Raw genomic sequence first — 55,981 nt, 5'->3', positions numbered from 1 at the left:
AGCCCGGCACCGCGCAGGCGGCGGCGGGGTACTGCGTCTACGGACCGCAGACGACGCTGGTGCTGACGGTGGGCGACGGCGTGGCGATGTTCACGCTGGACCGCGAGCAGGGCTCGTGGGTGCTGACCGCCGACGACGTGAAGATCCCCGCGGACACCAAGGAGTTCGCGATCAACATGTCCAACATGCGGCACTGGGACGAGCCGGTGAAGCGCTACATCGACGAGTGCCTGGCCGGCACGACGGGTCCGCGCGGCAAGGACTTCAACATGCGCTGGATCGCGTCGATGGTGGCGGACGTGCACCGCATCCTGACGCGCGGCGGTGTCTTCCTGTACCCGTGGGACAAGCGCGAGCCCAACAAGGCCGGCAAGCTGCGCCTGATGTACGAGGCCAACCCGATGGCCTTCCTGGTCGAGCAGGCGGGCGGCGCGGCCACCAACGGCCGCCAGCGCATCATGGACCTGCAGCCGGGCAAGCTGCACGAGCGCGTCTCGGTCGTGCTCGGCTCGAAGAACGAGGTCGAGCGGGTGACGCAGTACCACCTGGAGGCCGACCAGGCCAAGTGAGCCGACTGATGTGAGACCCCGTCCGACTCACCCCGGACACCTCACGTCCATCACGCGGAACGCAGAACGCAGAACGCAGAACGCAGAACGCAGAAGGCCGCTCGATGAGCGGCCTTCGTGCTTCTGGACGCCCTCGGGGCTCAGCCCTCAGAACAGGCTGCCTTCGTCGCGCTTGTCGTCGCTGTCGTCGTTGCCGCGATCGGCAGCGGCCGGCTTGTCCTCGTTCTTGAGTTCGGCGAACTTCCCGGCCATCGTCGGGTTGCCCTTGGTCAGCTTCTTGATCGTCACGTCCTGCGCCTTGTCGTTGGCCAGGCGCAGGTTGCGATCGGTGCCGAGCAGCGCCTCCTTGGTCTTCTGGAGGTGGTCGATGGACTTGTCGATCTCGTCGATCGCGGTCTGGAAGCGCCGCGACGCGAGTTCGTAGTTCTTCCCGAACGCCGACTTGAAGCTCTCGAGCTGCGTCTCGAAGTGGGTGATGTCGATGTTCTGCGCCTTGACCAGCGCGAGCTCGGTCTTGTACTTGAGCGAGTTCATCGCCGCGTTGCGCAGCAGCGTGATGATGGGCAGGAAGAACTGCGGCCGCACGACGTACATCTTCGGATAACGATGGAACACGTCGACGATGCCGGTGTTGTAGAGCTCGCTCTCCGGCTCGAGCAGGGACACCAGCACCGCGTACTCGCAGCCCTTCTCGACGCGGTCCTTGTCGAGCTCCTTCAGGAAGTCCTCGTTGCGGTTCTTCGTGGCGGTGCGGTCGTTCTCGTTCTTCATCTCGAACATGATCGAGACGATCTCGGTGCCGGACTCATCCGCGTCGCGGAAGATGTAGTCGCCCTTGCTGCCCGAGCGCGCGTCGTTGTCCTTCTCGAAGTAGGCACGCGGGAACGCGGTCGCGCGGATGCGGTTGAACTCGGTCTCGCAATGCAGCTCAAGGGTCTCGCCGACCATCTTGGTCGACAGCCGCGCCTTCATGTCGCGCAGGCGCTCGATGGCGTCGTCGCGGTCCTTGATCTGCGTCTCGTACTTGTCCTTGAGCGCCTTCTCGGCGAGCTGCTTCTCCAGCTCCGCGCGCTCAAGCTCGCTGCGGAGCTGGTCGCGTTCCTTCTCCACCGCGCCGACGGCCTGCGTCATCGCCAGCTGCTGCGTCAGCCCGATCGCATCGAGCTTCGCCTTCAGCGCCTGGATCTCGGCGTCCTTCGTCGCGGCGGCCTGCTGCGCCTGCTTCTCCAGCACGGTGAGCGCCTCCGTCACCGCGAGCTTGCGCTGGACCTCGCCCGCATCGAGCCGGGCCTTCAGCTCCTGGATCTCGCCGTCCTTGAGCGCGGCGGCCTTCTGCAGCTCGCCGGCGGTCCTGGCCTGCGCCAGTTCCACGGCGTTGCGCTTGTCCTGCTCGGCCAACGCGAGCCGTTCGTGCAGCTGCTTCTCGAAGTCGGTGTCGCGCACCTGCTTGAGGATGTCGGCGTAGCCAGCCTCGTCGATCTTGAAGGCCTTGTTGCAGTGCGGGCAGATGATTTCATGCATGGCGGGATTTTCGCCGTCGATTCAGAAGAACGTCCGCACGCCGCCGATGACGCGGTAGCTGTCGTCGACGGTGTAGAGCAGCGGCCACTTGTCGAAGGTCGTGCACGGATGGCCGACGCCGAACGCGATCATGTCGCCGACCTGCAGCATCAGCGTGCCGCCTTCCCCGCCGGCATCGACGTACGCGTGCTGATCGTTCAGCTTCGTGACCGCCCAGTCGGCGGGTGTCGCCCGCGGCGCGTCATGCAGGCCGCGGCGGTACCACCACAGCGGTTGCGGCAGGCAGGCGTCGTAGCTCAAGTCGCGGCGGCCGGCGGTGCAGATCGCGCGGCCCGGCTCGGGCACCGACTGCACGTAGGCCCAGACCTCGATCGCGTTGCGCAGGCCGGGGCCTTCGCCCCACAGCGGGCCGGCGCGCTGGCGCATGCGGTCCTGCATGCGCTCGTACTGCAGGCTGTCGTGGCTGAGGTAGCAGCCGCTGCGCAGCACCACGCGCAAGGCGTGGCCGGCGCCCGCGGCCTCCACCGAGGCCAGCGTCTTCGCCGCCATGTCGAAGAACGCCGAGCCGCCCGCGGTCAGCAGCACCTCGTCCGCGGCGAACCAGCCTTCGGCGCAGCCCAGTCGCGTCAACTCCGCGACCGTCTCGATCATCGTCAGCGCGCCGAGCTCCACGCGCGCCGTGTCCGCGCCGCTGTAGACGCCTTCGAAGGCCTCGACGCCGCGCAGCGTGATCGTCGGCGCGGCATCGCGGATGAGGCGGCCCAGCGTGGCGCCCTCCTCCATCGTGCGGACGCCCGTGCGTCCGCCCGGCGTGCCGACTTCCAGCAATACCTGGAGCGGTCGCTTCAAGCCACGTTCGACCGCGGCGCGGCGCAACAGGTCCAGGCCCGCGGCGGAGTCGACCAGCAGATAGAAATCGAAATCAGGGGCGGCTTCCAGCTCGCGGAACACGAGGTCCAGATCCGCCTTGCCGATCAGCTGATTCGCGAGCAGCACGCGCGGCACGCCGAAGCGCCGGTAGGTGCGCACATGCGCTGCCGTAGCGGCCGTCATGCCCCAGGCGCCTTCGTCGAACTGGCGCTGGAACAGCTGCGGCGCCATCGTCGTCTTGCCGTGCGGCGCGAGGCTGACGCCGGCGCGCGCGGTGAACTCGCGCATCCAGCGCGCGTTGTGCGTCAGCGCGGAGTCCTTCAGGATCGCCGCCGGCAGCGGCAGGTCGCCGTCCAGCAGCGAAAGCCCCAGCGCGCCGAGCCCGGCCAGCGGCACGCCTTCAGCCACCGCGGGCAGGCCCTTGAGCGTGCCGGGCAGCGGCTCGGCCTCGAGGGCCGAGAGGGTGAGCGTCACCGGCGCAGGGCCGGGCGTGTCGTCGGGGGCGTGTGCGGTCATGGCGCGCCATGTTGCCATCGTCGGCGCGCTCCGGTGGCGTGACGCGCCCGGCGATCACCGCTCGGCGTCTCGCGCGCTGCCGGCGACACCATCGCCCCGACGCCAGCACGCGCCGCAAAAGAAAAAGCCGCTTGGGAACCCAAGCGGCTTTTCCAGATTGGTGCCGATGAAGAGAGTCGAACTCCCGACCTTCGCATTACGAATGCGCTGCTCTACCAACTGAGCTACATCGGCGCTGTCGCGAACAACAGAGTCTGAGACTATAGCCGAGATTTTCGACGTCGACAACTTCCACACCCGCGTCGCACGAAGGCAACGCCAGCAGCCGATTCACTCCTCGCCCAGATTCGCCTGCACACGCTTCAGCAACGCCGCGAGCTGCGTCTGCTCGTCCGCGCTCAGCCCGGCCAGAGCCTGCACCGAGACCTGGCGCGCCTGCCGCTTCAGTTCGCGCTGCACCGTCAGGCCCGCGTCGCTGACACGCAGCCGCACCTGGCGGCGATCGACCTCGTCGGTCTGCGCTTCGAGCAGTCCCTTGTCGCGCAAGGTCTTGATCAGTCGCGCCAACTGCGCCTTGTCCCGCCCGCTGTGCGCCGCGAGGTCGCTCTGCGTCGCATCCGGGTGCCGTTCGAAGAAGAACAGCACCTTGCCCTCCATGTGCGTGATGTCCTGCGGGCCGTCGCGCAGGAAGCGGTACTGCAGCGCGCGGTAGCGGTGCATCACTGAATGCACCAGCTCCAGCACGTCGTCGTCCTTGCCCCTCCGGCCAGTGGTGTTAGTTGACATTGTCAATCGTTTCGTCGCAAGATGGATGACATTGTCAACGAAATAGAGACCACCGGCAATGAAGCCCGATCCCCTGAACACGCCCACCGCCTCCTCCACCCTCTCCACCGCTGCGGCGCCGACCACCGAGCCCGCCGCGAGCCGCGTCCAGCGCGTGCGTCACGAACTCAAGCGCCGCGAGCTGACCGTGACCGGCGTCGACGACGTGACCCCGAACTTCCGCCGCGTGACGCTGACCGGCGACTCGCTGGCCGACTTCGTCAGCGCCTCCTTCGATGACCATGTGAAGCTGATCTTCGCGCCCGACGCCGACGGCACTCCGGTCATGCGCGACTACACGCCGCGCCGCTTCGACAACGCGACGCGCGAACTGGTCATCGAGTTCGCCCAGCACGGCGACGGCCCCGCCGCGGCCTGGGCCGCGCAGGCGCAGCCGGGCCACACGCTGACCGTCGGCGGTCCGCGCGGCTCCTTCATCATTCCGACGGACTTCGCCTGGCATCTGCTGGTCGGCGACGAGACCGCCCTCCCCGCCGTCGCGCGCCGCCTCGAGGAACTGCCGTCCGGCGCGCGCGTCGTCGCGCTGCTGAACGTGCCGGAAAGCGATCGCCGCCGCTTCGACACCCGCGCCGATCTCGACCTGCGCTGGGTCGACGGGGACGACGCACTGCTGGCCGCCGCCCGCGCGCTGACACTGCCGTCCGGCGAGGGCTACGCCTGGTGCGCCGGCGAAGCCGCGGCGATGGCCGCGGTGCGCCGCATCCTCGTCGACGAGAAGGGTCACGATCGCCATGCGATCCGGGCCTCGGCCTACTGGAAGCGCGGCGCCAGCCATCATCACGAGCATCTGGAGTGAACGGCAGGGCGCCGCGACGTGGGTGGGACGACGAGGCGGACGGCGCGCCGCCTCACTGTCGCTTCACACGTGCGTGGCACACTGCCTCGCATGTCTGAAGTCCTGCACGACCCGCGCTGGCGCAACGCCTGGCGCTTCCTCTTCCTGGCGGTGGTGGTCGGCGCGAGCTGGCTCGCGTTCTCACCGCATCCGCCGCCCTCTGCCGACCTGGGCTGGGACAAGGCGAATCACTTCACCGCCTTCGGCACGCTCGCCGTCATCGGCATGCAGTGCTTCGCCGCCGGCCCGCGCCGCCGCTGGATCGTGCTGGCGATGCTGCTCGCCTACGGCGTCCTGATCGAACTCGTCCAGTCGCAGATCCCCGGCCGCGACGCCGACGCGCAGGACGTGCTCGCCGACATGATCGGCGCCGTGATCGGCGTCGCCGTGCACGCGCTGATCCTGCGCCTGCTCACGCCCCGGGCGACTCCGGCTCGCTGAGCTCCCGGCGCGACATCGCGATCGCGACCGCCTGCGCGCGGTTGTTCGCGCCCAGCTTGCGCAGGATCTTGCGCACGTGGTTCTTGACCGTGAACATGCTGATGCCCAGCTGGATCGCGATCCCTTCATTGCTCAGACCCGCGCGCAGACCCTCGACGATCTGCTGCTCGCGCGGCGTCACCAGCGACCCGGCGCGGCGCGGCAAGGCCTGACCCCGCGCCTGCAGCCGCGCGCGCCGCCAGGCCGCGTGCAGCGCCGGCGTCAGCAGCTCCAGCCGGCGCAGGTGGTCGTCCTGCCAGCCCTCGCCCGCGAACAGGAACAGGCTCTGCGGCCGCTCGCCATCGGCGGCCACGCCGTGCAGGGCCAGTTCCCGCAAGCCGGCTTCCAGCAGCGGCTGGAACAGGGCCAGGTCCGATTCCCGCGCGAGGTCGATGTGCAGCGGCCGCCGGCCATCGCCCCAGCGTCGGACCAGGTGCAGCCACAGGCCGTGATCGGCCGATTCGAGCTGCGTGTGCAGCCCGTCGCCGATGGGCTTCAGATGGAAGAGCTGCGCCGTCAGGCGCGGCGACGGCGGCTGGTCGCCGACGCAGACCATCAGCCGGTGCGGCAGCAGCGGCTGCAGGCGGCTCTGGCTCCAGACGAAGAACTGCGCCGGGGTCGCCGGCTGGCGCGCGCTCCACAGCGCCTCCAGCAGGCGCTCGGCGAGCACGTGATCCTGCAACCAGGACAAAGGCAGGCCGTCCCCGTCGACCCCGCCATGGAACGGCAGGCCCATCGCCGGCAGCGCCGACGATGATGCCGGCGGCGCCACGGCAGGCGAAGCGGTCGAGGGCAGCAGCGGCGGCAGCGACGAGGAGATCGAGGGCGGCATCATGGGCATGGGCAAAGGCGTGAGCCGGATCGCCGTCAGCCTGCCCGCGCGGCATGACGCGCCGATGAATCGCATGAATCGCGGGAGCGGCCTGCGCGGGTACCCGATTTGCCCTACCTGACATCGGGTGGCAGTTGAGCCTTCCCGCCGTGGTCTGGCAAGCGGCCCACGCCGGACGCGGACACGGCAAATCGGCTACCGTTGTCGTTCGGGCCTTCCTCCCCCTGGGGCCTGCAGGAGTTGCTTGCATGTCGGATCACGATCTGCCGCTGGTGCGGCGCGATCTCGCGCGCCGTTTCGAAGCGGTCCGGCGCCACACCTTGACGCTGGCCGAGCCGCTGTCCGCCGAGGACCAGGCCGCGCAGTCGATGCCGGACGCGAGTCCGGCCAAATGGCACCAGGCCCACACGAGCTGGTTCTTCGAGGCGCTGCTGCTGCGCCCGCATCTGCCGGACTACCGGCCGCTGGACGAGTCCTTCCACTTCCTCTTCAACTCGTATTACGAAGGCCTCGGGCCGCGTCATCCGCGCCCGCAGCGCGGCCTGCTGACGCGCCCGTCGCTGGACGAGGTGCGCGCCTACCGCCGCCATGTGGACACGCACATCCAGCAGCTGATCGCGCGCTGCAGCGACGCCCAGTGGCAAGAGATCGCGCCGACGCTGGAACTGGGCCTGCATCACGAGCAGCAGCATCAGGAACTGCTGTTGACCGACGCGCTGCACCTGCTGTCCTGCCATCCGTGGCGGCCGGCGCTGATCGACGCCCCCCCCGCGCCGATCGCGGTCGGCGCCAGCGAATGGCTGCGCCATGACGGCGGCCTCGTCGACATCGGCCACGACACGCGCGCCGCCGGCGCAGCGTCGGCCGGCTTCGCTTTCGACAACGAAGGACCGCGCCATCGCGTCTGGCTCGAGCCCTTCGAGATCGCGAGCCGCCTCGTGACCTGCGGCGACTTCCAGCGCTTCATCGATGACGGCGGCTACCGCGAGCCGCGCTGGTGGTTGTCCGACGGGTGGGCCACGGTCCAGCAGCATGGCTGGAGAGGCCCGCTGTACTGGGTGGACGACAACGACAACGACAACGACAGCGACGGCCACGTTGACAAGGTCGGCGCCGGATCGCGCTGGTCGGTCTTCGGCCTGCACGGACTGCGTCCGATGGATCCCGCCGCGCCGGTGATGCAGCTCAGCTTCTACGAGGCCGCCGCGTATGCGGAGTGGGCCGGCGCCCGGCTGCCGAGCGAGCCGGAATGGGAAGCCGCGTCGACGCTGCCCGGCATGGCGCAGCTCGACGACCAGGCCTGGCAGTGGACGCGTTCGGCCTATCACCCCTATCCCGGCTTCCGGCCCTTGGACGGGGCCGCATCCGAATACAACGGCAAGTTCATGGTCGGCCAGCTGGTGCTGCGCGGCGGCAGTCTCGCGACACCGCCCGGCCACACGCGCCGGACCTACCGCAACTTCTTTCCGCCGGCGGCGCGCTGGCAGTTCACCGGGCTGAGACTGGCCCGCGATGCGCGCCCGCGCACGGAGACCCCCGCATGAGCAGTTTCGCCGAGGACCTTCACGCGGCGCTCGCCGGCCCCGAGCACGCGATCTCCCCCAAGTACTTCTACGACGCCCAGGGCTCGGCCCTCTTCGAGCAGATCTGCGAACTGCCCGAGTACTACCCGACGCGCACCGAACTCGCCCTGCTGAAACGGCATGCCGATGAATTCGCCGCGCGCATGGGCCCGGGCGCGCAGCTGATCGAGTACGGCGCCGGCGCGCTCGTGAAGGTGCGTCTGCTGCTGGAACGCGCGGAGCAGCTGCACAGCTTCGTCCCGGTGGACATCTCCGGTCCTCATCTGCTGGCGGCCTGCGAGTCGCTGCAGCGCGAGCAGCCGGCGCTGCGCATCCTGCCGGTGGTGGCGGACTTCACCCGCATGCATGTGCTGCCCGATGCGCCGGTGGACGGGCGGCGCGTCGGCTTCTTCCCGGGATCCAGCATCGGCAACTTCAACCCGGACGAGGCGCTGGAGTTCCTGCGCCTGCTGCGCGAGGAACTCGACGGCGGGGCGCTGCTGATCGGCGTAGACCTGATCAAGGATCCGGCACGGCTGCATGCGGCCTACAACGACGTGCAAGGCGTGACGGCGCGCTTCAACCTGAACCTGCTGCGCCACGCGCAGCGCGAACTGAAGCTGGAATGCGATCCGAACGGCTTCGACCACTACGCGTTCTACGACCCGCGCAAGCACCGCATCGAGATGCACCTGATGCCCCGCGGCGAGCAGCACCTGCAGCTGCAGGGCCGCCGCTACACGCTGGTGCCCGGCGAGAGCCTGCACACCGAGAATTCCTACAAGTACAGCGTGGAGAGCTTCCAGGCGCTGGCGCGGGAAGCCGGATTCAAGCCGTCAGCGCATTGGACGGACGATCAGCGCTGGTTCAGCCTGCATTGGCTGGAGGCTTGAAGGCAGAAGGCGGAATCGGTTCCATCCCCTGGGGATCGGAAGGCGTCTTCGTTCAGACGCGACGGGCCGTCAGGCGTCGTAGCCGTACACGTCCGCGAGCTTGCTCAGCAGCGCGGGCTCGTCCTTCGGCGAGAAGAAGTACGGGAACAGCGTGCGGGAGCGGCTGTCCTCGTCCTCGTTCAGCGATCCGCCGAACTTCTCCACCTTCTTGCGGCCGTAGGCCAGCGACAGGCTCATCAGCACCGCCGGCGCGCCGACGCTGCGGTGCAGCCGCTCCTCGCCGTGCGGCTGGAAGTCCAGCATGCGGCGGTAGAAGGCCTTGTGGCGGGGATTGACCTCGATCACCAGAAACTCGGCGCCCCAGTGGTGGGCCGCGTGCAGGTAGGCCAGGTGGAACAGGCTGGCCAGCACCAGCTTGGACGGACCATCCGGATCGGCGGCCAGCCGCGTGAATTCGCACAGCTGCCAGCCTTGCTGGCGCATGCCGGCCATCTCGGCCGGGAAACTCTGGTCCGCGGCCAGGTTGCCGCCGTCACGCCGCAACCCCAGCGTGGACACCAGCCGGCCTTCCCAATACGCACCCAGCGTCACGTCCGCGGAACGGCTCAGCCTGTAACCCCGTGACGCGTACCGGCGCTCCAGCAGCGCGTGTCCGGTGCCTTCCATCAGCGCACGGATCTCGATGCGCCCGAACTCGGTATCGCGGGAAACGAGCTCCACGGAATCGGAGCGGACAAACGACATCTTCGAACCAATGGACTGCAGCGCCTGCAAAGGGCTTGCGGGCGCTTCCATTTCAATGTTCGACATGCGAGATTCGTCGCTCATTCCCAACTCCAGACTGCTTGGTTATCAAAGGCGAGTCTATGGCTCACTCAAAGTAATTACTGCAGGTCGCTACGATAGTTAACAAATGCGACCCTCGTCTTACGGGTCTGTCCCGGGTTCGGGCGCGGGTCAATCCCTTGCCAGGACGAAACCCCGCATTTGAGGGAATTCCGTTACATAGCGGGCACCTACGGGGAATACAGCGCCGGGCCTCGCCAGCGTGTGTATTCATCGAATCCCGAGCCCCGTGGCGAAGCGCCTCCCGGCGCCCCATTTGTTGCAGGTGTAACTGGATGCTTTTCGTTCAAATGCCGAATTCATGGGACAGGTCACCCCCACTTTTTTGCGGAAATCCATACGGCATCTGGGGATATTTGTCGCTTCAGGCGCGATTTGATCGCTGAGCGATCACAAAGTTCGTATCGCGTTGCGTCCCGACGTGGGTCGTGAAACCGGTCACGAACCGATCAGGTGCACGGTTGCGCCGCCAGCGCATCCAGACGCTGACGCGCCTCAGCCATCAAGGCATCGACGCGGCCGTCGGCCTGTGCGGCGATGGCATCCAGGTCGAACATGGCGGCGAGTTCGATGGGCGAAATCGCCATCGCCGGCAGATCGCCGACGTCGATCGCCGCGCGCAGCAACTGCTCCAGCGATCCCTCGCCCTGGCGCACGCGGTGGATCAGGTCGCGGATCATCGCGCCCGTGCGCTGACGCCCGAGGCGCGGCATCAGCAGATGCTCGAGGCGCTCGCTGGCCACCAGCCCCTGGCGTTCCAGGACATGCGCGCGCATCCGGTCGACGCGGATGACCGGTTCGGCCAGCGCGCGGTTGAGCGCCTGCACCGCCGCATGCGCGCCGCCCATCAGCCCGCTCCATTCGGCCAGTTCGGCCTGATGCTGGCCCAGCCCGCGCTCGTGCTCCGGCGTCATGCAGCTCATCAGCCCGGCGACCCGCTGCGGCGCGCGCTGCACCGCCGCCATCGCCTGCAGCGCCGCGACCGGGTTCTTCTTGTGCGGCATCGACAGGCAGGCGCCATAGCCCTCGCCGGGCGGTTCGTGGAGTTCGTCGACCTCGGCCTGCGCCATCAGCGCGAAGTCCTGCGCCAGCTTGCCGAGGTTGCCGCAGAGCAGGCCCACCTCCAGGCCGAGTCGCAGCCAGCGGTCGCGCTGCGTGTGCCAGCACATGTCGGGCCGCGGCAGCGAGAGCTCGGCGGCGACGGCGGTCAGCATGTCGTCGGCGCGGTCGCCCATCGCGTCCAGCGTGCCGACGGCACCGCCCAGCTGCAGCAGGAGCGAGGCACAGCCCTGCTCACGCAGCCGCTCGGCGCTGCGCAGCAGCGGCATCAACCAGTTCATGAGCTTGTAGCGCAGGCTGATCACCTGCGCCGGCTGCATCATCGTGCGGCCCAGCATCGGCACGGCGGCGTGGCGTTCCGCCAGATCCAGCAACCGGCCGCAGAGCTGCTGCAGGTCGTCATCGACGAGGCGCAGCGCCTCGCGGGTGCGCAGCACCATCGCGGTGTCGACGAGGTCCTGCGCGGACGCGCCGCGATGCACGTAGACCGCGGCGGAGGGGTCGAACAGCGCCACCGTCTCGCGCAGGCGCTGCACGACCGGCAGCGCCAGATTGCCGCTGTGCGGCGCGGCGGCGATCAGGGCCGGCACGTCGTAGAGCTCGGCCCGGCACAGGCTGGCGATGGCCTGCGCCGCCGGCGCGGGAATCAAGCCCACGCGCGCCGCGGAACGGGCCAGCGCGGCCTCCACGTCCATCATCGACTGGACCACCGCGGTCGGCGAGAACACCGATTCCATCGCGGTGGACGACAAAAAAGCCTCGAACAGCATCCAACGTCCTTTAAGGACTTCCGATGCTATCGAGGCTCCCGCGTACGCCGTACTCAAGCAAACCCGCTTGGGGTTTGTCTCAGCCGGTGATCGCCCGCCGAATCAGGCTCAGTTCGCCGGCACGTACATCTGGGCCAGGCGGCTCATCAGGCGCAGCGACAGGCGATGCATCGTGATGACCTCCAGCAGGCCGTTGCGGTGCAGCTCGACGACCTTCGCGTCGGGCAGCTCGGCCAGGGCCTTCTCATTGATGGTCAGGAAGCCGTCCACGTCGAGCTTCTCGCCGCTGGGCAGTTGCGCCTCGAAGCGCATGTCCTGCAGCAGGTCCAGGTCCTGCAGCAGCTCGCAGGCCTGGCGGGTGCGCTCGGCCTCGCGCTCGAAGTCCTCGCAGAACTGCTTGGCGTTGAGCAGCAGCTCGGTGGGTTCGCCGTCCGCCTTGAACAGCGGCTCGCCATCGTCACCAGCCTCGGAGAAGGCGCCCGAACCCAGGTCCAGGCACAGCGCCATGTCGGAGGTGCTTTCCTCGATGCGCGCCATGGCGAAGGGCCAGCGGCGGATGTAGGCCGGCACGTAGCGGCCGGTCCACTGGCCGTCCTTGATGAACAGGTTGCTGCCTTGCCTCAGGCCGAACACGGCCAGCGGGGCGACCGCCGGACGCTGGCCGTCGGTCGCCTGCCCGACGCGCACGAACACCACCGGGTATTCGAGGCTGGCGTCGGCGAACTCGGCCACGGCGACGAACAGCGAGTTCAGCTGCGTCACGCGGTCCAGCACCGGGGCGCCGATCTTCATGCGCGTGTTCTTGTGCTGCACCCGGTCCACGGGGACCAGGTTCTCATACATCGGGGGGTTGCTCATTGATTCACTCCGTCTTCCGCCAGTCGCGAGACCAGCACCTTGTCCACACGCTTGCCGTCGAGGTCGACCACCTCGAATCTCCACGCGTCCCACTCCGCCACATCGGCCGTGCGCGGCAAGCGCCCCAACAGCAGCATCACCATGCCGGCCAGGGTGTTGTAGCGCCCACGGTCCTCCTCGGGCAGTTCCTTCAGATCCAGGCGGTCCTTCAGCTCGGTGACGGGGATCAGGCCGTCCATCAGCCAGCTGCCGTCCTCGCGCTGGACCGCCCAGGCGTCCGCGCCATCGGACGAGTTGAACTCGCCCGCGATGGCTTCCAGGACGTCGCGCATCGCGACGACGCCCTGCACTTCGCCGTATTCGTCGACGACGAACACGAGCGGGGTTTCCGCGCCGCGCATGTGCGCGAGCAGTTCCATGCCGGACAGCGTCTCGGGCACGAAGACCGGCGGTTCCAGGCCGGTCGACAGGTCCATCGATTCACCGGCCAGCGAGCGCGCCAGCAGATTCTGCGCGCTGACCGTGCCGACCACGTCGTGCAGCCCGCCGCGGCAGACCGGGTAGCGGCTGTAGCCGTGCGCGCGCAGGATCTGCAGCATCTGGTCGGGGCGGTCGCTGATGTCCAGCCACGCGATCTCGGCGCGCGGGATCATCATCGAGCCGATCTGGCGCTCGTCCAGGCGGAACACGTTGCGCACCATCTGGTGCTCGTGTTCCTCGATGACACCGGCGTCCAGGCCTTCCTCGAGGCTGGCGGCGATCTCCTCTTCCGTCACCGCGCGGTTGGCGCGGCCGCCCATGCCCAGCAGCTTCAGCGTGAACTCGGTGCAGAAGCTCAGCAGCTTGACGAAGGGCCGCGTCACCAGCGACATGATCTCCATCGGCGGCGCGACCAGGCGCGCGACGTTCTCCGGGTACATCTGGCCCAGGCGCTTGGGCACGAGCTCGCCGAAGATGATGGTCACGAAGGTCAGCACCAGCACGACCAGGCCGGTGGCGGTGATGTCGGCGGCGCGGGAGCTCAGCGGGGTGCTGGCGCGCAGCACGTCGGCCAGCGGGCCGGAGAAGGCGGCCTCGCCGACGATGCCGTTGAGCACGCCGATCGAGGTGATGCCGATCTGCACCGTGGACAGGAACTTGGTGGGGTTCTCGTGCAGGTCCATCGCGGCCTGCGCGCCCGCCTCCCCGCTTTCCACCATCACTTGCAAGCGTGCCTTGCGGGAAGCCGTGAGGGCCATCTCCGACATGGCGAACAAACCGTTGAGCAGGATCAGGAAGAGAACTAGGGCGGTATCCATTGACAGCGCGGACCGGGTACTAACCCCGAGTCGCGCCCAAAACACAAGGTCGGCAAGGTTAGCAGAGCCTGTGTGACATCGGCACCGCAAAATCCCGCTATGCATTACCTCATCGGCGATCTCCAAGGCTGTTGCGACGCGCTGGCGCGTCTCCTGGAAAAGATCGATTTCTCCCCGTCCCGCGACCGGCTCTACCTCCTGGGGGACCTCGTCAATCGCGGCCCCGATTCCCTGACGACGCTGCGTCGTCTGCAGTCGCTGGGCGATGCGGCGCAATGCCTGCTCGGCAACCACGACCTGCACCTGCTCGCGACGGCGGCGGGGGTGCGGGCCCCGCACAAAGGGGACACGCTGGACGCCATCCTGCAGGCGCCCGACCGCGAGGCGCTGCTGGAGTGGATGCGCCGGCAGCGGCTGGCGATGCGCGCGCAGGGCTGGCTGATGGTGCACGCCGGCGTGGTGCCGCAATGGGACGCGGACCAGACGCTGGCGCTGGCCGACGAGGTGCACGCGCTGCTGCGCGGTCCGGCGCTGGCGGAGTTCCTGCCGCAGATGTACGGCAACGAGCCGGACCGCTGGAAGGACGATCTGACGGGCGTGCCGCGGCTGCGTTTCATCATCAACGTGCTGACGCGGATCCGCTTCTGCAACGCGAAGGGCCGGCTGGACTTCAAGACGAAGGAAGGCCTGGGCACGGCGCCCGAAGGCTTCATGCCCTGGTTCGAGGTGCCGGAGCGCCGCACGGCGGGGCATCCGATCGCGTTCGGGCACTGGTCGACGCTGGGGCTGGTGCAGCGGCCGGACCTGCTGGCGCTGGACACGGGCTGCGTCTGGGGCGGCGCGCTGACGGCCGCGCGCGTGGCCGACGGCCAGGCGCTGGAAATCATCCAGGTGGACTGCGTGCAGGCGAAGAAGCCGGGAGGGGACTGAGCCGCCCGGGCCGCGCATACAATGCGCGCCTTCTTCCAGGAGATGTGGCCGAGTGGTTTAAGGCAGCGGTCTTGAAAACCGCCGAGGGTTCGCGCCCTCCGTGAGTTCGAATCTCACCGTCTCCGCCATCCATGACCCCCCGCACGTCCGCACGCCCCCCTGCCCTGCTCGCCCTCATCGGCGGCAACGAGGACCGGCTGACGCCGGGTGCCGTGCTGCGCGAACTGATCGCGGCCTGTCATGAAACGCGCGCCCTGCGGACGCCGCTCCAGGTCGTCGTGCTCAGCACCGCCAGCGGGGAGCCGGACCTGCTCTGGTCCCAGTACGAACCGGCCTTCCGTTCGCTCGGCGTGACGCCACGCTGGCTCGATCCGCGCGATCGCGACGCGGCCGGCGCTGACGACACCCTCGATGCCGTGCGGGCGGCGGACCTGCTCTTCATGACCGGCGGCGATCAGGAGCGGCTGGTCGACGTCCTCATCGACACGTCGCTGCACGCCCTCATCCGCGAGCGCCACCGCGCCGGCGAGCTCGCCATCGCCGGCACCAGCGCCGGGGCCTCCGCGCTCGGCGCGCACATGCCCGTCGGCGATCTCGACGAGCAGTTCGCCGGTCCGCCGCGGGCCTTGCATCGCGCCCTCGGGCTGATGCCGGCGCTCGTCATCGATCAGCACTTCGCGCAGCGCAAGCGCCATGCGCGGCTGCTGCACCTCGTGTCGCTCGACCCGCGCCGGCTCGGTGTCGGCATCGACGAGGACACCGCCCTGCTCATCCACCCCGAGGTCAGCCTGCGCGTCGTCGGCAGCGGCGCGGCGACGGTCATCGACGCCGCCCGCGCCAGCGATCGGCGCGAGCCCGCCGGGATCATCGCGCTGGAGAACCTGGGCTTCCACCTGCTCGCATCGGGCGCGTCGCTGACCTTTGGCGACCCCTCGGTGCCGGCGCATCTGCAGCGCGTGCTGCAGACGATCGCCGCCTCGGCGTCCCTACGGGGCTGACGCGCGGCGCTCCACGGGCGCTTCGCCGATCAGGCAGCGACGTGCGCCGCGAAGCCGGTGAGGCCCGGTGCGACCTCGTCGGCGAGTTCGTGCCCATCGGGATAGTCCCCGCCGTTCTGCGCGCGGAACGCCACGGGCGCTTCGTCGAAGACATGCGCCAGCCGCTCACGCCACGCGGCCGCTGCGGCTTCGACCGCCTCCGGCGTCATCCGTCCCGCCCCATGCACCACATGCGTCTTCAGCACCGACATGCCGGGATAGAACAAGGTGCCATGCGTGATCGGGAACAGCAACTGATCGATCGGTCCGTTGATCCCGCGCGGTCCGTAGTCCGCGGCCGGACCTCCGGTCGTCACCGACACCATCGCGCGCCGGCCTTCGAAGCCGCCTTCGCCGTAACGCAGCCGATTGCCCTGGCCGTTGCGGCCGTAGGCCAGGCCGCGCGCCCAGACGCGATCGATCCAGCCCTTCATGATCGCCGGCATGCCGAACCACCACAGCGGGAATTGCAGGATCACCAGATCCACGGCGAGCAGCTTGCGCTGCTCGTCGACGACGTCGGCCGGCTGGTGCCCCTGCTCGAAGGCGTGGCCGGACTCGCGCACGAAGTCCAGGCGTCCGGTGTCGGCGCGGACGGGAAAGTCCTGCTCGTCGTAGACGGCCTTCCAGCCCATCGCATAGAGGTCGGACTGCAGCACCTCGTGGCCGGCGGCGCGCAGCGTCTGCCCGGCGACATCGACCAGCGTGCGCGTCAGCGAGGTCGGCTCGGGCTGTGCATGGACGATCAGCACGGTCTTGCGATCGGGGAAATCGGTGTCAGGGGAACGGGTCATGTCGGGCTCCGGAAATCGAAGTGGATCGGGAATGAACGTCAGTCTGACGATCCCCGAGCCATCCGTGAAATCACGTCTTCTCTGTCCTACCATCGATGGCATGGATACCAACCGCCTCGACCTGAACCTGCTCGTGACGCTCGAAGCGCTGCTGACCGAGCGCAACGTGACCCGCGCCGCCGCGCGCCTCAGCCTGAGCCAGCCGGCGGTGAGCGCACAGCTCGCGCGGCTGCGCGACGTCTTCGAGGATCCGCTGCTGCTCCCCGCGCAGCGCGGCATGACGCCGACAGCAAAGGCGCTGTCGCTGCTGGAGCCGCTGCGCCAGGCGCTGGATCAGGTGCGCGGCGTGGCGACTTCGCATCTGAACTTCGACCCGGCCACCGCCGACCTCACGGTCACGATCGCCGCCTCCGACTACCTGCAGGCGAGCGTCCTGCAGCCGCTGGTGCTGCGCCTGCGCCGCGAGGCGCCCAACGTGCGCATCGCCGTCCGGCACATGGATCCGAGCCAGCACGCCGCGCAGATGGCGCGCGGCGATATCGACCTCGGCCTGATGCAGCCCATCGAGGCCGCGCCCAGCCTGCGCATGCGCGCGCTGTTCCACGAGCGCTACGTGCTGATCGCGCGCCGGGGCCACCCGGCCCTGGACGGAAAGGTCGGCGGAAAACAGGGCGGAAAGCCCGGCGGCAAGCTGAGCGCCAAAGCCTTCGCCAAACTCGAGCAGGTCATCGTCTCGCCGGCCGGTGGCGCGTTCTCCACGCCGGTCGACCAGGCCCTGGCCGGGCTCGGCCTGAAGCGTCAGGTCGTGCTCTCCGCGGCCTCGTTCCTCTTCGTGCCGGACATCGTCGGCCGTTCCGACCTCGTGGCCCTGGTGCCTGAGCGTCTGGTCAAGGGCCGCGCGGCCGGCCTGCTGGTGCTCCCACCGCCGCTGCCGATCGACGGCTTCGACATCGCCATGGTCTGGCACGAGCGCAACCAGGGCCATGCCGCCCAGCGATGGCTGCGCGACCAGGTCCACGCTGTGGCCGCCTCTCGCGCAAAACCTGACACCGGCGGCGTCGAGTCGTGAAATCCGTCGCACGGCGGTGGGCACCTCCTGGCGTTTGCCCCAAGGGCTCGCTCACATCCTGATACGAACATCCGCCCCGCGAGGTGTGAGCCGTCCCGCCACGAGGACCGCCGCCGCGCCCAAGGGAGAACCAGGATGGAACACGTCACCGGACCGACCGGATTCCGAAAGATCTATGCGGGCTGCGACCGCGCCATGCTGCTGATCCTGGCGGTCAGTTGGCTGCTGGCGCTGGGATTGGGCTGGCGCTACGCGCAGATCGGCCTCGCCGCGGGCCTGGGCACGACCCTCCTGGCGGGCGCCGCTCTGATCTACGCCGCCGCGCCCGGCGCCATCCTCACCCGGATGGCATTGACCACCGCGCAGGCGCTGATGGTGATGCTGCACATCCACCTCGGCGGCGGGATGGTGGAGCTGCACTTCGGCGTTTTCGTGACGCTGGCCTACCTGCTGATGTATCGCGACTGGCGCGTGCTCGTGCTCGGCGCGGCGCTCTTCGCGGTGCATCACCTGCTCTTCGACCGGCTGCTGGCCGCGGGCTTCGGCACCTATTGCCTGAGCGAGCCGGATTTCGGACGCATCGTGCTGCACGCCGCCTACGTCGTCGCGCAGACCGGCATCGAGCTGGTGATGGCCGCCCACATGCGCCGCAACACCAAGGAAGGCCTGGAGCTGCACGACCTCGTGCGCGCGCTCGGCAGCCGCGACGACCGGCTCGCGCTGGACGTCGGCCACGTGAAGGCCAGCACGCCGGCGGGCGTCCGCATCAAGGAATCGCTGCAACGGCTCAACGCGGCGATGGCCCGCGTGCGGGAAGCCTCGCTGCACATCGGCAGCGCATCGACACAGATCGCCGCCGGCAACACCGACCTGTCGGGCCGCACCGAACAGGCGGCCGCCAGCCTGCAGGAGACGGCCGCCTCCGTGCAGCAGCTGGCCGCCACCGTGCGCCAGACCGCCGACGCGGCGCAGCAGGCCCGCGAGCTGGCGGATCAGGCCATGCGCGTGGCCGACGCCGGCGGTGGCGCCGTGACGCGCGTCGTCTCGACGATGGAGGAGATCCATCGCGCCTCGGGCCGCATCGCCGACATCATCGGCGTCATCGACGGTCTGGCCTTCCAGACCAACATCCTGGCGCTCAACGCGGCCGTCGAGGCGGCGCGCGCCGGCGAGCAGGGCCGCGGCTTCGCCGTCGTGGCGGCGGAGGTCCGCACGCTGGCGCAACGCTCGGCGCAGGCGGCCAGGGAGATCAAGACGCTGATCGGTGCCTCGACCGAGCAGGTCGGCGCCGGCGCGACGCTGGTGCAGGACGCCGGTCGCACGATGGTCGACATCGTCGGCGCGGTCCAGCGCGTGGCCGCGCTGATCAACGACATCGCCGACGCCGCCAGCGAGCAGCGCCGCGATTTCGGACGCATCGACGCGGCCGTCGCGCAGCTCGACGAGATGACCCAGCGCAACGCGGCGCTGGTCGTCGAGTCCGCCTCGGCGGCCACGACGCTCGACGAGCATGCCAGCCAGCTGACGCGTGTCGTCGGCGCCTTCGACCTCGGCAAGGCGTAGCGAATCAACGACGCGGCGACGCCATCACAACGTACGTCAAACGCATGCATAACGCCTGCTTGACTTGAAGCTGTCGGCAAGCTGTCGAGACCCCGTCGACAGCCTCCCGCTGCGCAGAAATGCGTACGACACGCGGGAGCGGCGCCGGAACCATGGGCACATCTCGATACCTCCCCGGTGTGCCATGACCCTCAACCGTTCGCTTGCACGAGGCCTGTTCCTCGCCGCGGTGGCCCTGTTCTTCGGACTGGGCGCCCTGCGTTATCCCATCGGCCGCATGGACCATGCCGGCGCCGGCATGTTCCCGCTGATCATCAGCATCCTGCTGGGCCTGGTGGCGCTGTCCACCATCGTGCGCGGCATCGTCGCCGGCGGGCCCGGCCTCGAGTTCAAGGTGAAGAACATCGGCCTGATCCTGGCCGCGCTGTGCGCGTTCTCGCTGACCTCGCGCTTCCTCAACATGTCCGCCGGCATCGTCGTGATGGTCTTCATCGCCACGGCCGCCGGCAGCAGCTACTCCTGGAAGCGCAACGTGGTGATCTCGATCGGCCTGCTGGCCATCGCCTTCGCCTTCCAGAAGTTCCTCGGCCTCAACCTGCCGCTGCTGTAAGGCACCGATCATGGAAATCCTGCACAACCTCGCCTTCGGCTTCGAGCACGCGCTGACCTGGCAGAACCTGATGTTCTGCGCGATCGGCTGCGTCGTCGGCACCCTCGTGGGCCTGCTGCCGGGCCTCGGCCCGCTGGCCACGATCAGCGTGCTGCTGCCGCTGACCTACTCCATCCCCGTCAACGGCGCGCTGATCATGCTCGCCGGCATCTACTACGGCGCGCAGTACGGCGACAGCGTCAGCGCCATCACGATGAAGATCCCGCATGCCAGCTCCATCGTGGCCTGCATCGACGGGTACCAGATGACCTTGAAGGGGAAGACCGGGCTGGCCCTGTTCACTGCGGGCATCTCGAGCTTCATCGGCGGCACCGTCGCCATCATCGTGCTGGCCTGCCTGGCGCCGACGCTGGGCGAGGTGGCCTTCCTGTTCGGTCCGGCCGACTACTGCTCGCTGATGCTGCTGGGCTTCCTGTGCGTGAGCTTCGTGACCACCGGCAGCCTGCTCAACGGGCTGGCGATGTGCCTGATCGGCGTGCTCTTCGGCCAGATCGGCACCGACGTCAACAGCGGCATGGAGCGCTACACCTTCGACATGCCCTTCCTCGCGGAAGGCGTGGGCCTGGTGAGCATCGCGCTGGGCTGCTTCGGCATCGCCGAGATCTCCAAGAACCTGGATGCGAAGAACGAGCGCACGCCCTTCAACGGCAAGATCCACCTGATGCCGACCTGGCCCGAGTTCAAGCGCATCATCCCCAGCGCGCTGCGCGGCAGCGTGGTGGGCTCGATCCTGGGCATCCTGCCCGGCGGCGGCCCGACGATCGCGCAGTTCGCGGCCTACGCCGTCGACAAGAAGGTCAGCAAGTACCGCCACGAGATCGGCGACGGCGCCATCGAGGGCGTGGCCGGCCAGGCCGCGGCCGACGAGGCCGCCGCCCGCACCAGCTTCATCCCGCTGATGAGCATCGGCATCCCGGAGAACCCGGTGATGGCGCTGATGATGGCCGCGTTCATCATCAAGGGCATCCAGCCGGGACCCAACATGATCGCCGGACACCCGGACATCTTCTGGGGCCTGGTCGCCTCGATGTGGGTGGGCAACGTGTTCCTGGTCGTGCTGAACGTGCCGCTGGTGCGCTACTGGCTGTCGGTCTTCAAGATCCCGTATCACGTGCTGTTCCCGTCGATCCTGTTCTTCTGCTGCATCGGCACCTTCAGCGTCAACAACAACCTGGACGACATCTTCGTCACCGCGGCCTTCGGCCTGGCCGGCTACATCTTCATGCGGCTGGACATGGACCCCGCGCCGCTGATGCTGGGCTTCATCCTGGGCCCGATGCTGGAAGAGAACTTCCGCCGCGCGATGCTGATCAGCCGCGGCCACTTCGACGTCTTCGTGCAGCGCCCGATCAGCGCGACGCTGCTGGGGATCATCTCGGTGTTCATCGTGTGGCAGTTCATCGCGTTCGTCCTGGCCAACCGCAAGGGCGCCAAGCCCGCCGGCGGCCATGACGACGACGACACCAAGGGCAAGGACGGCGGCGGGGTGACGCCGCAGGTGGCTTGATTCATCCCCATCGGCGCGGCGTTCGCCGCCGCGCCGAGCGCATTCGGGCGCGCTCTTCCACCTTCAGCCGCCGGTCCCACGACCGGCGGCTTTTTTACGGGCGCGGCGGACGGCGGAATGCCGTCAGCGCCACCCCGCCGGCGCGCTCGTCCGACGCCACCGCCGGCTCCGCGTTGTTGCCCGCGTACTGGCGCGGCGGCGGCAGTCCGCGGTTCTGCTCGTCCAGCGTCTGCAACTCCACGCCGCGTGAATGCAAGGGGTCGGTCCAGAACAGGTAGCTCGGCGCCGTCAGGCTGCCGACGATCAATTCGGTGAGCCAGTCCCCGGCCACCTGCGCGCTGGCGCCGAAGGTCGGACGCACCCATCGCGCCATCGTCCGATCATCCAGCAGCGAGTCGTAGAGCTGGTTGAGGCTCGCGACGAAGCAGCCCCGCGCGGCCATCGTGTCCCAGTGACGCTGCGAGCGCATCGCCTCGGGCAGGCTGCCCTGCCCGATGCGCATGCGGACCTGCGTGCCGAAGCCATGGCGGCAGGCGTGGTGCATCATCAGCAGGGTCCAGAGGTCGAGCGCCTCGCCGCCCCAGTTGGACAGGCCGCGCAGCGCGATGCCGCCCGGCAGCAACGCGTGCGCGTCCAGATCCAGATCGGGTGCGGCGCTGAACACGCGGCTCACCGCCAGCTGGTTGATCGCATAACCGAGCCCCGCGAGCGCGAGCGAGCTCCGCGTCGGGCCGCTGTCGGGTTCGGTGAACATCGGCCACCGCGCCTGGATGCTGTCGCGCATCAGCGGATAGAGCACCGCTTCCGCGAAGCGCGTGCCGGCGAACAGCATCGTGCCGGTCGAGGCGCCGAGCGCGCACGCCCCCGCCGGCAACGCCATCAGCGCGACGCGCGTGGCGCGGGAGTACCGCGTCGCCTCGCCGCGGGCCTCGTCGCGGATGAACAGCACGGCCTGGCCGACCACCGGGACCGCGAGCGCACCGCAGGACAGCCAGGTGCGCGCCGCCTCGGACACGCCGTCGCTCAACGCCAGATCCAGCGCGCGGCCGATGGCCTGGCGCGCCATCGTGGGCAGCGCCACCGACGCGAAGTTGCGCGCCCCGCAGTGGGCGAGGTTGATCGCCGCCCGTCCCAGCGCCGCGATGAACGCGCGCAGCCGGCCGCTCGGGCAGTCGCGGTCACGCTCCTGTTCGAGCGCCTGGGCCGCGGGTCCGCGCAGGTCCCGTGGCAGGTCCCGCCATTCGCCGTCGCGGACGAAGCGGTCCACCCCCTCGCCTGGCGAGCCTCGCACGACCTGCAGATCGACGCCGCGGACCAGCTGCCGGACCAGCACCGCGGTCTCGTCCACGCCGCGCGGCCCGAGGGCCTCGAGCGCGCCGTCGATCAGGAGCGCCTCCGACGTGGGGGAGCCCGGCGACGGTGGCGATGTCGGCACTGCCTCCGATATCGGCGGACTGCGGGACGGCCGGACGGAAGACGCGGCGGCGCGCGGGGGCGGCAGGATGGGCCGGCTGTCGTCGCCCCAGGAAGAGGCCGACGACGCCGTGGAGGTGAACGAGGCGGAAGGATGCATCGCCCATCAGTCCGGCGGTCAGGGGACGGGTTCTTCCCTCCTTCGGGCGTGGTCGGGCGACCGGAGGCTCCCGGCGGCGATGCAAGGGGGTCAGGCGGTGCCCAGCATGCCCGTGTGCTCGATGAAGGCGACCACCTCGTCCAGCCCGCTGAGGGTCTTGAGGTTGGTCATCACGAAGGGCCGCGTCGGCCGCATCCGTTGGGTGTCGGAGCGCATGACCTCGAGATCAGCGCCGACATGCGGCGCGAGGTCGGTCTTGTTGATCACGAACAGGTCGCTCTTCGTGATGCCGGGCCCGCCCTTGCGCGGGATCTTCTCGCCGGCCGCGACGTCGATGACGTAGATCGTCAGGTCGCTCAGCTCCGGGCTGAAGGTCGCGGCGAGGTTGTCGCCGCCGGACTCGATGAACACGACGTCCGCGTTGGGGAACTGGACCAGCATGCGGTCGATCGCCTCGAGGTTGATCGACGCGTCCTCGCGGATCGCGGTATGCGGGCAGCCGCCCGTCTCCACGCCCAGGATGCGCTCGGCGGGCAGCGCGCCGCTGATCGTCAGCAGGCGCTGGTCTTCCTTCGTGTAGATGTCGTTGGTGATCGCGACCAGGTCCCACTTGTCGCGCATCGCCTTGCAGAGCATCTCCAGCAGCGTCGTCTTGCCGGAACCGACCGGACCGCCGATGCCGACGCGCAAGGGCGGCAGCCGCTTCGTGCGGCCGGGGATGTGATGGAGGGCGGAAGCCGCGGTGGTCGGAGAAGAGGTCGTGCTCATGATCGGAACAATCGGGAGTACTGGGTTTCGTGGCGCGCCGCGAGGACGGACAGCATCGGCGCGAACAGCTGCCGCCGCGCGGGCGGCGTGGCGATGGCCTCGGCCACCGCGGCGGGGATCTCGGACGCGAGCCGCGTCAGCACGCGCTGGCCCGCGGTCTGGCCCAGCGGCACCGCCTTGAGGGCGGCCTGGACCTGGTTCTCGGCCCAGCCGAAGGCCTGCGAGAACAAGGCCTGCTCCACCGGGACGTCGATCGTCGCGAGCGCGAGCGACATCACGAAGGCATGGGGCATCGGCTGGCCCTCGCCGCACTCGACGAGCAGCGCAAGCTGCCCGGGCGAGGCCATCGGCTGGCCGCGCAGCCAGACCAGCAGCGACTGCCCCATCTGCTCGCTCTGCAGGCGCGCCTCGGCGCCATCGCGCGTCGTGCGCAGCCAGCGGGCGAGCTCGCGCAGCGCGGACTCGTCGCCAGTGCGCCAGGCCGTGATGCCCTGCGCGATCGCCGCCAGGTCGCCGCGCGCGAGCAGCCGCAGCTGCTGGCTCAGCCACGCACCGGCGCTGACGTCGTCGTGCACGAGGCCGTGCTCGACCGCCGCCTCCAGCACCTCCGAATACGAGAACGCGCCGATCGGCAAGGCCGGCGACGCGAGCCAGGTCAGCCGCAGCTGCGGCGGGACGGGATCGGTGACGGGATCAGTGATCGTGTCCACAGCCCGGGCCGTGCACGTGCGGGGCCGGAGCGGCCTGGATCGCGATGGTCTTCTTGGCCGCGGGCTTGTGGTCGTGCGCGTGGCCGTGATCATGCGAATGCGCATGGCCGTGCTCGTGCGCGTGGTCCTTGCCGTGGTCGTGTCCGTGCGAGTGGCCGTGCGAATGCCCGTCGTCATGCGCATGCGCGTGACCGTGCGCATGGCCACCGGCCGCGTACGCACCGGCTTCGGGCTCGAAGCCTTCCTCTACTTCGTTCACGATCAGGTGCATCGCACGCAGCATGTCGGCGAGCACGTGATCGGGCTCGATCTTGAGGTGATCCGGCTTCAGCTCGATCTGCACGTGGCGGTTGCCGAGGTGATACGCGGCGCGCACCAGGTCGAAGGGCGAGCCGTGCGCGGTGCAGGCGGTGATCCGCAGCAGCACCTGCGGCGCCGCGACGACGCGGACCAGCGAGCCGTCCTCGGCCACCAGCACGTCGCCGCCGCGCACCACCGTGCCGCGCGGCAGGAAGACGCCGAGCTCGCGGCCCTGGCTGTCGGTGACCTGGAAGCGGCTTTTCTGGCGCGTGTCCCAGTCGAGCGTCACGGCGGCGGCGCGCTTGAGCAGCACGGGGGCCAGGCCGGCGCCCTGGGCCAGCAGTTTGGAGACTTGGATCATTCAGAACAGAAAGTAGCGCTGCGCCATCGGAAGCACCGAGGCGGGCTCGCAGTGCAGCAGCAGGCCGTCGGCGCGCACCGCATAGGTCTGGGGATCGACCTCCATCCGCGGGGCGTAGGCATTGTGGACCATGTCCTTCTTGCCCACGCCGCGGATGCCCTTCACCGCGACCGCGGTCTTGGCCAAGCCGTAACGCTCCGGCATGCCGGCCGCGATCGCCGACTGCGACACGAAGCTCAGCGAAGCCCGCGCCAGCGAGCCGCCGAAGCTCCCGAACATCGGCCGGTAATGCACCGGCTGCGGCGTCGGGATCGACGCGTTCGGATCGCCCATCGCGGCCATCGCGATCACGCCGCCCTTGAGGATCAGCGACGGCTTCACGCCGAAGAAGGCCGGCTTCCAGATCACCAGGTCGGCCCACTTGCCGACCTCGATGCTGCCGACCTCGTGGCTCACGCCGTGCGCGATCGCCGGATTGATCGCGAGCTTCGCGACATAGCGCTTCACGCGGCCGTTGTCGTGGCGTTCACTGTCGCCGGGTAACCGGCCGCGCTGCTGCTTCATCTTGTGCGCGGTCTGCCAGCAGCGCAGCACCACCTCGCCCACGCGACCCATCGCCTGAGAGTCCGAGCTGAACATGCTGATCGCGCCGAGGTCGTGCAGGATGTCCTCGGCCGCGATCGTCTCCTTGCGGATGCGGCTCTCGGCGAAGGCCAGGTCCTCCGCGATCGCGGGGTCCAGGTGGTGGCACACCATCAGCATGTCGACGTGCTCGTCGAGCGTGTTGATCGTGTACGGCCGCGTCGGGTTGGTCGAGCTCGGCAGCACGTTGGCCTCGCCGACGACCTTCAGGATGTCCGGCGCATGGCCGCCGCCCGCGCCCTCGGTATGGAAGGTGTGGATCGTGCGGCCCTTGAAGGCGGCCACCGTGTCCTCGACGAAGCCGCTCTCGTTGAGCGTGTCCGTGTGGATCGCCACCTGCGTGTCGGTGACCTCGGCCACGTCCAGGCAGTTGGAGATCGCCGCCGGCGTCGTGCCCCAGTCCTCGTGCAGCTTCAGGCCGATCGCGCCGGCCTCGATCTGCTCGACCAGCCCCTCGGGCCGGCTCGCGTTGCCCTTGCCGAGAAAGCCGAGGTTCATCGGGAACGCGTCGGCCGCCTGCAGCATGCGTTCAATGTGCCACGGGCCCGGCGTGCAGGTCGTCGCGAAGGTGCCGGTCGCCGGACCGGTGCCGCCGCCCAGCATCGTCGTCACGCCGCTGGCCAGCGCTTCCTCGATCTGCTGCGGGCAGATGAAGTGGATGTGCGAATCGATCGCGCCGGCGGTCACGATCGCGCCCTCGCAGGCGATGACCTCGGTGCCAGGGCCGATGACGATGTCCACGCCCGGCTGCGTGTCCGGGTTGCCGGCCTTGCCGATCGCGACGATGCGATGGTCCTTCAGGCCGATGTCCGCCTTCACGATGCCCCAATGGTCGAGGATCAGCGCATTCGTCAGCACCGTGTCGACGGCGCCCTGCGCGCGCGTGCGCTGCGACTGGGCCATGCCGTCGCGGATCGTCTTGCCGCCGCCGAACTTCACTTCCTCGCCGTAGCCGCCGGCGCGCAGGGTCAGGTCTTGCTCGACCTCGATGACCAGCGCCGTGTCGGCCAGCCGGACGCGGTCGCCGACGGTCGGGCCGAACATCTCGGCGTAGGCGCGTTTGCCGATGCGGGCCATCACAGCGCTCCCTGGATCAGGCCGCGGAATCCCCAGATCTCGCGGCTGCCGGCGTAGTCGACCAGCTCCACGGTGCGCTGCTGGCCGGGTTCGAAGCGCACGGCGGTGCCGGACGCGATGTTCAGGCGCATGCCCCGCGCGGCCTCGCGGTCGAAGACCAGCGCGCCGTTCGTTTCTGCGAAGTGATAGTGGGAGCCGACCTGGATGGGCCGGTCCGCGCCGTTGACCACGGTCAGCACGAGCGTGCGGCGGCCCGGATTGAGCGCGAGTTCGCCGTCGTCGACCAGCAGCTCGCCGGGCGTCATGCGACCACCATCCGAGCGACCAGACCCAGGCCGAGCAGCGCGATCGCGCCGCCCGCGGCGCGCGACCAGACCGGCGCGAGCGAACGCAGCTTCAGTCCGAGAGCGAGACCGCCCGCATGCAGCAGCGCGGTCGCGAGCACCATGCCGGCGAGCGCTGCACTGCCCTGCAGCTCGGCGCCATGCGCCAGGCCGTGGAAGACCGCGAACGCGCCGACCAGCGCGGCCGACATCGTCGCGCCCAGGCGCCAGCGCGCCGCGGCGACCAGCCCAAGCACCAGCACCGACGCGGCGACCATCGGCTCAACACCTGGCACCTGCAGTCCTTCGTCGGCCAGCGCGAGACCGACCAACGCGCCCGCCAGCAGCAGGCCCGCGAACGCGAACGGCGCGGCCAGCATGCGACGGCCGGTCTGCGTCAGCGCGCTCCACAGGCCGACGGCGAGCATCGCGGCGAGGTGATCGAGGCCGGTGAACGGATGGGTGAAGCCTTCGCCGAAGGCGGCGCCGGCGCTCTGCGTGCCGTGGTCGTGCAGGCTGCCGTCGCCGGTGTGGGCGAAGACGAAGACGGGGAGCACGGCGGCGACGGTCAGGGCGAGCGCCTGGAGGGCGGTCACGGCGGCGTCGGCGAGGGACGCGGGAAGGAGTCGTGCGGTCATCGCTGTCCTCAAGGGAATCAATTGATCGGGGGATCTGGGATCGGAGATCCGCGATCAGGGGATCGGCTGGTGGACGGTGACGAGCTTGGTGCCGTCGGGGAAGGTGGCTTCGACCTGGATGTCGGGGATCATTTCCGGGACGCCATCCATGACGTCGTCGCGGGTGAGGAGCTCGCGGCCCTCTTTCATCATCTGGGCGACGGTCTTGCCGTCGCGGGCGCCTTCCATCACGGCGGCGCTGAGGAAGGCGACGGCTTCCGGATAGTTGAGCTTCAGGCCTCGCGCCTTTCGCCGCTCGGCGAGCAGCGCGGCGGTGAAGATCAGCAGCTTGTCTTTTTCGCGAGGCGTCAATTCCATGGTCTCCCTCCTCTAGCAAGCCCCATGCCGGTGCGGCGGGCCGCGTTACTGCCGCGGCCGCTGGCCCTCACCCCTACCCTCTCCCGCAAGCGGGAGAGGGGGTAAGAGGGTGGAGGCGCGCCACGCGCGTGTCGACGCACGGGGGGGCAAGAGGGCGGAGCACCACGAGCGTATCGAAGGCCGAGGGACCGGGGGCCGTTTCCGGAGGTCAAGGAGGGAATTCGACTGCCGGGAGGCAGTTGAAGGAGGGACACGGAGGAAACGGCCCCCGGTCCCTCGGCCGGCGCGCCCGGTCCCGGCATGTTTCGTGCATTTCCCAGGCACCCCGCCCATGGATGCTCCCCTCCCTCCTCAGGACGCCCCGCAGCACATCATCAAGCTGCGGCGGGACTACAACGCCTGGGTGGCGAGGGAGACGCTGGAGGACTACGCGCTGCGCTACACGCCGCACCGTTTCCGCCGCTGGTCGACCTGGCGCGTGGCCAACACGGCTTTCGGTGCGGCGTCCTTCTTGATCCTGGAGGCGGTAGGCGCGACGCTGCTGCTGCATTACGGCTGGACCAATGCCGCGCTGGCGATCCTGGCGACCGGGCTGATCATTTTCCTGGCCGGGCTGCCGATCAGCGTCTATGCGGCGCGGCACGGCGTCGACATGGACCTGCTGACGCGTGGCGCGGGCTTTGGCTACATCGGCTCCACGCTGACCTCGCTGATCTACGCGAGTTTCACCTTCATCTTCTTCGCGCTCGAGGCGGCGGTGATGGCCTACGCGCTGGAGCTGGCGCTGGACATCCCGCCGCAGTGGGGATACCTGATCTGCGCGGTGGTGGTGATTCCGCTGGTGACGCATGGGATCTCGGCGATCAGCCGGCTGCAGCTGTGGACGCAGCCGCTGTGGCTGGCGCTGCTGGTGCTGCCTTTCGCCTGGGTCGGGTGGCTTCATCCTGGTGCGTTCGACGGCATCACGACCCAGATTGGGTCGCAGTCGGGCACGGCGGCCTTCGACGTGCACGCCTTCGGTGCGGCGCTGACCGTCGGCGTGGCGCTCATCACCCAGATGGGCGAGCAGGCCGACTACCTGCGCTTCATGCCCCGCCAGACGAAGGAGAACCGCCTGCGCTGGTGGGCCGCGGTGCTGGCCGGCGGGCCGGGCTGGATCGTGCTCGGAGTGCTGAAGATGCTGGGCGGTGCGCTGCTCGCCTACCTGGCCGTCAGCCACGCGGTGCCCGCCGAGCGCGCGGTCGATCCCAACCAGATGTACCTCGCCGCCTACGAGTACGTGTTCCCGCAATACGGCTGGGCGGTCGCGGTGACGGCGCTGTTCGTCGTCGTCTCGCAGCTCAAGATCAACGTCACCAACGCCTACGCGGGCTCGCTGGCGTGGAGCAACTTCTTCTCGCGGCTGACCCACAGCCATCCGGGCCGCGTCGTCTGGGTCGTGTTCAACACGCTCATCGCCTTCATGCTGATGTCGATGAACGTGTTCGAGGCGCTCGGGCATGTGCTCGGGCTCTACGCCAACGTCGCCATCGCGTGGATCATGGCCGTCGTCGCGGACCTGGTGATCAACAAGCCGCTGGGTCTGTCGCCGCCGGGCATCGAGTTCAAGCGCGCCCATCTGTACGACGTGAACCCGGTCGGCGTCGGCGCGATGGCGCTGGCGTCGGTGCTGTCGGTGGCGGCGCACCTCGGGATGATGGGCGACCTGGCGCAGGCGTGGTCCGCGGCGATCGCGATGGTGACGGCGCTGGTCACCGCGCCCTTGATCGCGTGGGCGACGAAGGGGCGCTACTACCTCGCACGGCCGCTGGCGGAGATCCAGGCCGCAGGGCTGCAGACGGAAACGGCCGAGGGCGTGCGCCGCTGCGTGATCTGCGAACGCGACTACGAAGGCCCGGACATGGCGCACTGCCCGGCCTATCGCGGTCCGATCTGCTCCCTGTGCTGCACGCTGGACGCGCGCTGCGGCGACCTGTGCAAGCCGCACGCGAGCCTGTCCGCGCAATGGACCGCCGCGCTGCGCCGCGTGCTGCCGCAGCGCAGCTGGCGCTACATCGACACCGGCCTCGGCCACTACCTGCTGTTGATGCTGGTCCTCACGCCGCTGCTGGCGACGCTGTTCGGGCTGCTCTATCACCAGCAGCTGCAGCAGCTGCCGCTCATCGACGCCGCCGCGCAGGACGCACTCCGCGCCAGCCTGAAGGCAGGCATGTTGAAGGCCTTCTTCGCGCTGCTGCTGGTGGCGGGCACGGTCGCGTGGTGGCTGGTGCTCGCGCATCAGAGCCGCGAGGTCGCGCAGGAGGAATCGAAGCGGCAGACGCAGGCGCTGATGCGCGAGATCGCCTCGCACCGCCGCACCGACGAGGCACTGCAGGGCGCGCGCTTGCAGGCCGAGCGCGCGCAGGCTGCCGCCGAAGCCGCCAACCAGGCCAAGAGCCGCTACATCAGCACCATCAGCCATGAACTGCGCACGCCGCTCAACAGCATCCTCGGCTACGCGCAGCTGATGGCGGCGGACGCCTCGCTGCCGCCGCAGCGGCGCCAGGCGGTGCAGGTCATCAAGCGCGGCGGCGAGCACCTGATGCAGCTGATCGACGGCACGTTGGACATCGCGCGCATCGAGGCCGGCCGGCTCAGCCTGGAGCCCGCGCCAGTGCGCTTCGACGAGCTGCTGCGCGAGCTGGCCGACATGTTCGAGCCGCAGGCCGCGGCGAAGGGCCTGCGCTTCCGCTTCGAACCGCAGGGCACGCTGCCCGAGTGGGTCCGCGCGGACGAGCAGCGGCTGCGTCAGATCCTGATCAACCTGCTGGGCAACGCCATCAAGTTCACCACCGAGGGCGAGGTCACGCTGCGCGTGCGGCACGGCCGCGAGATGGCGACGCTGGAAATCGCCGACACCGGCCCCGGCATGGACGCGGCGGAACTGGCGCGCATCTTCGAGCCCTTCGCCCGCGGCACCAGCGGCGCCGGCGGCGCGCCCGGCGCGGGGCTGGGCCTGACGATCTCGAAGATGCTGACGGCGCTGATGGGCGGCGAGATGTCGGCGACCAGCGAGCCCGGCAGCGGCTCGACCTTCCGCGTGCGGCTGTTCCTGCCGGAGCTGCACGGCCGCATCTGGGACACGCCGCGCATGCGCCGCGCGGCGAAGGAGCGCCTCGGTCTGGACGGCGTCTCGCCGCGGGTGCTGATCGTCGACAACGAATCGGACGATCGCCAGCTGCTGACCGAGTTGCTGGAGCCGCTCGGCTTCACGGTGCGCGACGCGTCGAGCGGCCACGACGCGCTGGACCTCGTCGCCGCCGGCTGGGTGCCGGACGCGGTGCTGATGGACCTGGCGATGCCGGGCATCGACGGCTGGGAAACGATCCGGCGGCTGCGGCGGATGTTGGGCGAGCTCGGCGTGAACGCGCCGGCCGTGGCGGTGGTGTCGGCGAACGCGTTCGAGCGCGGCCAGGACAATGATGCCGGCATCTCCGCGCGCGACTTCATCCTCAAGCCGGTCCGGCACGAGCTGCTGCTGGACTGGCTGACCGAGCAGCTGTCGCTGTCCTGGCGCGTCGGGTCCGAACGCGCAACGCCCGACCCTCAGCCGGCCGCCAAGCCGGTCGAGACGCCGCCGGCCGAGCGCCTGACCGGACTGCGCGAGGCGCTGCAGCTCGGCTACTACCGCGGCGTGCTGCAGCAGCTCGATGCGATCGAGGCGGTCGATGGCGCGTGGCGCCCGTTCTGCGAGGCTCAGCGCGCCTTGGCGCGGCAGTTCCAGTTCGAGGCGATGCTGCGCGGCCTGGCGCGCAGCGAGAACCCCGCGTGAGCGCGGCCATGACGGTGAGCGTGGCCGTGACCGCGACAGATGTTGGACGACCTGCGATGAACTCTTCGCTTCCTTCCGCCGTGGCGGCGCTGCTGGATCAGCAGCAAGGCGATCGTGTCCTGATGGTGGACGACGTGCCCGACAACCTGTCGCTGCTGCATGACGCGCTGGACGAGCACGGCTACACGGTGCTGGCGGCGACCAGCGGCGAGGCCGCCCTCGCCTGCGCGCAGCAGGGCCGGCCGGACATCGTGCTGCTGGACGCGATGATGCCGGGCATGGACGGCTTCGAGGTCGCGCGGAGGCTGAAGGCGGATCCCGCGACGGCGCACATCCCGATCATCTTCATGACGGGGCTGACGGAGACGGAGCACCTGGTCGCCGCGCTGCAGGCCGGCGGCGTCGACTACGTGACCAAGCCGCTGGACACGCGCGCGGTGCTGGCGCGGATGCAGGTCCACCTGCAGGGCGCGCGGCAGGCGCGGCAGACGCGCCAGGCGCTGGACGCGTTCGGCTACGCGAGCATCGCGGTGCGGGCCTCGTCGGGCCGCTTGCTGTGGCAGACGCCGCTGGCGCGCGAGCTGCTGCAGCTCTACTACGGCACGATCGCGCCGCAGACGCCGGCGCCGGTGCTGGCGTGGCTGCGCAAGACGCTCGACGAGATGGCGGCTCACACGCCCGCCGACGGCATGCCGCCGCAGGAGCCGGCGCGGCTGTGCGCCGAGCTCGGCGCGCGTCGGCTGAGCTTCCGGCTGCACCACTGCATCGGCGGCGAGGACACGCCCGGCGTGGCGGGCGTCGGTGCGGCGGCCGGCGGCGACTGGCTGATCGTGATGCGCGAGGTGTCGGACGTTGCGGTGATCCGCTCGCTGGGCCTGGCCTTCAGCCTCACGGCGCGCGAGGCCGAGGTGCTCTACTGGGTCGTCAAGGGCAAGATCAACCGCGACATCGGCGAGATCCTCGGCGCCAGCCCGGCGACGGTGAAGAAACACCTGGAGCGCATCCACGCCAAGCTCGGCGTGGAGACCCGCACGGCGGCGGCATCGATGGCGCTCACCAGGGTGAGGGAGATGCATCCGCAGTGGGAGGTGTGAGGATCCCTAGCCCCCTTCCTTCGCGCGCCGCCGCTGCATGACGCGTACATGAACCAACTGGACGGCACTCGTCGGAGCCATCGCCTGAATCAAGTCGGCGTCGATCGCATCCAGCACGTCGATGCCGAGTTCATGCCACGCGCGTCGGCCCGGAGAACTCCTGGCGAATCGCACGATCTGCTGGATCTTGTGTCCCACGCGCGAGGTGAATTCTTCGTCCCCGGAAGCGAGCAGGAAAAGCGCCGCCTTGACCACTTCGATTGCCCAACGAGCCTGCGTGATGACATGCGCGCCCTTCATCTGCTCGCTCGCGAAGCCGACCGCGTTCTGCACGCGGGACTCCAGAAGGTCGAAGGGATCCATGACACGGATGTATGAATCCTCGGTCCACTTCACTGTCATCGCATTGCGCTTCACCCGCTGCGTGAATTCGACGGTCTTCTTCGGGGTGCTGGTCGTGTAGAGCTGATGCAGCACATCGATGTTGCCGAAAAGCCCCTTGCGCAAGGGCAGGCGCACCTGGGCAACCAGCGCGGTGAGCGCGGATGCCGGAGGCTTCTGGAAGTGGGCTCCGAGCCGATCCGCCAGTTCACCGGCCTGCTGGGCGGTCCCGAGGAAGTCTGCATCGTTGGAGACCGACAACCCTCGCGCAGAGATACCGAATCTGCGCATCCAGAAGTGCAGCGCCTGACCGCCCACGAGCACCATGTCCTCTCCCGCGTTGACAAAGATGCGCTCGATCTGCGCATCGGTCAGCGGTGCCTCATCCTCAGGAAGCTTGGGCGAAGTGGCCATGTTCAGTAAGGCGAATCCAGGATTTCGACCTGGTTGATGCGCTTCGCGGAGAACCATCCCATCGCCATGCCGTGAACCTTCCCGGACCTGACGTTCTCCATGTCCTTCTTCTGCTTGGCGCGCTTCTCAGCCCACATCTGTTCGGCGGGAACGATCTTGCTGCTCAGCCGGCCCTTCGGTCGTCGCTCTTTCGAACCTGCCCCCGATTCGGCCTCCCCACGGAGCACTGAAACCATCTCATCTGTCGACAGTCCGGCGTCCTCAAGCGCTTTTCCCAGCCGCGCCCAGTGCTCGATCTGCTGAGCTGCGGAACGTGTCATGGCCTCGCCCTGCTCCTGAGCGGACTGAAAGAGTTCAGCACTGACGCGGACCGAATTCGATGACATGGGAACTCCTGTGGCAATTTGCCTCAGCCTAGCACTACTCTTCGTTCCTTCCCAGATCCGATGTGGCGCGAGCGACAAAGCCCCCTCGCCGGACATTGATAATTTCTCGCAACTCATAATGTTGCATGAAATCCAACAGCCAGCTGTCCGACGTCCTCCACGTGCTGCTGCACATGGCCGAGGGCGACGGCCCGTCCACGTCCGAATCGCTCGCCGCCGCGATGCAGACCAACCCCGTTGTGTTGCGCCGCCTGATGGGCGGCCTGCGCGAAGCGGGCTTCGTCGCTTCCGCGAAGGGCCACGGGGGCGGCTGGGTGCTGTCGTGCCCGCTTGACCGCATCACCCTTCGTGACGTGCATGACGCGCTCGGCGGCCCGTCGCTGGTGTCGCTCGGCTTCCGCGAGGAGCACCCGGAATGCCTCGTCGCGCGCGCCGTCAACGACGCGCTCGGCAACGCCGTGCAGGAAGCCGAAGCGCTCCTGCTGAAGCGGCTCGGCGCGGTGACGCTGGCCACGCTGTCCCGCGACTTCCACCAGCGCATGGTCGAGCTCGGCCATGCGCCCCATCGGCTCGAGGAGCATCACCATGAAGATTGATTTCGCCATCATCGGCGGCAGCTATGCCGGCATGGCCGCGGCCCTTCAGCTGGCGCGGGCGCGTCGTCAAGTGCTCGTCGTCGACGCGGGGAAGCGACGCAACCAATGCGTCGACGACCACGGCGGCGAGGCGCACGGCTTCCTGACGCAGGACGGCCGCGCGCCCGCTGCGATTGCGGAGGAAGCGCGCCGTCAGTTGCGGCTCTATCCGACCGTGCAGTGGATGTCCGGGCTCGCCGACGACGGACGCGTCGCGCCGGACGGCCGGCTTGAGTTCCGTGTGGGCGACGTCGCGGTCAGCGCCGGGCGGTTGATCCTCGCCACCGGTGTCCGCGATGAGCTGCCGCCCGTGCCCGGTCTCGCCGAACGTTGGGGACGCAGCGTCTTTCACTGCCCGTACTGCCATGGCTACGAGCTGAACCAGGGCCGCATCGGCATCGTCGCCGCGTCTCCGCTGGCGCAGCACCACGCGATGATGCTGCCGGACTGGGGCGTGCCGACGCTGTTCCTGAACGGCGCCTACGAGCCCAGCACAGACGACCTCGATGAGTTCGCCCGCCGCGGCACTCGCGTCGAGCCCACGCCGATCGCTCGTATCGACGGCGTCGCCGACGTCGTGCTGCGGGATGGCCGGACGCTGACGATGGACGGACTCTTCACCCAACCGCGCACGACGCCGTCGAGCACGATCGCCGCGCAGCTCGGCTGCGTCATGGAGGACGGACCGATGGGACCGTTCATCAAGGTCGGTCCGATGCAGGACACCAGCGTGCCCCACGTCTTCGCCTGCGGCGACGCGGCCCGCGCGGCTGGCAGCGTCACGCTCGCCGTGTCCGACGGCGCAATGGCCGGTTTCGGCGCCCATCGCTCGACGATGTTCTGAAACGACGAGGACCCCTCGCGGGGCCCTCGACTTCAAGTCGCGATGCTCGCTGGCCCTTCGGCCCGGAACATCGCGTGGCGCTCAGCGCGTTCTCGGCACTCGCTCAAGGCAGCCGGATCCGCTCGCCCTCGCGCGCTTCCCGCGTCTGCTCCCGACCTCGGCCGACCGTGAAGGTCACGCGCAGCGTCTTCTGCTCACCGTAGGCCGGATCGCGACCGGCCAGGTCGTTGTCGACACGGAGGTCGAGCACGCCGCCGCGGCTGGCGTTGCGGATCCGGTCCGTCACGTCGACCGTGCGTCCGCCGCTGCCGTAGGTGGCGCGCACGATGTTCAGCCGCTGGTCCTGGGACGGGCCCTGGCCGCCGGGGTTGTAGCCGCCGGGGTTGGTGGCGCTGCCCGGACGGCCGTCCCAGCCGCCGTTCCAGCCGCCGTGACCCCAGTCGCCGCGGCCCCAGCCCGTGAACTGGCCGCCATCGATCCACGCGCCTTCGCGGTAGTCGAAGGTCTTCACCTGGCCGCTGCGGTCGCGGGCATAGATGCGCAGCATCTTCGTGCGGCCCACCGCCGGATCGTCACGGAACAGGTCGTTGGTCACGCGCACCTTCGCGTCGCGCCGCGCCAGCTCGCGCAGGCGGGGCGTCACGTCGATGCTCGCTTCAGGCACGCCGTATCGCGCGCCCAGGATCGCGTAGGCGCCGTCGTCGTGGCCGCCGCCTTCCCAGTTGCCGTTGCCGCCGCCCTGGCCCCAGTCGCCGCCGCGCCAGCCGGTGAAGTCGTTGCCGTCGATGACGCTGCCCTCGCGGAACTCGAAGGTGCGGTTGTCGCCGTTGCGGTTGCGCGCGTAGATGCGCAGCATCTTCGTCTGGCCGTAGGCCGGATCGTTGCCGAACAGCTCGTTGGTCACCCGCACGCGGTCGTCGCGCCGCGCCAGGTCGCGCAGCCGGTCGGTCACGTCCATGTTGCGCTGCGCCGTGCCGTAGCGCGCATTCAGGATCTGCCACTGGCCGTCATCGCGCGCCGCCCAGGCCGACGTGCCCGTCAGCATCGCCACCAGCAGCATCAGCGCCGCCAGCAGCGCCTTGGCCATCCGGCCCATCGCGCGGTCCGGCCGCGGGGCCGTCATCGTCATTGCAGTCATCGTCATCGCGGTACCTCCTGGTTCTTTCCTGTTGTTCGGAGTTCTTCTTGAGTCCTCGTCCCCGGGGAGGCAAGTGCCTCGCCCGGGGAAGGGGCAGCATGTTGCATCAACGGCGTGACACGATCGCCGGTGCACGCACACTTCTTCGAGGTGTTACGAGCGGTCACCACCGCCGAACGTCGAGTCGAACCGTGAGTCAAAGCGCGAGTCGAACCCGGAGTCGAACTTCGAATCGAACCTCGACTCCGGTGCGTCGACCATCGGCGCGTACATCACATCCGAGCGCAGCACGTACTTGGTGCCCGAGGTCACGGGCGCGCCCTCATGCCAGGTGTCGTGGACGAAGACCAGCGCACCGCCGGTCCTGGGCCGCACGGCGAAGTCGCGGAAACCCGTCTCGCCGCCCTCGAAGCCCTCGTTCAGATAGACCAGGAAGCTCAGGCGGCTGACGAGCCCATCCTCGCGCCACGGACCGTCCTTGTGCATCCGGAAGCGCTGACCCGCCGTGTACTTGTAGAAGCGCAGTTCCCGGGGCAGGCCCACCGCGCGCGTGCCGTCGAGCTCCGGCAGCGGCAACTGTCGCAATCGTCCCCACAGTCGTTCGACCCAGGCGGCGCTCGCCACCATCGTCCGCTCGTTGTTGCGGATGTGGGCCAGCAGCTGCTGGCCCGCCTCCAGGCGGACCGTCGCGGCGTCGAAGCCGCTCTGCTCCGCCAGCGCGATCACCTCGGTGCATTCCTCGGGGGAGAGGAAACCCGGCACGGTGAAGACGCGGTCGTTGTGGGTCTGGATGTGCATGACCCATTCTCACCGCATGTACGCCATGTGCCGTATATGCCCCGCGTCCCCTCCTTCCTAGCATCCGCTCACTTCCCGAAGTCCTGCGTAGTCCGTACTAAGTCTTCCTTCCTCCACCGGAGCTCCCCATGTCCTCGCACCCGAAATCCCTTCGCCCCCAGCGCCGCCACGCGCTCAAGACCCTGGCCGTCGCCGGCGCGCTGACCGGCCTGAACCTCGCCGCCCTGCCCGCCTTCGCCGCCGACACCATCAAGGTCGGCGTGCTGCACAGCCTGTCGGGCACGATGGCGATCTCGGAGACCGTGCTCAAGGACACCGTCCTGATGGCCATCGACGAGATCAACGCCAAGGGCGGCGTGCTGGGCAAGAAGCTGGAGCCGGTGATCGTCGACCCGGCCTCCAACTGGCCGCTGTTCGCCGAGAAGACCCGCCAGTTGCTGACCCAGGACAAGGTCGCGGTGATCTTCGGCTGCTGGACCTCGGTGTCGCGCAAGTCGGTGCTGCCGGTGGTCGAGGAGCTCAACGGCCTGCTCTTCTACCCCGTGCAGTACGAGGGCGAGGAACTCAGCAAGAACGTGTTCTACACCGGCGCCGCGCCCAACCAGCAGGCCATCCCCGCGGTCGACTACCTGATGAGCAAGGACGGCGGCGGCGCCAAGCGCTGGGTGCTGCTGGGCACCGACTACGTCTACCCCCGCACCACCAACAAGATCCTGCGCGCCTATCTGAAGAGCAAGGGCGTGAAGGACTCGGACATCGACGAGAAGTACACCCCCTTCGGCCACAGCGACTACCAGACCATCGTCGCCGACATCAAGAAGTTCTCGGCCGGCGGCAAGACGGCGGTGGTCTCGACGATCAACGGCGATTCCAACGTGCCGTTCTACAAGGAACTCGGCAACGCCGGGCTGAAGGCCAAGGACGTGCCGGTGGTGGCGTTCTCCGTCGGCGAGGAAGAACTGCGCGGCGTCGACACCAAGCCGCTGGTCGGCCACCTGGCGGCGTGGAACTACTTCATGTCGATCAAGAACCCGACCAACGACGCCTTCATCAAGAAGTGGTCGACCTATGCGAAGGCGAAGAACCTGCCGGGCCACAAGGACAAGCCGCTGACCAACGACCCGATGGAGGCCACCTACATCGGCATCAACATGTGGAAGCAGGCGGTGGAGAAGGCCAAGTCGACGGACACCGACAAGGTGATCGCCGCGATGGCCGGCCAGACCTTCAGCGCGCCGTCGGGCATCACGTCCAAGATGGACGAGAAGAACCACCACCTGCACAAGTCGGTGTTCATCGGCGAGATCCGCGCGGACGGGCAGTTCAACGTGGTGTGGAAGACGCCCGCCCCGGTCAAGGCCAAGCCGTGGAGCCCGTACATCGCGGGCAATGAAGGCAAGCCCGACGAGCCGGCGAAGAAGTGATGCGGCGCGCCCTGCTCCTCGGATGGATCCTGGCGTTGTGCGGCCTCGCGCCCCTGGCGCAGGCGCTGACGCAGCCGCAGGCGCTGTCCGTCGCGCAGGGCGAGACCGATGACCGCATCGCCGCGCTGGGCAAGCTCGTCGCGGCACCCGACGCACGCACCGCGGTGCTGCTGCAGGCGCTGTCCGACGAGCGCGTGAAGCTCGGTCCTGATCAGCGCGTGCTGATCACGACCGAGGCCGGCGTCGTCGACGCCGCGACCGGCGCATCGGTGACGCTGACACCGGACGCGCAGGCCGCGCTCGAGGACGTGATGCTGAATAACCGGCTGCGCGGCGAGCTCGATGGCGCGCTCGCCGGGCTGCGTCTGTCGAGCGCCGACAAGGCCGAGCGTCTGGCCGCCGCGAAGGCGCTGATGGAAGCCGGCGGCGACGACGCGCGCGTCGCGCTGCTGGAGACCGCCATCACGAAGGAGCAGGACGCCACCGTCCTCGACGCCCTGAAGCTCGCCCGCGCGGCAGCGCTGGCCGCGAGCCCCGACGCGACCAAGCGCCTCGCCGCCGCGAAGCTGCTCGGCGAATCGCACAGCCCCGAGACGCGGCTGCTGCTCAACCAACGCCTGTCCGACGAACAGGACCCCGAGGTCAAGCGCGCGCTGCAGCGCTCGCTGCGCGCCGTCGAGGACACCCTCGCCTGGGGCGAACGCCTGGGCGCGCTGTTCACCGGCATCAGCCTGGCCAGCATCCTGCTGCTGGTCGCGCTGGGCCTGGCCATCACCTACGGCCTGATGGGCGTCATCAACATGGCGCACGGCGAGCTGATGATGATCGGCGCCTACGCGACCTACCTGGTGCAGGTCGCCTTCCGCCAATGGCTGCCGGGCTGGTTCGACGCCTACCTCATCGTCGCGATGCCCGCCGCCTTCCTCGCGTCGGCGCTGGTCGGCGCGGCGCTGGAGCGCACCGTGATCCGCTGGCTCTACGGCCGGCCGCTGGAAACGCTGCTCGCCACCTGGGGCCTGAGCCTGGTGCTGATGCAGGCGGTGCGCTCGCTCTTCGGCGCACAGAACGTCGCGGTGGAAAGCCCGTCGTGGATGGGCGGCTCGCTCGCGCTGCTGCCAGGACTCGCGCTGCCGGCGAACCGGCTCGTCATCATCGTCTTCGCGCTCGTGGTGCTCGGCGGCATGTCGCTGCTGATCGCGCGCACGCGGCTCGGCCTGTTCGTCCGCGCCGTCACGCAGAACCGCCCCATCGCCTCCTGCATGGGCGTGCCCACCGCGCGCGTGGACACCTACGCCTTCGCGCTCGGCTCGGGCCTCGCGGGCCTGGCCGGCTGCGCGCTGAGCCAGGTCGGCAACGTCGGCCCGGACCTCGGACAGAGCTACATCGTCGACGCCTTCATGGTGGTCGTGCTGGGCGGTGTCGGCCAGCTCGCCGGCACGGTGCTGGCGGCGCTCGGCCTGGGCCTGGCCAACAAGGCGCTCGAAGGCGTCGTCGGCGCGGTGCTGGCCAAGATCGCCGTGCTGCTGTTCATCATCGTCTTCATCCAGAAGCGGCCGCAGGGCCTGTTCGCGGTCAAGGGCCGCGCGCAGGAGTCCTGAATGCGCAGGGATCCCCTCATGACCGCGACCTCTCCCGCTTCCAACCCACCGCCCGCGGTCTCCGACACCGCGGCGTCCGCCATATCGCCAACCGCGCCGACCGCGCCGCAGGCGGCACCCCACGCCGCCCTGCTGCTGCCCCAGCGCCCCGCCCTGCTGAGCGGCGCCGGCTGGGTCGCCGTGCTGGCCGCTCTGACCGTCGCCTGCGTGCTGCTGCCGTCGCTGAACCTGCTGGTGCCGGCCGGCCATCCGCTGCATGTGGACGGCTACTGGATCAGCCTGCTCGGCAAGTTCTGCTGCTACGCAATGTGCGCGCTGGCGATGGACCTGATCTGGGGTTTCGCCGGCATCCTGTCGCTGGGCCACGGGCTGTACTTCGCGCTCGGCGGCTATGCGATGGGCATGTACCTGATGCGCCAGATCGGCACCGACGGCCAGTACCGCAGCACGCTGCCGGACTTCATGGTCTTCCTCGACTGGAAGGAACTGCCCTGGCACTGGGCCTTCAGCGACAGCTTCCTGGCCACGATGCTGCTGGTGCTGCTGGTGCCGGGCGGCATCGCCTTCGTCTTCGGCTTCTTCGCGTTCCGCTCGCGCATTAAGGGCGTGTACTTCTCGATCATCACGCAGGCGATGACCTACGCCGCGATGCTGTTCTTCTTCCGCAACGAGAGCGGCTTCGGCGGCAACAACGGCTTCACCGACTTCAAGCGGCTGCTGGGGTTGTCGATCACGACGCCGGGCATGCGGATGACGCTGTTCGTGCTGAGCGCCGTGGCGCTGGTCGGCTGCTACCTCGGCCTGCGCTGGCTGACGCGGGCGAAGTTCGGCCGCGTGCTCAGCGCGGTGCGCGACGCGGAATCGCGGCTGATGTTCTGCGGCTATTCGCCGCTGCCCTACAAGCTGGCCGCGTGGGTGCTGTCGGCGCTGATCTGCGGCCTGGCGGGCGCGCTGTACGTGCCGCAGGTCGGCATCATCAACCCGGGCGAGATGAGCGTCGCCAACTCCATCGAGATCGCCATCTGGGCCGCGGTCGGCGGACGCGGCACGCTCGTGGGACCGATCGTCGGCGCCTTCGCGGTGAACGGCGCGAAGAGCTGGCTGACGCAGTTCGCGCCGGAGTACTGGCTCTACCTGCTGGGCGCGCTGTTCGTCGCGGTCACGCTGTTCATGCCGGACGGCATCGCGGGGCTGGTCAAGCGCAAGTTCGGGAAGAAGACCGACGGCCGGCCCGCCAACGGGGCCGAGGAGACGACGCCATGAACCCCGACCTGCTCGAACAGGGCGCCGAGCGCCTGCGCGCCGCCAGCGGCCCCGGCTACGGCCGCGTCGTGCTGCCGGGCCAGCTGGACCTGGCGCACGGCCGCATCCTGTACCTGGAGGACGTGTTCGTCAGCTTCGACGGCTTCCGCGCCATCAACGGCCTGTCCATCGACATCGCGCCCGGCGAGCTGCGCTGCATCATCGGCCCGAACGGCGCGGGCAAGACCACGATGATGGACATCATCACCGGCAAGACCCGGCCCGACACCGGCACCGTCTTCTTCGGCGGCACGATCAACCTGCTGCGCCACAGCGAGGCCGAGATCGCGCAGCTCGGCATCGGCCGCAAGTTCCAGCGCCCGACGGTGTTCGAGGCGCTCAGCGTCTACGAGAACCTCGAGCTCGCGCTGCAGGGGTCTCGCGCGCTGCGGGCGTCCTTGTGGGGCGTGCTGAGCGGCGCGCAGAAGGACCGGCTGGCGGAGGTGCTGACGCTGATCCGCCTGCAGGATCAGATGACGCGCGCCGCGGGGCTGCTGAGCCACGGGCAGAAGCAGTGGCTGGAGATCGGCATGCTGCTGGTGCAGGACCCGAAGCTGCTGCTGCTCGACGAGCCCGTGGCCGGCATGACGGACCAGGAGACCGAACGCACGGCGGAGCTGATCCTGACGCTGAAGGGCAAGCACAGCATCATCGTCGTCGAGCACGACATGGGCTTCGTCGACCGCATCGCGGAGAAGGTGACGGTGCTGGCCGAAGGCTCGGTGCTGGCTGAGGGAACGTTGGCTCAAGTGCAAGCCGACGAACGCGTGATCGAGGTGTACCTTGGGAGGTGAGGCCCCCCCCCTACCGGCTTCGCCGGCCCCCTCAAGGGGGCGACCCCGATGGCCCGGCGGAGCCCGTTCCATGGGGTCCGCTGGGTTTTCACCGGCGCGGATCCACCACGACGACAACTTCGAGATGACTTGCCATGCTCACCGCTGAGTCCATTCATCAGTACTACGGCGGTTCGCACATCCTGCGCGACGTGTCGGTCAGCGCCTCGCCGGGTCGGATCACCGTGCTGCTCGGGCGCAACGGCGTGGGCAAGACCAGCCTGCTGAAGAGCCTGATGGGCTTGATCCCGATCCGCGCGGGCAGCGTCACGCTGGCCGGCACGGACATCACGCGCGCGACGCCCTACCAGCGCGCCCGCTCGGGCATCGGCTACGTGCCGCAGGGGCGCGAGATCTTCGCGCGGCTCACCGTCGAGGAGAACCTGCGCATGGGTCTGGCGAGCAAGCCCGGCGGCACGCCGATCCCGGAGCACTTGTACGCGCTGTTTCCCGTGTTGAAGCAGATGCTCAAGCGGCGCGGGGGCGACCTGTCCGGCGGCCAGCAACAGCAGCTCGCGATCGCGCGGGCGCTGGCGGCATCGCCGCGGCTGCTGATCCTGGACGAACCGACCGAGGGCATCCAGCCCAGCATCATCAAGGACATCGGCCGCGTCATCCGGCGCCTGGCCGACGAGGGACTCGACGGCCACCCGGTCGCGATCCTGCTGTGCGAGCAGTACTACGACTTCGCGGCGGAACTGGCCGACGAATTCCTCGTGCTCGAACGCGGCAGCGTGATCGCCCGCGGGAACAACGCGGACATGCAGACGCCGGAGATCCGAGGCTTGGTGGCGATCTGAGGCCTGCGGGATCCACGGCCGGGGCAGAAATTTTCATGAAGAGTTTCGAGCGTCCGGGGCAAGACCTGGCACGCGCCACGCCACTAGGGAGGCTCCACCGCCGAGCCTCCCGCCATGCCCGACTTCAGCCCCGCCCTCTTCAACGCCCTGCCTCGCCTGCAACCCGTCGACCGATCCCGGATCGATGACGCGCTGGATCCGCATCACGGCCTGCTGACCCTGTTCGTGCGCGAACTTGCGCCCCGCGCGAGCGGATCACCGGCCGGCGACATCCAGTTCGCCACCGGCACCAAGGACGCCCTCACGGCGTGGGCGGTGGACTTCGTCGTGGGCGCCTTGCCCCGCAAGGGTCTCTCGCTCGCCCAGCTGCAAGGCATGTGGACGTCGATGCTGTCGGGCATGGTCGAGTCGATCATGACGGCGGTTCGCACCGCCGATTTCTCGGGCATCGTCGACGCCGCGCACGGACTGGGCAGCATGCTCCAGCTGGGCCAGGATCCCGGCGAGCCGCCACGTCTGTGCCACTTCACCTCCGACAACGGCCTCTCGCCCGCCCCGGCCAAGGCGACCGAGGTCGTGCTGCCGCTCTCGGAAGGCCTGCTGCTGAAGCTGCTCGACGTGGCCCTGGCCTCGGCGCGGTTCGCCAGCCCCGCCGGGGCCACGATCGGTCTGCGCGCGCGTTTGCAGGCGCTGAAGGCGCTGCTCTGCGAGCAGCCGCTCAAGGTCGACATGAGCCACGCGCGCACCCTGTGGCGTACGGAGGCGTCGCGGCAATCGCCCGCGTTCGAGGCGATCCGCGACGTCGTCGCGGCGCAGGAGCGCCTGGTGCGCCGCGGACTGGTGCCCGCGACCCGATTCGTTTCCCCCGGCCCGACGTCCGCCTCGCCTCGGACGCCGGAAGACCGCGCGCTCATCCGGGCCCTCCAGGCCGGAGGGACGGACCGCCCCGCCGGGCAGGACGCCCAGGACACCCCGGCCCCGTGGAGCGCACGGAGCGTGCCCGAACCCGGCCCCACGCCGTCCGACCGCGAGCGCGGGACCTGGGTGTTCCAGCCCGACCGCCATGGATCCTGGGCAACCCTCCACGTCGATCCGCTGCCGGCGACCGCTTCCGCCGAGGACATCGCCAGGCAGGACCAGCAGTTCCAGCTGCTTCGCGATTTCGTGCTGGTCCGCCTGTTCCAGGAGGGGGTCACGAATCGGCTCGACGTCACGCTCAAGGGCGATGACATCCTGGTCGGCGACCTGCCCGTCGCCACCCGATCCCGCCGCGGCGCATGGATCCCGGACCTCGACGCCATCAAGGAGGCGCGGAGCGTGACGACGGTCATCGAGCGGCCGTCCACACACTCGACGATCGACCAATGGTGGGACGGCAGCGCGTACCGCTTCTTCGAGCCGCGCATCCGTGCGACAGAGGTGCGGCAGCTGCGCCTGTTTCTCCAGATGAGCGCGGACAGCTCGAACCTCGCGCTCGAGCGATACCGCTATCCGGACGAGGCCGTCTGGATCCAGATCGATCGGCACGGCCATCAGCGCATCGTCGGCGGCGAGGCCCTGCTGTCGCGCCTCACCCCGGACACGCGGGTGAAGCTCGAGATCGAAGGCCACGACAGCGTGAGCGACACGGGGTCGCTCGAGTTCGAACACTACGCCCCCGCGGCGCTCATCGACCGGGTGAAGACGGCGTTGCGCGAGCTGGGGATCCGCCGGACCGCGAGCCAGGTGACCTTGCGGTCCTGCGCGCTCGTCAGCCGCGCCGCGCCCGGGTCGTTCGCCGAGCGCTTCCTGGAGGCCGGCATCGAGCAAGGCCTGCTGACCGGCGACGCGCAGGTGACCGCCTACTCGGAGCTGCTGGGCTTCGTCCTGAACCGATGGGACTGGTGGACGGCACCGCTGTTGCGTCCGGACGTGCCCCGGGTCACGATGCGCTTCCTCGGCGCCGCCGAGGAACGCCATGCCCCGGGCAAGACCTGGATCTACACGCGCGATCCGTCGACCGGTCGGATCGCGCGCCACGACAAGTACCCTGCCGCGCCCGGTCAGCGACCGGCGGACACGGTCTATCGGGAAGCATCGGCGATCAGCCTCGAGCGCTGCACCATCCTCGGCGCGGCCGGACGCGTCATCGACCGCCTGCGTCCCACCGCGCGCCATCACCTGCTGCCCGCGACGCCCGACGACGCCCCGTCGACGCTGAGCTTCTTCGACGAATCGACCGGCGCGACCGCGGCGATACCGGTCGACGATGCGGCCGAGGCGCGGCTCGTGGACGCCTACCTGCGGCAGCTGTCCATGCTGCTCGACGAGATGCCGGCCGAGACCGCCCGCGCGATGTCCGCGGAACCCGTCGAGGCCCAGGCGCCCGACGGCCTCAATGTGGGACTGCTCGCACTGGCGCTGAGCCAGCTCTCCAGGACCTCACCGGCGGGATCCCCCTATCAGGCGGCCGTCACCTACCTCGGAATGACGCAGGGGGCCGCCTTCCTGGGGGGGGATGCCGCGACGCTGGCGAACATGATCCGCACGACGATGCAGAGCACGGACGCGGCCGTCGTCTCGGGTCTCTCCCAGGCAACGGCACTGCTGACCCAGGGCTTGCGCGGCCTGGGCTCGGTACTCCAGGCCGGTGTCGTCGGCCTGGACATCAAGAACCTGGTCGACGCGATCGCCTCGGGACGGGCGTCCGCGATCGGCGTCGCGGGCACGCAGCTGGGTTTCGACATCGCCGGACTGGGCCTCCTGGGCGCCAGCGCCATCGCGGCCCTGGCCGGCTTCACCCTGCTGTCCACCGGCTTGAGGGAACTGGCCGTGCCGCTCGCGGGCATCGCGATCGGCGTCACCGGCCTGGCGCGAGCCGTCGCCGAAGAGGAGGAGCGGCTCAACTTCAATCTGCAACCGCTGCACGGGATCGACGAGGGATACGACGCGCCGCTCCGCTCGCTGCCTGCCACCGCCAACGCCAACGCCAACGCCGGCGGCAGCGTCAACGCCGGCGGCAGTGTCAACGGCAGCGGCAATGGCGGCGGCAATGGCGGCGGTGGCGGTGGCGGTGGCGGTGGCAGTGGCGGTGGCGGTGACGGCGACCGGCAGTTCCTGGCCGTCGCCGCCTGGGCGCCGGTGAACCGCATCGATTTCGTCAACGGCGAGGTCGGCTTCGACGACGCCACCATCGGGGAAACCTCGGTCCGTCTCTCCGGTCTCTACACGTCCGGCGGCCATGCGCATGACTGGAAGATCAACGACGGGTCCGACGCTCAATTCGCCAAGTCGCGCGACGGGATGGACCTCGACCTCTGGTCGCTGCTGTGGAAGCCGGGACGCGCGATCCGCCCGGTGGCCGCGCTCGCCGGGGAACAACGGGATCCGTCCCGCGTCCTGGTGCTGGCAACCAGCCCCGCAGTGGACATCGACTTCGAGGTCTATTCCAACAGCCGGGCCGGCGGCGATTTCTCCGTCCTCGGCGATGCGCGGCTGGACCGGATGGAGCGCCGCAGCGGCGGACAGTTCGTCGGCGACTACGTCACCTCCAGCAGCATGGCCAAGTCCGCCGATGTCTGGCGCTACGCGTACCGCAAGAGCGCGCTCACGGTCGTGCTCGACGAGCAGGCGCGCCTGCTCGCGCTGCCGGGTCGCGCCGGCCTGGACGACGCGCGCTTCACCTTCAGGAACCATGACGGAGAACCGGATCGCGGCATCCACCCGCTGGACCAGTCGCTGGTGGACTGCCGGCTGATCGGCGGCGGGGGTCGGGTCGTGCTGATGCTGCCCGCCGACGGCACGGTCCGCAACCCGGTGACGATCGTCCCGTCCGCGCGGCCCGGAGAGTCATGGACCGTGCTGCTCGACGGCGCGTTGAGCGCGGGGGGGAAGGCCTTCGAATTCCTCGACGAACACGGCCCGGGCAAGAGCGCGGGTGAGAGTGCGGATAAGAGTGCGGGTAAGGGCGAGGGCGAGAGCCCCGCCCTCGGCTTCCGGCTCAACGGGCAGACGATCCGGTTCGAGTCGATGCCACGCACACCCGTGACCGTGGTCGACCCCCGGCAGCCCGAGCTGGGCGTGTGGCTGGACCTGGGTCGGAAGCGCGTCGCACTGGTGGTCGACCTTGGCTATGCGCCCTACGACATCGATCCGGTGGCGGAGGTTCGAACCCACCTCGACGCGTTGGGCCATCGTCTCCTGGAGGGCGGATTGACCGCGCAAGTCCTGCCACGACGGGGCGAGGGGCTGGTGCTGCTGACGGCTCAGACCGACGCGGTCGACGCGCCGATCCCCGGCGATGACGTGCGCCTCACGCCGGGTCTGCCGCAGGACCTGGCACTGGCGGACTCGGGCCGCCGCGTGCCGCTCGGCGGCTACGTCGATCTCAAGAGCGGTCATGCGGTCCTGCAGGGCGATCAGACCCTGTGGATCCACGACCCCACGGCGACTTCCGCACCGTCGCCTTCGCATTCAACGTCGCCTTCACCCTCGCCCATATCCGCATCCGCTTCCGCGCTGGCACGTCGCGATCACGCCGCACAGTGGCTCAGGATGGCGATGTCCGGCGACGAGGCGACAGGCGACGGCACGAGGGGGCCGGTCGTCGCGCCGGCGGACAACGGCGACGTGTCGTCGACCGGCAGCGCGTCCTCTCCGCGCTGGCCGGATCGAGGCGCCTTGCAGCGTGCCGAGCGCAGGACGCTGCTCACCGACCTGAAGCGCTTCACCGCGCTGGCGATGGACGGGGGTCGACCGTGGGTGCCTCTCGGCGACACCCCGGCGCAGTCGCGCGAGTTCGTGTTCCGCCTGCGGCGCGCCGGCGTGGACATCGTGATCGACAACACCGACGCCCCGAGAGGCGTGGACCGGGGCAGCGTCCAGGACCGCTACGACGCCAACGCCGATGCGCTGGCGCTGTTCAGGGAGGACCTGCGGCGGCTGATCGAGATCGACGACTACCTGACGCCCAAGTCGCGCCGGCGCGGAGACGCCACACCGCCCGAGCCCTTCTCCCGCGCGCTGATCCAGGGCGACGGGCGCGAGATCGACCTCTCGTCGACGCTGCGCAGGCGGGACATCGACGAGGCCGTGGTCCTGCCCGAGGTCGACGAAGCGCCTCGCCGCCTTCGCTTCGACGCAGAGACCGGCGCGGACATCCGGTCCGCCTACAACGGCCTGGACCTGCTCGTGTTCGATGCCGCCCGGCCAGCTTCCCCCCTGATCCGCGTCCGCGACGCCCTGCTCGTCGGGGACCACGCCTCCGGCCACGTGCTGATGCCCGATCCTGCGTTGTCGATCTCCCGGCGCGTTCCCGGGACGGCAACGGCAACGGCAACGGCAACGGCAACGGGGACGGGGGCTGCCGCAATGTCGACGACGACCCCGATCTCGACGGCGCTCGCCTTGCCCGCCGAGCGTTTGGACGTCCCGATCCTGACGCTCAGGGATCGTCGTCTGTCGCTGGTGCGGGACGGCGGCGACCTCGTCGCGCGATCGGGCGACGGATGGGACGAGCAACGTCTGCCGTGGTTCTTCGATCCCGACGCGCCGGGCGGCGGCGCCGAGGCGTCCCGCACGGACCGCGCGCTGCTGACGCGGATCCGCCAGGACGATGGATCCTGGTCGTTCGGCGAGCTCGTCAACGACAACCTGCTGGACATGATGGCCGCGCAGGACAGCGTCGGCCGCTCGACTGGACGCGCGATCGACTGGTCCATCGCCACCGTCGACGACCCGCGCGCGAGGGTGCCCCGGCTGACGATGGACAAGACCGGTCACGTGGCGGCGGCGACCTTCCGGTTGCAGGCGCTCCGGTTGAGTGCCTTCATCGCCGGCATGCCTGCGGAGGGACGTCCAAGGACTTCAGACCTGACCCTCCCGCCGGCGCCCCGGATGTCATCGTCGGCGCTGCTCGTGCCGCAGCACGGCTGAGGCCGCCGGGACAGGCGCCGCTGCAGCCTTCACGTTCGCCACTGCTACTACTGCCGCTGCTGCGATTGCTGCTGCGGTAGCGGCTGTTGCAGCGGCAGCGGCAGCGGCAGCGGCAGCGGCGACAGGGTGGACTCAATCCGCCTGGATCTTGGCGGACGAGATCACCTTGCCCCAGCGCAGGAACTCCGCGTCCGAATGCGCCTGCAGCTGCTGCGGGTTCATGTAATCCGCGGCGGCGCCGAGCTCGGCGGCCTTCTTCTTGAACTCGGGCGTGGCCATGATCTTCTGGATCTCGGTGGTCAAGCGGTCCACCACCGCCTGCGGCGTCTTGACCGGCGCGAACACCGCGAACCACGATCCCGCATCCAGGTTGGGCAGCCCCGCCTGCGCGGCGGTCGGCACGTCCGGCAGCGAGGACAGGCGCTCCTTGCCCGTCACCGCGACCGCGCGCAGCTTGCCCGCCGCGATGAAGGGCATGAACGGCGGCGGCGTGCCGAAGGTCAGGTCGACCTGACCGCCCAGCAGATCCTGCAGCGCCGGCCCCGTGCCCTTGTACGGGACGTGGATCATCTGGATGCCGGCCTGCTGCTCCAGCATCACGCCGGTGACGTGCTGCAGCGAGCCGTTGCCGGACGACGCGAACGACAGCTTGCCGGGGTTCTTCTTCGCGTAGGCGATCAGCTCGGCCGTCGTCTTCGCGGGCACGCCCTCGCGCAGCACGATCAGCTGCGGCGCGGTCAGCACGTTGGCCACCGGGCGCAGGTCCTTCAGCTCCCACGCGCCCTTCTGGATGTGCGGCGTGATCACGTGATATCCGGAGTACTGCATCAGGATCGTGTAGCCGTCGGGCTCCGCGCGCTTGGTCGCGACGGCGGCCAGCGCGCCGCTGGCGCCGGAGCGGTTGTCCACCACGACGGTCTGGCCCAGCGCCTTGCCCAGCGGCTCGGCCAGCATGCGCGCGGCGATGTCCGTGGTGCCGCCCGGCGCGGCGCCGACCAGCATCGTGATGGGCTTGCTCGGATACGGCGACTGCGCGTACGCGGCGCTCATCGGGGCCAGCGCGGCCACGGCGGCCGCGATCAGCGCAACGGCAGGTGCGCCCACGGCGAGGCGGCGGATTCTGTTCATGGTCTTGTCTCCGGGAAGCCGCTCGAGGCGGCGTTGTCGTTGGGGTGAAACGGAAAGCTCGTGCGGGAAAGTCGTGCGTGCCAGGTCTTGCGGGAACAGGTCTTGCGGGAACAGGTCTTGCGGGAACAGGTCATGCGAGAGGTCGGCGAACGGAACCTCAGGCGTCGCGGGCCAACGCGCGTTCGCGGATCGCGTCGAAGTCGCGCGGCCGCGGATGCAGGTCCAGCCGGCGGCCGGCGCTGACGATCTGGCTCGGCACCGCGTGGCCGATCAGTGGCGGCAGGCGCTTAGCCGCGGCGATCAGGCGTTCCAGGTCGACGCCGGTGTCGCAGCCCATGCACTGCAGCGCATGGACGATCTCCTCGGTGCAGACGTTGCCGGTCGCGCCGGGCGCATACGGGCAGCCGCCGATGCCGCCGAGCGACGCGTCGAAGCGGTCCGCGCCGGCGTCGATCGCCGCGATCACGTTCGCCAGGCCCATGCCGCGCGTGTTGTGGAAGTGCAGCGTGAGTTGGACCTCGGGCCAGCGCGCGCGGAAGGCGCGCACCAGCGCGACGACCTGCGTCGGATAGGCCATGCCGGTGGTGTCGCACAGCGTCACGCCGCGCGCGCCGAGGTCGTCCAGGAAGTGGCCGCACCAGCCGAGCACCGTGTCGACCGGCACGTCGCCCTCCATCGGGCAGCCGAACGAGCACGACAGCGACACGTTCACCGCGATGCCGGCCTGGTGCGCCATCGCGGCGACCTCGGCCAGGCCGGCGAAGGACTGCTCGCGCGTCATCCGCAGGTTGGACAGGTTGTGGCTCTCGCTGGCGGACATCACCAGGTTGAGCTCGTCGGCCCGGGCCTCGATCGCGCGTTCGGCGCCGCGGACGTTGGGGACCAGTACCGTGTAGATCACGCCCGGCTTGCGGACGATGCCGGCCATCACCTCGGACGCGTCGGCCAGCACGGGGATCGCCTTCGGGGAGACGAAGGCGGTCACCTCGACCTTGGCCAGGCCGGCGTCGGACAGCGCATCGACCAGCGCGATCTTCTCGGCCGTCGGCACGAAGGTCGTCTCCGCCTGCAGGCCGTCGCGGGTACCGACGTCCTGCATGAAGATGCGGCGGCCGGCGCCGGTCCAGACATCGGACGGCGCGCGGGCTGCCGTGCCGGTGGCAGCGGAGGCAGCCGAAGGGGAGGCAGAAGCGGAAGCGGAGGAGGAAGCGGCGGAGGAAGAGGAGGCAGTCATCGCGGAGCCTTCAGGAAACGATCTTGCGATCACGGAGCGCGTCGATCTGTTCGGCGGTGAGGCCGATCTCGCGCAGCACCTCGTCGGTGTCGCCGCCCAGGCGCGGCGCGGCGCGGCGCACCGCCCCCGGCGTGCCCATCAGCTTGGGCACGATGCCCGGCACGTCGAGCTCATGGCCGTCGCGCGTCTGCTGCTTGATGATCATGTCGCGGGCGCGGAAGTGCGGGTCCTCGACGATGTCCTTGGCCGTGTACACGCGCCCGGCGGGCACGCTGGCCTCGGCGAGCGGCGCCAGCACGTCGTCGACGGTGCGCGTCGCGGCCCAGGCGCCGATGGCGGCGTCGATCTCCTCGACGCGGGCCACGCGGCCGGCGTTGTTGGCCAGTGCCTCGTCGTTGGCGAGATCCTCGCGGCCGATCACCTGCATCAGCCGCTTGAAGATCGAATCGCCGTTCCCCGCGATCAGCACGACGCCGTCCGCGCAGGGATACGCGTTCGACGGCGCGATGCCCGGCAGCGCCGAGCCGGCCGGCCCGCGCACGGCGCCGAAGGCGCTGTACTCGGGGACCAGGCTCTCCATCACGTTGAGCACGGCTTCGGTGAGCGCGACGTCGATGACCTGTCCGCGTCCGCCGTTGACCTTGCGGTGGTAGAGCGCGGTCAGCACGCCGATCGTGCCGTGCAGCGCGGCGAGCGTGTCGCCGATGGAGATGCCGCAGCGCACCGGCACGCGGCCGGGTTCGCCGGTCAGGTGGCGCAGGCCGCCCATCGCTTCGCCGATCACGCCGAAGCCCGGCAGGTCGCGATACGGCCCCGTCTGACCGTAGCCGCTGATGCGCAGCATGATCAGGCCGGGGTTGGTCTTCGCAAGTTCCTCGTAGGACATGCCCCAGCCTTCGAGCGTGCCGGGGCGGAAGTTCTCGATCAGCACGTCGGCTTCGGCAATCAGTTGCCGGGCGATGTCCTGGCCGTCTTTCTGGCGGAGGTCGAGCGCGATCGAGCGCTTGTTGCGGGACTGGACCTGCCACCACACGGAGGTGCCGTCCTGGATCATGCGCCAGTTGCGCAGCGGGTCGCCGCTGCCGGGCGCCTCGATCTTCACGACGTCGGCGCCGAAGTCGCCGAGCGTCTTCCCGGCGAACGGGCCGGCGATCAGTTGCCCCATCTCGACGATGCGCAACCCGTGCAGGGCCTGCAGACCTTCCATGGCTCGATGTCTCCTTGTATTGGAGACGGATTCTGGGAAGGTCCGCCTCCGGTGGGAATGCCGGAGTGGCGGCGCCAGCTTTCACGGATCGCGAAAGCGGGGTGGGGTTCGCCCTGACGGGCCAACCATGCCGCTACGGGACCTGAGGGCGCACTGGATAGCGCCAAAGACCTAGTAGCGACTCAGTTGCCAGCCTGGAAACGCGCTCGCCCAGCGCTGGGGATTGAGCACCACGCACACCTGGGCCAACTCACGCTGCCAGCGCGGTCCTGACAGCCCGATCGGAATGGATCGCCTGAGTTCCTTGTTCACCACGCCGAGCAATCCGTTGTCCAACGTCAATACGCACAGGTAGCGCACGGGCTTGTCCGGACTGCCCGTCGCTCGTTCGGACCAACGATAGAGCCAGGTGTCGCGAAGCTTGTGAACGAGCACATCCCGCAGGTGATTCACACGCTCCCGTCGTGCGCCGCGCTCCTCGTCGGAGGCTGCGACCTTGAAGTTGTAGTCATCCGGAGCATGGAAGTCCTTGACCTCGATGAACAGAGTGTCGCTGGGAAGCTCCACCACAATGTCCACGGCCTTCATGGCGTGGGACAGCCCGTGAAACTTCGGGTGTTGGCTGTCTTTCTCGTCAAACACGTGCGCCTCGATGGCGTCCGGAAAGTCGAACTCAAATCCGTCAGCGCGCACCTTCATTGTCCGAGGTCCCCCATTTGCTGACGGATCTCCCGATCGGCCAGCGCTCCCAGCGTCTCGTCAATGACGTTGGGTTCAAGCAAGTCGTAGTCCGCGAAGGAGGCCACGTTCACCTTACGCTGCTCATCGCGGAACAAGCTGTGGAACTGCACCTGGTCCTCAGGCTGCAGCTGCAGATCGAATTCTTTGAGCAGGTTGTAGTTGTGCGAGGTCACAAAGACCTGCACACCCAGACGTTGCAGTTCGATCAGGATCTGCACGACGGTCTTCATCAGCTTGGGATTCAGATTCGCCTCGGGCTCGTCCCAGAGCAGCACACTGCCGTCCAGCAGGGTGCCGTTCTGAATGAGTACCCAGAGCAAGCCGAGCTTTCTGATGCCTTCGGCCAGCAATGTGAACTCAAGCTCGCCTTGAGGGCTCTTCAGGAAGAACTCTTCATTGCGCGTGACCACCTTGCCGTCCATCGACTGCTGAAGAATGTCCAGCAGGCGCTTGCGATCCATGTCGGTGGGGCCCTTCAAGGTCCCTAGGAACGCGCGGTCGATGATGTCCGCGTAGACCTCCTCGAAATGAATGTGCCGAAGGCTGTACAGCGACCGGAAGCCCGGCGCATTGGCCATCATGTCCTTCACGGGGATATAGACCGAGGTCAGCGGATGCTCCTGCCACTGCTTGTGCGCCCCGGACACCGTCGCCTTTCCCGGCTCCTTCGTATGGTTAGACATGGACAGGCGCAATGACAGCGACTTCGACTGTCCGTCCACCTGCACGGATCGGGTGACGTCCACGGTGCAGGTGCTACTCGACGATCGACGCTGCACAAGCCTGCCGATCTGCTCGCCGGATGGCAGGAACACACGATTCAATTTCTCGGCGAAGCTCTTCTGGCTTGTGCTGACATCGCACGCCGCGTAGACCAACTTGAGCAGATGAGTCTTGCCGCACCCGTTCTCGCCGACAAAGATGTTCAGCCCAGGGGAAAACCTGAGATTGAGCTGTTCGAACGCTGTGAATCGTTCCAGCTTGATGGCGTCGAGCATGAGGCTTGTTCCGATTTCGGGGCAGCCTGTCAGCTTATCGCATGGGCGATGCGTGAGCGATCAGACGGACCCGGAGATGGAGTTCCTCAAGCGGCAACACTCTGCCGGTTGACTGGTCCCTTGATCTCTAACCGGCACGATGCTGCCGATTGCGGGCGAGTCTTCTCAACGGCGCTCGCACAGATGATCGATGAACACCCGCACATGCCGTGGCAGCGCATCGAGGTCGCGCACGCCGATGAGCAGCGTGCGGTCGGACCAGTCCTCGTCGAGCCCGATGCGCCGCAGGTTCAGCGGCTTGAGCAGCGGCTCGACCGCCACGTCCGGCAGAACGGCGACGCCCATGCCCGCGGCGACCATGCGGCACATCGCGTCGAAGCTGCGCACCTGGATGCGGTTCTTCAGGCGCCGGCCGAGTTTCTCGGTCTCCATCTCCAGGCGCTTCTGCAAGGAGGTGGCCTTCGCCAAGGTGACGAAGTCGTGTTCGACGGCCTGCTCCCAGCGGACCGACTTGCGTTTCGTCAGCGGATGCCCGGCCGGCGCGACCAGCACCAGCCGGTCGTGCCGGTAGTTCAGGACGTGCAGGCCCAGCGCCGGCGTGCGATCCGCGAAGATGCCCAGGTCCGCGCGACCGTCCAGCACCGCGACCACGATCTCGTGGCTGTCGGCTTCCTCGAGCTCGATCCGGATGCGCGGGTTGTCGCGCCCGAAGGCCGACACCTGCGCCGGCAGGAACTGCGTCACCGCCGAGGTGTTGGCCCACAGCCGCACGACGCCGGTCAGGCCCGACGCGTAGTCGGACAGGTCGGCCGTCATCTGGTCCACGTCGCTGAGGATGCGCTGCGCGTGCTGCTGCAGCGCCAGGCCCGCGGCCGTCAGCGTGACGCCGCGCGAATGCCGCTCCAGCAGCGTCGTCCCGAGCGAATGCTCCAGGTCGCTCAGGCGCTTGCTCGCCGCGCCGACCGCCAGCGCGGCCAGCGCCGCCCCCTGGCTGATGCTGCCCGTGCGGGCCACCAGGCTGAAGAGCGACAGCGAGACGAGATCGACGCGATGCAGGTTCATGGCGGAGGGAGTATCCGTCCGCGCCGCCGCCGTGAGAGCGACGGCGCGGCGGTTCACCGCCCGACAGTCGCTGCGTCAGGTCGTTTGCGCGGACAGCAGCGCCTGAGCGGATGGGATCCGCGGCAGCGCGAAGGACGAAGTCCCGCCGAAGTCGACCTGCGATTGC

Annotated in this window: 49 protein-coding genes and 2 tRNA genes (2 of these 51 cut by a window edge); 22 read left to right on the top strand and 29 right to left on the bottom strand. The window is 69.1% G+C overall.

What is annotated here, in order from left to right; translation table 11 throughout:
• A protein-coding gene (locus ACQ4L4_RS28565; RefSeq protein ID WP_431102142.1) for a class 1 fructose-bisphosphatase crosses the window boundary here: on the top strand, positions 1-569 show its 3' portion. The gene continues 451 nt to the left of window position 1, outside the view; 569 of the gene's 1,020 nt are visible here — the last part of the coding sequence; its start codon lies beyond the left edge, outside the window; its stop codon occupies positions 567-569.
• Positions 570-716: 147 nt separating this feature from the next.
• Here ACQ4L4_RS28565 and ACQ4L4_RS28560 read toward each other — a convergent pair whose 3' ends face one another.
• The 4 genes from ACQ4L4_RS28560 to ACQ4L4_RS28545 form a co-directional block, all read right to left on the bottom strand.
• On the bottom strand, positions 717-2,090 hold the full coding sequence (locus ACQ4L4_RS28560; protein WP_431102141.1) for a DUF2130 domain-containing protein: 1,374 nt from the start codon (positions 2,088-2,090) through the stop codon (positions 717-719).
• 21 nt (positions 2,091-2,111) lie between these two features.
• Entirely contained in the window at positions 2,112-3,476 is a 1,365-nt protein-coding gene (locus ACQ4L4_RS28555; protein WP_431102139.1) for an alanine racemase, read from the bottom strand.
• Between the two features lie 158 nt (positions 3,477-3,634).
• Positions 3,635-3,710 (bottom strand) — tRNA-Thr (locus tag ACQ4L4_RS28550).
• 96 nt (positions 3,711-3,806) lie between these two features.
• The gene (locus ACQ4L4_RS28545) at positions 3,807-4,262 is read right to left on the bottom strand and encodes a MarR family winged helix-turn-helix transcriptional regulator (RefSeq protein ID WP_377156917.1); all 456 of its coding nucleotides are present in this window, start codon (positions 4,260-4,262) and stop codon (positions 3,807-3,809) included.
• A gap of 58 nt (positions 4,263-4,320) precedes the next feature.
• Here ACQ4L4_RS28545 and ACQ4L4_RS28540 point away from each other — a divergent pair, with 58 nt between their 5' ends.
• Entirely contained in the window at positions 4,321-5,118 is a 798-nt protein-coding gene (locus ACQ4L4_RS28540; protein WP_431102138.1) for a siderophore-interacting protein, read from the top strand.
• Between the two features lie 90 nt (positions 5,119-5,208).
• Positions 5,209-5,598 carry a VanZ family protein gene (locus ACQ4L4_RS28535; RefSeq protein ID WP_431102137.1) on the top strand — a complete coding sequence of 130 codons (390 nt, stop codon included), beginning with the start codon at positions 5,209-5,211 and terminating at the stop codon, positions 5,596-5,598.
• Here the strand turns inward: ACQ4L4_RS28535 and ACQ4L4_RS28530 are convergent.
• Positions 5,570-6,478 carry a helix-turn-helix domain-containing protein gene (locus tag ACQ4L4_RS28530; RefSeq protein ID WP_431102136.1) on the bottom strand — a complete coding sequence of 303 codons (909 nt, stop codon included), beginning with the start codon at positions 6,476-6,478 and terminating at the stop codon, positions 5,570-5,572. The genes ACQ4L4_RS28535 and ACQ4L4_RS28530 overlap by 29 nt on opposite strands.
• 239 nt (positions 6,479-6,717) lie before the next feature.
• Here ACQ4L4_RS28530 and egtB point away from each other — a divergent pair, with 239 nt between their 5' ends.
• Both egtB and egtD read left to right on the top strand, forming a co-directional pair.
• The gene (gene egtB / locus ACQ4L4_RS28525; protein ID WP_431102135.1) at positions 6,718-8,013 is read left to right on the top strand and encodes an ergothioneine biosynthesis protein EgtB; all 1,296 of its coding nucleotides are present in this window, start codon (positions 6,718-6,720) and stop codon (positions 8,011-8,013) included.
• Positions 8,010-8,924 carry an L-histidine N(alpha)-methyltransferase gene (egtD, locus tag ACQ4L4_RS28520; RefSeq protein ID WP_431102133.1) on the top strand — a complete coding sequence of 305 codons (915 nt, stop codon included), beginning with the start codon at positions 8,010-8,012 and terminating at the stop codon, positions 8,922-8,924. The genes egtB and egtD overlap by 4 nt, the downstream gene beginning before the upstream one ends.
• Positions 8,925-8,993: 69 nt before the next feature.
• Here egtD and ACQ4L4_RS28515 read toward each other — a convergent pair whose 3' ends face one another.
• The 4 genes from ACQ4L4_RS28515 to ACQ4L4_RS28500 all read right to left on the bottom strand — a co-directional run bounded on the left by ACQ4L4_RS28515 (position 8,994) and on the right by ACQ4L4_RS28500 (position 13,755).
• Positions 8,994-9,734 carry an N-acyl amino acid synthase FeeM domain-containing protein gene (locus tag ACQ4L4_RS28515; protein ID WP_431102132.1) on the bottom strand — a complete coding sequence of 247 codons (741 nt, stop codon included), beginning with the start codon at positions 9,732-9,734 and terminating at the stop codon, positions 8,994-8,996.
• 485 nt (positions 9,735-10,219) lie between these two features.
• The gene (locus ACQ4L4_RS28510) at positions 10,220-11,599 is read right to left on the bottom strand and encodes a lyase family protein (protein WP_431102131.1); all 1,380 of its coding nucleotides are present in this window, start codon (positions 11,597-11,599) and stop codon (positions 10,220-10,222) included.
• A gap of 108 nt (positions 11,600-11,707) precedes the next feature.
• Positions 11,708-12,457, bottom strand: coding sequence for a SapC family protein (locus tag ACQ4L4_RS28505; RefSeq protein ID WP_431102130.1), 750 nt, complete (start codon positions 12,455-12,457; stop codon positions 11,708-11,710).
• A complete protein-coding gene (locus ACQ4L4_RS28500; protein WP_431102129.1) occupies positions 12,454-13,755 on the bottom strand; it encodes a hemolysin family protein in 1,302 nt (433 codons plus the stop codon). Before ACQ4L4_RS28500 ends, ACQ4L4_RS28505 begins: the two co-directional genes overlap by 4 nt.
• A gap of 99 nt (positions 13,756-13,854) precedes the next feature.
• Between ACQ4L4_RS28500 and ACQ4L4_RS28495 the strand changes: the two genes are divergently transcribed.
• The 3 genes from ACQ4L4_RS28495 (at position 13,855) to ACQ4L4_RS28485 (ending at position 15,683) form a co-directional block, all read left to right on the top strand.
• Complete coding sequence (locus ACQ4L4_RS28495) at positions 13,855-14,685, top strand: symmetrical bis(5'-nucleosyl)-tetraphosphatase (RefSeq protein ID WP_431102128.1); 831 nt, start codon at positions 13,855-13,857, stop codon at positions 14,683-14,685.
• Between the two features lie 38 nt (positions 14,686-14,723).
• Positions 14,724-14,813, top strand: a tRNA-Ser gene (locus tag ACQ4L4_RS28490).
• 3 nt (positions 14,814-14,816) lie between these two features.
• Positions 14,817-15,683 carry a cyanophycinase gene (locus ACQ4L4_RS28485; protein WP_431102127.1) on the top strand — a complete coding sequence of 289 codons (867 nt, stop codon included), beginning with the start codon at positions 14,817-14,819 and terminating at the stop codon, positions 15,681-15,683.
• Between the two features lie 29 nt (positions 15,684-15,712).
• Here the strand turns inward: ACQ4L4_RS28485 and ACQ4L4_RS28480 are convergent, their stop codons facing one another.
• Entirely contained in the window at positions 15,713-16,516 is an 804-nt protein-coding gene (locus ACQ4L4_RS28480) for an NAD(P)H-dependent oxidoreductase (protein ID WP_431102126.1), read from the bottom strand.
• A gap of 100 nt (positions 16,517-16,616) precedes the next feature.
• Here ACQ4L4_RS28480 and ACQ4L4_RS28475 point away from each other — a divergent pair, with 100 nt between their 5' ends.
• The 4 genes from ACQ4L4_RS28475 (at position 16,617) to ACQ4L4_RS28460 (ending at position 21,325) form a co-directional block, all read left to right on the top strand.
• Positions 16,617-17,585: a LysR family transcriptional regulator gene (locus tag ACQ4L4_RS28475; protein ID WP_431102124.1), complete on the top strand. Its 969-nt coding sequence runs from the start codon at positions 16,617-16,619 to the stop codon at positions 17,583-17,585.
• A 135-nt stretch (positions 17,586-17,720) separates the two neighbouring features.
• On the top strand, positions 17,721-19,148 hold the full coding sequence (locus ACQ4L4_RS28470) for a methyl-accepting chemotaxis protein (RefSeq protein ID WP_431102122.1): 1,428 nt from the start codon (positions 17,721-17,723) through the stop codon (positions 19,146-19,148).
• A gap of 184 nt (positions 19,149-19,332) precedes the next feature.
• On the top strand, positions 19,333-19,758 hold the full coding sequence (locus tag ACQ4L4_RS28465) for a tripartite tricarboxylate transporter TctB family protein (RefSeq protein ID WP_431102121.1): 426 nt from the start codon (positions 19,333-19,335) through the stop codon (positions 19,756-19,758).
• Between the two features lie 10 nt (positions 19,759-19,768).
• Entirely contained in the window at positions 19,769-21,325 is a 1,557-nt protein-coding gene (locus ACQ4L4_RS28460) for a tripartite tricarboxylate transporter permease (protein ID WP_431102119.1), read from the top strand.
• Between the two features lie 94 nt (positions 21,326-21,419).
• Here ACQ4L4_RS28460 and ACQ4L4_RS28455 read toward each other — a convergent pair whose 3' ends face one another.
• The 8 genes from ACQ4L4_RS28455 to ACQ4L4_RS28420 all read right to left on the bottom strand — a co-directional run bounded on the left by ACQ4L4_RS28455 (position 21,420) and on the right by ACQ4L4_RS28420 (position 28,074).
• On the bottom strand, positions 21,420-22,898 hold the full coding sequence (locus ACQ4L4_RS28455) for a hypothetical protein (protein WP_431102118.1): 1,479 nt from the start codon (positions 22,896-22,898) through the stop codon (positions 21,420-21,422).
• Positions 22,899-22,988: 90 nt separating this feature from the next.
• Positions 22,989-23,666: an urease accessory protein UreG gene (ureG, locus tag ACQ4L4_RS28450; protein WP_431102117.1), complete on the bottom strand. Its 678-nt coding sequence runs from the start codon at positions 23,664-23,666 to the stop codon at positions 22,989-22,991.
• Positions 23,663-24,376: an urease accessory protein UreF gene (locus ACQ4L4_RS28445; RefSeq protein ID WP_431102115.1), complete on the bottom strand. Its 714-nt coding sequence runs from the start codon at positions 24,374-24,376 to the stop codon at positions 23,663-23,665. The genes ureG and ACQ4L4_RS28445 overlap by 4 nt, the downstream gene beginning before the upstream one ends.
• Positions 24,360-25,037 (bottom strand): urease accessory protein UreE, encoded by a 678-nt coding sequence (gene ureE, locus ACQ4L4_RS28440; RefSeq protein ID WP_431102114.1) that lies wholly within the window; start codon positions 25,035-25,037, stop codon positions 24,360-24,362. The genes ACQ4L4_RS28445 and ureE overlap by 17 nt, the downstream gene beginning before the upstream one ends.
• Positions 25,038-26,756: an urease subunit alpha gene (ureC, locus tag ACQ4L4_RS28435; RefSeq protein WP_431102113.1), complete on the bottom strand. Its 1,719-nt coding sequence runs from the start codon at positions 26,754-26,756 to the stop codon at positions 25,038-25,040.
• Entirely contained in the window at positions 26,756-27,061 is a 306-nt protein-coding gene (locus ACQ4L4_RS28430; RefSeq protein WP_297528887.1) for an urease subunit beta, read from the bottom strand. Before ACQ4L4_RS28430 ends, ureC begins: the two co-directional genes overlap by 1 nt.
• On the bottom strand, positions 27,058-27,717 hold the full coding sequence (locus tag ACQ4L4_RS28425) for a HupE/UreJ family protein (RefSeq protein WP_431102112.1): 660 nt from the start codon (positions 27,715-27,717) through the stop codon (positions 27,058-27,060). The genes ACQ4L4_RS28430 and ACQ4L4_RS28425 overlap by 4 nt, the downstream gene beginning before the upstream one ends.
• Before the next feature lie 54 nt (positions 27,718-27,771).
• Positions 27,772-28,074: an urease subunit gamma gene (locus ACQ4L4_RS28420; protein WP_067283776.1), complete on the bottom strand. Its 303-nt coding sequence runs from the start codon at positions 28,072-28,074 to the stop codon at positions 27,772-27,774.
• A gap of 331 nt (positions 28,075-28,405) precedes the next feature.
• Between ACQ4L4_RS28420 and ACQ4L4_RS28415 the strand changes: the two genes are divergently transcribed.
• Together ACQ4L4_RS28415 and ACQ4L4_RS28410 are read left to right on the top strand one after the other, a co-directional pair.
• Positions 28,406-31,885, top strand: a complete 3,480-nt coding sequence (locus ACQ4L4_RS28415) for a hybrid sensor histidine kinase/response regulator (protein ID WP_431102111.1) — start codon at positions 28,406-28,408, stop codon at positions 31,883-31,885.
• Positions 31,886-31,941: 56 nt separating this feature from the next.
• Complete coding sequence (locus tag ACQ4L4_RS28410; RefSeq protein WP_431102110.1) at positions 31,942-32,979, top strand: response regulator; 1,038 nt, start codon at positions 31,942-31,944, stop codon at positions 32,977-32,979.
• A gap of 6 nt (positions 32,980-32,985) precedes the next feature.
• On the opposite strand, the gene ACQ4L4_RS28405 is transcribed toward ACQ4L4_RS28410, so the two are convergent.
• Positions 32,986-33,774, bottom strand: a complete 789-nt coding sequence (locus tag ACQ4L4_RS28405; protein WP_431102109.1) for a hypothetical protein — start codon at positions 33,772-33,774, stop codon at positions 32,986-32,988.
• Positions 33,775-33,776: 2 nt separating this feature from the next.
• Positions 33,777-34,160, bottom strand: a complete 384-nt coding sequence (locus ACQ4L4_RS28400; RefSeq protein ID WP_431102108.1) for a TA system antitoxin ParD family protein — start codon at positions 34,158-34,160, stop codon at positions 33,777-33,779.
• 125 nt (positions 34,161-34,285) lie between these two features.
• Between ACQ4L4_RS28400 and ACQ4L4_RS28395 the strand changes: the two genes are divergently transcribed.
• The gene (locus tag ACQ4L4_RS28395; protein ID WP_377156955.1) at positions 34,286-34,756 is read left to right on the top strand and encodes an Rrf2 family transcriptional regulator; all 471 of its coding nucleotides are present in this window, start codon (positions 34,286-34,288) and stop codon (positions 34,754-34,756) included.
• Positions 34,746-35,639 (top strand): NAD(P)/FAD-dependent oxidoreductase, encoded by an 894-nt coding sequence (locus ACQ4L4_RS28390; RefSeq protein ID WP_431102107.1) that lies wholly within the window; start codon positions 34,746-34,748, stop codon positions 35,637-35,639. The genes ACQ4L4_RS28395 and ACQ4L4_RS28390 overlap by 11 nt, the downstream gene beginning before the upstream one ends.
• Before the next feature lie 103 nt (positions 35,640-35,742).
• Here ACQ4L4_RS28390 and ACQ4L4_RS28385 read toward each other — a convergent pair whose 3' ends face one another.
• The gene (locus ACQ4L4_RS28385; RefSeq protein WP_431102106.1) at positions 35,743-36,783 is read right to left on the bottom strand and encodes a hypothetical protein; all 1,041 of its coding nucleotides are present in this window, start codon (positions 36,781-36,783) and stop codon (positions 35,743-35,745) included.
• Between the two features lie 147 nt (positions 36,784-36,930).
• Positions 36,931-37,575, bottom strand: a complete 645-nt coding sequence (locus ACQ4L4_RS28380) for a prolyl hydroxylase family protein (protein ID WP_431102105.1) — start codon at positions 37,573-37,575, stop codon at positions 36,931-36,933.
• A 128-nt stretch (positions 37,576-37,703) separates the two neighbouring features.
• Here ACQ4L4_RS28380 and urtA point away from each other — a divergent pair, with 128 nt between their 5' ends.
• From urtA to ACQ4L4_RS28350, 6 genes are all read left to right on the top strand, one after another.
• Positions 37,704-38,999 (top strand): urea ABC transporter substrate-binding protein, encoded by a 1,296-nt coding sequence (gene urtA, locus ACQ4L4_RS28375; protein ID WP_431102104.1) that lies wholly within the window; start codon positions 37,704-37,706, stop codon positions 38,997-38,999.
• On the top strand, positions 38,999-40,597 hold the full coding sequence (gene urtB, locus ACQ4L4_RS28370) for an urea ABC transporter permease subunit UrtB (RefSeq protein WP_431102102.1): 1,599 nt from the start codon (positions 38,999-39,001) through the stop codon (positions 40,595-40,597). Before urtA ends, urtB begins: the two co-directional genes overlap by 1 nt.
• A gap of 18 nt (positions 40,598-40,615) precedes the next feature.
• A complete protein-coding gene (gene urtC / locus ACQ4L4_RS28365; protein ID WP_431102100.1) occupies positions 40,616-41,860 on the top strand; it encodes an urea ABC transporter permease subunit UrtC in 1,245 nt (414 codons plus the stop codon).
• Entirely contained in the window at positions 41,857-42,693 is an 837-nt protein-coding gene (gene urtD / locus ACQ4L4_RS28360) for an urea ABC transporter ATP-binding protein UrtD (protein WP_431102099.1), read from the top strand. Before urtC ends, urtD begins: the two co-directional genes overlap by 4 nt.
• A gap of 134 nt (positions 42,694-42,827) precedes the next feature.
• Entirely contained in the window at positions 42,828-43,532 is a 705-nt protein-coding gene (urtE, locus tag ACQ4L4_RS28355) for an urea ABC transporter ATP-binding subunit UrtE (RefSeq protein ID WP_431102098.1), read from the top strand.
• Between the two features lie 114 nt (positions 43,533-43,646).
• Complete coding sequence (locus ACQ4L4_RS28350) at positions 43,647-49,445, top strand: TcdA/TcdB pore-forming domain-containing protein (RefSeq protein WP_431102096.1); 5,799 nt, start codon at positions 43,647-43,649, stop codon at positions 49,443-49,445.
• A 132-nt stretch (positions 49,446-49,577) separates the two neighbouring features.
• On the opposite strand, the gene ACQ4L4_RS28345 is transcribed toward ACQ4L4_RS28350, so the two are convergent.
• The 7 genes from ACQ4L4_RS28345 to ACQ4L4_RS28315 all read right to left on the bottom strand — a co-directional run.
• Positions 49,578-50,573, bottom strand: a complete 996-nt coding sequence (locus ACQ4L4_RS28345; RefSeq protein WP_431102095.1) for a Bug family tripartite tricarboxylate transporter substrate binding protein — start codon at positions 50,571-50,573, stop codon at positions 49,578-49,580.
• 157 nt (positions 50,574-50,730) lie between these two features.
• A complete protein-coding gene (locus tag ACQ4L4_RS28340; RefSeq protein ID WP_431105035.1) occupies positions 50,731-51,672 on the bottom strand; it encodes a hydroxymethylglutaryl-CoA lyase in 942 nt (313 codons plus the stop codon).
• A gap of 145 nt (positions 51,673-51,817) precedes the next feature.
• A complete protein-coding gene (locus ACQ4L4_RS28335; protein ID WP_431102094.1) occupies positions 51,818-53,014 on the bottom strand; it encodes a CaiB/BaiF CoA transferase family protein in 1,197 nt (398 codons plus the stop codon).
• A gap of 171 nt (positions 53,015-53,185) precedes the next feature.
• A complete protein-coding gene (locus ACQ4L4_RS28330) occupies positions 53,186-53,713 on the bottom strand; it encodes a hypothetical protein (protein WP_431102093.1) in 528 nt (175 codons plus the stop codon).
• On the bottom strand, positions 53,710-54,753 hold the full coding sequence (locus ACQ4L4_RS28325) for an AAA family ATPase (protein ID WP_431102091.1): 1,044 nt from the start codon (positions 54,751-54,753) through the stop codon (positions 53,710-53,712). Before ACQ4L4_RS28325 ends, ACQ4L4_RS28330 begins: the two co-directional genes overlap by 4 nt.
• 165 nt (positions 54,754-54,918) lie before the next feature.
• Complete coding sequence (locus ACQ4L4_RS28320; protein WP_431102089.1) at positions 54,919-55,815, bottom strand: LysR substrate-binding domain-containing protein; 897 nt, start codon at positions 55,813-55,815, stop codon at positions 54,919-54,921.
• A gap of 75 nt (positions 55,816-55,890) precedes the next feature.
• Positions 55,891-55,981 carry the end of a C80 family cysteine peptidase gene (locus tag ACQ4L4_RS28315; RefSeq protein WP_431102088.1) on the bottom strand. Its footprint extends 16,673 nt past the window's final position, so the window shows 91 of its 16,764 coding nt (coding positions 16,674-16,764); the start codon falls outside the window, past its right edge; the stop codon is at positions 55,891-55,893.

It is taken from the genome of Roseateles noduli, assembly GCF_050626985.1.
Taxonomy (GTDB): domain Bacteria; phylum Pseudomonadota; class Gammaproteobacteria; order Burkholderiales; family Burkholderiaceae_C; genus Roseateles; species Roseateles noduli_A.
The sequence above is the reverse complement of the archived record's forward strand: the minus strand, read 5'-3'. Positions and strand labels throughout refer to the sequence as shown.

Excerpts from the sequence above, each read along its gene's own strand:
- ACQ4L4_RS28515 (WP_431102132.1), bottom strand. The coding sequence starts at position 9,734 with ATGTCGAACATTGAAATGGAAGCGCCCGCAAGCCCTTTGCAGGCGCTG.
- ACQ4L4_RS28510 (WP_431102131.1), bottom strand. The coding sequence starts at position 11,599 with ATGCTGTTCGAGGCTTTTTTGTCGTCCACCGCGATGGAATCGGTGTTC.
- ACQ4L4_RS28475 (WP_431102124.1), top strand. The coding sequence starts at position 16,617 with ATGGATACCAACCGCCTCGACCTGAACCTGCTCGTGACGCTCGAAGCG.
- ACQ4L4_RS28455 (WP_431102118.1), bottom strand. The coding sequence starts at position 22,898 with ATGCATCCTTCCGCCTCGTTCACCTCCACGGCGTCGTCGGCCTCTTCC.
- egtB (WP_431102135.1), top strand. The coding sequence starts at position 6,718 with ATGTCGGATCACGATCTGCCGCTGGTGCGGCGCGATCTCGCGCGCCGT.
- urtC (WP_431102100.1), top strand. The coding sequence starts at position 40,616 with ATGACCGCGACCTCTCCCGCTTCCAACCCACCGCCCGCGGTCTCCGAC.
- ACQ4L4_RS28400 (WP_431102108.1), bottom strand. The coding sequence starts at position 34,160 with ATGTCATCGAATTCGGTCCGCGTCAGTGCTGAACTCTTTCAGTCCGCT.
- ACQ4L4_RS28425 (WP_431102112.1), bottom strand. The coding sequence starts at position 27,717 with ATGACCGCACGACTCCTTCCCGCGTCCCTCGCCGACGCCGCCGTGACC.
- ACQ4L4_RS28430 (WP_297528887.1), bottom strand. The coding sequence starts at position 27,061 with ATGACGCCCGGCGAGCTGCTGGTCGACGACGGCGAACTCGCGCTCAAT.
- ACQ4L4_RS28345 (WP_431102095.1), bottom strand. The coding sequence starts at position 50,573 with ATGAACAGAATCCGCCGCCTCGCCGTGGGCGCACCTGCCGTTGCGCTG.
- ACQ4L4_RS28480 (WP_431102126.1), bottom strand. The coding sequence starts at position 16,516 with ATGACCCGTTCCCCTGACACCGATTTCCCCGATCGCAAGACCGTGCTG.
- urtE (WP_431102098.1), top strand. The coding sequence starts at position 42,828 with ATGCTCACCGCTGAGTCCATTCATCAGTACTACGGCGGTTCGCACATC.
- ACQ4L4_RS28385 (WP_431102106.1), bottom strand. The coding sequence starts at position 36,783 with ATGACGATGACTGCAATGACGATGACGGCCCCGCGGCCGGACCGCGCG.
- ACQ4L4_RS28410 (WP_431102110.1), top strand. The coding sequence starts at position 31,942 with ATGAACTCTTCGCTTCCTTCCGCCGTGGCGGCGCTGCTGGATCAGCAG.
- ACQ4L4_RS28495 (WP_431102128.1), top strand. The coding sequence starts at position 13,855 with ATGCATTACCTCATCGGCGATCTCCAAGGCTGTTGCGACGCGCTGGCG.
- egtD (WP_431102133.1), top strand. The coding sequence starts at position 8,010 with ATGAGCAGTTTCGCCGAGGACCTTCACGCGGCGCTCGCCGGCCCCGAG.
- ACQ4L4_RS28465 (WP_431102121.1), top strand. The coding sequence starts at position 19,333 with ATGACCCTCAACCGTTCGCTTGCACGAGGCCTGTTCCTCGCCGCGGTG.
- ACQ4L4_RS28505 (WP_431102130.1), bottom strand. The coding sequence starts at position 12,457 with ATGAGCAACCCCCCGATGTATGAGAACCTGGTCCCCGTGGACCGGGTG.
- ACQ4L4_RS28405 (WP_431102109.1), bottom strand. The coding sequence starts at position 33,774 with ATGGCCACTTCGCCCAAGCTTCCTGAGGATGAGGCACCGCTGACCGAT.
- ACQ4L4_RS28415 (WP_431102111.1), top strand. The coding sequence starts at position 28,406 with ATGGATGCTCCCCTCCCTCCTCAGGACGCCCCGCAGCACATCATCAAG.
- ACQ4L4_RS28390 (WP_431102107.1), top strand. The coding sequence starts at position 34,746 with ATGAAGATTGATTTCGCCATCATCGGCGGCAGCTATGCCGGCATGGCC.
- ACQ4L4_RS28555 (WP_431102139.1), bottom strand. The coding sequence starts at position 3,476 with ATGACCGCACACGCCCCCGACGACACGCCCGGCCCTGCGCCGGTGACG.
- ACQ4L4_RS28470 (WP_431102122.1), top strand. The coding sequence starts at position 17,721 with ATGGAACACGTCACCGGACCGACCGGATTCCGAAAGATCTATGCGGGC.
- ACQ4L4_RS28540 (WP_431102138.1), top strand. The coding sequence starts at position 4,321 with ATGAAGCCCGATCCCCTGAACACGCCCACCGCCTCCTCCACCCTCTCC.
- ACQ4L4_RS28340 (WP_431105035.1), bottom strand. The coding sequence starts at position 51,672 with ATGCAGGACGTCGGTACCCGCGACGGCCTGCAGGCGGAGACGACCTTC.
- ACQ4L4_RS28530 (WP_431102136.1), bottom strand. The coding sequence starts at position 6,478 with ATGCCCATGATGCCGCCCTCGATCTCCTCGTCGCTGCCGCCGCTGCTG.
- urtA (WP_431102104.1), top strand. The coding sequence starts at position 37,704 with ATGTCCTCGCACCCGAAATCCCTTCGCCCCCAGCGCCGCCACGCGCTC.
- ACQ4L4_RS28380 (WP_431102105.1), bottom strand. The coding sequence starts at position 37,575 with ATGCACATCCAGACCCACAACGACCGCGTCTTCACCGTGCCGGGTTTC.
- ACQ4L4_RS28325 (WP_431102091.1), bottom strand. The coding sequence starts at position 54,753 with ATGCTCGACGCCATCAAGCTGGAACGATTCACAGCGTTCGAACAGCTC.
- urtB (WP_431102102.1), top strand. The coding sequence starts at position 38,999 with ATGCGGCGCGCCCTGCTCCTCGGATGGATCCTGGCGTTGTGCGGCCTC.
- ACQ4L4_RS28460 (WP_431102119.1), top strand. The coding sequence starts at position 19,769 with ATGGAAATCCTGCACAACCTCGCCTTCGGCTTCGAGCACGCGCTGACC.
- ACQ4L4_RS28335 (WP_431102094.1), bottom strand. The coding sequence starts at position 53,014 with ATGGAAGGTCTGCAGGCCCTGCACGGGTTGCGCATCGTCGAGATGGGG.
- ACQ4L4_RS28320 (WP_431102089.1), bottom strand. The coding sequence starts at position 55,815 with ATGAACCTGCATCGCGTCGATCTCGTCTCGCTGTCGCTCTTCAGCCTG.
- ACQ4L4_RS28350 (WP_431102096.1), top strand. The coding sequence starts at position 43,647 with ATGCCCGACTTCAGCCCCGCCCTCTTCAACGCCCTGCCTCGCCTGCAA.
- ACQ4L4_RS28560 (WP_431102141.1), bottom strand. The coding sequence starts at position 2,090 with ATGCATGAAATCATCTGCCCGCACTGCAACAAGGCCTTCAAGATCGAC.
- ureC (WP_431102113.1), bottom strand. The coding sequence starts at position 26,756 with ATGGCCCGCATCGGCAAACGCGCCTACGCCGAGATGTTCGGCCCGACC.
- ACQ4L4_RS28545 (WP_377156917.1), bottom strand. The coding sequence starts at position 4,262 with ATGTCAACTAACACCACTGGCCGGAGGGGCAAGGACGACGACGTGCTG.
- ureE (WP_431102114.1), bottom strand. The coding sequence starts at position 25,037 with ATGATCCAAGTCTCCAAACTGCTGGCCCAGGGCGCCGGCCTGGCCCCC.
- ACQ4L4_RS28330 (WP_431102093.1), bottom strand. The coding sequence starts at position 53,713 with ATGAAGGTGCGCGCTGACGGATTTGAGTTCGACTTTCCGGACGCCATC.
- ACQ4L4_RS28485 (WP_431102127.1), top strand. The coding sequence starts at position 14,817 with ATGACCCCCCGCACGTCCGCACGCCCCCCTGCCCTGCTCGCCCTCATC.
- urtD (WP_431102099.1), top strand. The coding sequence starts at position 41,857 with ATGAACCCCGACCTGCTCGAACAGGGCGCCGAGCGCCTGCGCGCCGCC.
- ACQ4L4_RS28420 (WP_067283776.1), bottom strand. The coding sequence starts at position 28,074 with ATGGAATTGACGCCTCGCGAAAAAGACAAGCTGCTGATCTTCACCGCC.
- ACQ4L4_RS28535 (WP_431102137.1), top strand. The coding sequence starts at position 5,209 with ATGTCTGAAGTCCTGCACGACCCGCGCTGGCGCAACGCCTGGCGCTTC.
- ACQ4L4_RS28395 (WP_377156955.1), top strand. The coding sequence starts at position 34,286 with ATGAAATCCAACAGCCAGCTGTCCGACGTCCTCCACGTGCTGCTGCAC.
- ACQ4L4_RS28500 (WP_431102129.1), bottom strand. The coding sequence starts at position 13,755 with ATGGATACCGCCCTAGTTCTCTTCCTGATCCTGCTCAACGGTTTGTTC.
- ureG (WP_431102117.1), bottom strand. The coding sequence starts at position 23,666 with ATGAGCACGACCTCTTCTCCGACCACCGCGGCTTCCGCCCTCCATCAC.